53 protein-coding genes are annotated in these 57,671 nt (G+C 38.3%); 46 read left to right on the forward strand and 7 right to left on the reverse strand.

Going from position 1 to position 57,671, the window contains the following annotated elements:
• Positions 1–2,118, forward strand: a 2,118-nt coding sequence (locus ACESOD_RS04100; RefSeq protein ID WP_373094166.1) for an SIALI-17 repeat-containing surface protein, incomplete at its 5' end; no start/stop codon positions are given.
• A 310-nt stretch (positions 2,119–2,428) separates the two neighbouring features.
• On the opposite strand, the gene ACESOD_RS04105 is transcribed toward ACESOD_RS04100, so the two are convergent.
• The gene (locus ACESOD_RS04105; RefSeq protein WP_373094168.1) at positions 2,429–3,274 is read right to left on the reverse strand and encodes a MurR/RpiR family transcriptional regulator; all 846 of its coding nucleotides are present in this window, start codon (positions 3,272–3,274) and stop codon (positions 2,429–2,431) included.
• Between the two features lie 195 nt (positions 3,275–3,469).
• Between ACESOD_RS04105 and pbp2b the strand changes: the two genes are divergently transcribed.
• From pbp2b to ACESOD_RS04165, 12 genes are all read left to right on the forward strand, one after another.
• Complete coding sequence (gene pbp2b / locus ACESOD_RS04110) at positions 3,470–5,512, forward strand: penicillin-binding protein PBP2B (protein WP_373094169.1); 2,043 nt, start codon at positions 3,470–3,472, stop codon at positions 5,510–5,512.
• 10 nt (positions 5,513–5,522) lie between these two features.
• Positions 5,523–6,119 carry a recombination mediator RecR gene (gene recR, locus ACESOD_RS04115; RefSeq protein ID WP_075228878.1) on the forward strand — a complete coding sequence of 199 codons (597 nt, stop codon included), beginning with the start codon at positions 5,523–5,525 and terminating at the stop codon, positions 6,117–6,119.
• Positions 6,120–6,295: 176 nt separating this feature from the next.
• A complete protein-coding gene (locus ACESOD_RS04120) occupies positions 6,296–7,339 on the forward strand; it encodes a D-alanine--D-alanine ligase (RefSeq protein ID WP_371620805.1) in 1,044 nt (347 codons plus the stop codon).
• A 53-nt stretch (positions 7,340–7,392) separates the two neighbouring features.
• Complete coding sequence (locus tag ACESOD_RS04125; RefSeq protein WP_373094172.1) at positions 7,393–8,766, forward strand: UDP-N-acetylmuramoyl-tripeptide--D-alanyl-D-alanine ligase; 1,374 nt, start codon at positions 7,393–7,395, stop codon at positions 8,764–8,766.
• A complete protein-coding gene (locus ACESOD_RS04130) occupies positions 8,753–9,364 on the forward strand; it encodes an NUDIX hydrolase (protein ID WP_373094174.1) in 612 nt (203 codons plus the stop codon). The genes ACESOD_RS04125 and ACESOD_RS04130 overlap by 14 nt, the downstream gene beginning before the upstream one ends.
• 120 nt (positions 9,365–9,484) lie before the next feature.
• Positions 9,485–10,192, forward strand: coding sequence for a YwaF family protein (locus ACESOD_RS04135; protein WP_373094176.1), 708 nt, complete (start codon positions 9,485–9,487; stop codon positions 10,190–10,192).
• 159 nt (positions 10,193–10,351) lie between these two features.
• Positions 10,352–10,798, forward strand: a complete 447-nt coding sequence (gene rplM, locus ACESOD_RS04140) for a 50S ribosomal protein L13 (protein ID WP_373094177.1) — start codon at positions 10,352–10,354, stop codon at positions 10,796–10,798.
• A gap of 18 nt (positions 10,799–10,816) precedes the next feature.
• Entirely contained in the window at positions 10,817–11,209 is a 393-nt protein-coding gene (rpsI, locus tag ACESOD_RS04145; RefSeq protein ID WP_000075969.1) for a 30S ribosomal protein S9, read from the forward strand.
• 353 nt (positions 11,210–11,562) lie between these two features.
• Positions 11,563–11,865, forward strand: coding sequence for a TMEM175 family protein (locus tag ACESOD_RS04150; RefSeq protein ID WP_006151097.1), 303 nt, complete (start codon positions 11,563–11,565; stop codon positions 11,863–11,865).
• Complete coding sequence (locus ACESOD_RS04155; protein ID WP_000397555.1) at positions 11,790–12,149, forward strand: hypothetical protein; 360 nt, start codon at positions 11,790–11,792, stop codon at positions 12,147–12,149. The genes ACESOD_RS04150 and ACESOD_RS04155 overlap by 76 nt, the downstream gene beginning before the upstream one ends.
• The gene (locus tag ACESOD_RS04160; RefSeq protein WP_000825751.1) at positions 12,146–12,469 is read left to right on the forward strand and encodes a potassium channel family protein; all 324 of its coding nucleotides are present in this window, start codon (positions 12,146–12,148) and stop codon (positions 12,467–12,469) included. Before ACESOD_RS04155 ends, ACESOD_RS04160 begins: the two co-directional genes overlap by 4 nt.
• Complete coding sequence (locus ACESOD_RS04165; protein ID WP_373094179.1) at positions 12,466–13,515, forward strand: DUF389 domain-containing protein; 1,050 nt, start codon at positions 12,466–12,468, stop codon at positions 13,513–13,515. The genes ACESOD_RS04160 and ACESOD_RS04165 overlap by 4 nt, the downstream gene beginning before the upstream one ends.
• 570 nt (positions 13,516–14,085) lie before the next feature.
• Here ACESOD_RS04165 and ACESOD_RS04170 read toward each other — a convergent pair.
• Positions 14,086–14,964 carry a LysR family transcriptional regulator gene (locus tag ACESOD_RS04170; protein WP_373094180.1) on the reverse strand — a complete coding sequence of 293 codons (879 nt, stop codon included), beginning with the start codon at positions 14,962–14,964 and terminating at the stop codon, positions 14,086–14,088.
• A 127-nt stretch (positions 14,965–15,091) separates the two neighbouring features.
• Entirely contained in the window at positions 15,092–15,442 is a 351-nt protein-coding gene (locus ACESOD_RS04175) for a helix-turn-helix domain-containing protein (RefSeq protein ID WP_004250856.1), read from the reverse strand.
• A 359-nt stretch (positions 15,443–15,801) separates the two neighbouring features.
• Between ACESOD_RS04175 and ACESOD_RS04180 the strand changes: the two genes are divergently transcribed.
• The 3 genes from ACESOD_RS04180 (at position 15,802) to ACESOD_RS04190 (ending at position 19,385) form a co-directional block, all read left to right on the forward strand.
• Positions 15,802–17,427, forward strand: a complete 1,626-nt coding sequence (locus tag ACESOD_RS04180; RefSeq protein ID WP_070460356.1) for a malolactic enzyme — start codon at positions 15,802–15,804, stop codon at positions 17,425–17,427.
• A gap of 77 nt (positions 17,428–17,504) precedes the next feature.
• The gene (locus ACESOD_RS04185) at positions 17,505–18,452 is read left to right on the forward strand and encodes an AEC family transporter (protein ID WP_373094182.1); all 948 of its coding nucleotides are present in this window, start codon (positions 17,505–17,507) and stop codon (positions 18,450–18,452) included.
• A 375-nt stretch (positions 18,453–18,827) separates the two neighbouring features.
• Positions 18,828–19,385: a DUF6287 domain-containing protein gene (locus ACESOD_RS04190; RefSeq protein ID WP_373094183.1), complete on the forward strand. Its 558-nt coding sequence runs from the start codon at positions 18,828–18,830 to the stop codon at positions 19,383–19,385.
• A gap of 40 nt (positions 19,386–19,425) precedes the next feature.
• Here ACESOD_RS04190 and ACESOD_RS04195 read toward each other — a convergent pair whose 3' ends face one another.
• Positions 19,426–19,557 (reverse strand): hypothetical protein, encoded by a 132-nt coding sequence (locus tag ACESOD_RS04195; RefSeq protein WP_373094185.1) that lies wholly within the window; start codon positions 19,555–19,557, stop codon positions 19,426–19,428.
• A 125-nt stretch (positions 19,558–19,682) separates the two neighbouring features.
• On the opposite strand from ACESOD_RS04195, the gene ACESOD_RS04200 reads away from it, so the two are divergent.
• The 13 genes from ACESOD_RS04200 (at position 19,683) to recG (ending at position 34,089) form a co-directional block, all read left to right on the forward strand.
• Complete coding sequence (locus tag ACESOD_RS04200) at positions 19,683–20,195, forward strand: GNAT family N-acetyltransferase (protein ID WP_373094187.1); 513 nt, start codon at positions 19,683–19,685, stop codon at positions 20,193–20,195.
• A gap of 145 nt (positions 20,196–20,340) precedes the next feature.
• The gene (locus tag ACESOD_RS04205) at positions 20,341–21,027 is read left to right on the forward strand and encodes a helix-turn-helix domain-containing protein (protein WP_373094189.1); all 687 of its coding nucleotides are present in this window, start codon (positions 20,341–20,343) and stop codon (positions 21,025–21,027) included.
• 3 nt (positions 21,028–21,030) lie between these two features.
• Positions 21,031–22,446: a Y-family DNA polymerase gene (locus ACESOD_RS04210; RefSeq protein WP_373094191.1), complete on the forward strand. Its 1,416-nt coding sequence runs from the start codon at positions 21,031–21,033 to the stop codon at positions 22,444–22,446.
• Positions 22,443–22,805: a hypothetical protein gene (locus ACESOD_RS04215; protein WP_373094192.1), complete on the forward strand. Its 363-nt coding sequence runs from the start codon at positions 22,443–22,445 to the stop codon at positions 22,803–22,805. Before ACESOD_RS04210 ends, ACESOD_RS04215 begins: the two co-directional genes overlap by 4 nt.
• Entirely contained in the window at positions 22,798–23,076 is a 279-nt protein-coding gene (locus ACESOD_RS04220; protein WP_373094193.1) for a DUF5960 family protein, read from the forward strand. The genes ACESOD_RS04215 and ACESOD_RS04220 overlap by 8 nt, the downstream gene beginning before the upstream one ends.
• A 655-nt stretch (positions 23,077–23,731) precedes the next feature.
• Complete coding sequence (locus tag ACESOD_RS04225) at positions 23,732–24,589, forward strand: TPM domain-containing protein (RefSeq protein WP_373094195.1); 858 nt, start codon at positions 23,732–23,734, stop codon at positions 24,587–24,589.
• Between the two features lie 38 nt (positions 24,590–24,627).
• On the forward strand, positions 24,628–25,221 hold the full coding sequence (locus ACESOD_RS04230; protein WP_000790850.1) for a LemA family protein: 594 nt from the start codon (positions 24,628–24,630) through the stop codon (positions 25,219–25,221).
• 667 nt (positions 25,222–25,888) lie between these two features.
• On the forward strand, positions 25,889–28,402 hold the full coding sequence (secA, locus tag ACESOD_RS04235) for a preprotein translocase subunit SecA (RefSeq protein ID WP_373094197.1): 2,514 nt from the start codon (positions 25,889–25,891) through the stop codon (positions 28,400–28,402).
• Positions 28,403–28,483: 81 nt separating this feature from the next.
• On the forward strand, positions 28,484–29,515 hold the full coding sequence (locus ACESOD_RS04240; protein ID WP_373094199.1) for a 3-deoxy-7-phosphoheptulonate synthase: 1,032 nt from the start codon (positions 28,484–28,486) through the stop codon (positions 29,513–29,515).
• A 1-nt stretch (position 29,516) separates the two neighbouring features.
• The gene (locus ACESOD_RS04245; protein WP_373094200.1) at positions 29,517–30,548 is read left to right on the forward strand and encodes a 3-deoxy-7-phosphoheptulonate synthase; all 1,032 of its coding nucleotides are present in this window, start codon (positions 29,517–29,519) and stop codon (positions 30,546–30,548) included.
• 45 nt (positions 30,549–30,593) lie between these two features.
• Complete coding sequence (gene acpS / locus ACESOD_RS04250) at positions 30,594–30,956, forward strand: holo-ACP synthase (RefSeq protein WP_373094391.1); 363 nt, start codon at positions 30,594–30,596, stop codon at positions 30,954–30,956.
• Positions 30,946–32,049 carry an alanine racemase gene (alr, locus tag ACESOD_RS04255; protein ID WP_373094201.1) on the forward strand — a complete coding sequence of 368 codons (1,104 nt, stop codon included), beginning with the start codon at positions 30,946–30,948 and terminating at the stop codon, positions 32,047–32,049. Before acpS ends, alr begins: the two co-directional genes overlap by 11 nt.
• A 24-nt stretch (positions 32,050–32,073) precedes the next feature.
• The gene (gene recG, locus ACESOD_RS04260; protein ID WP_373094203.1) at positions 32,074–34,089 is read left to right on the forward strand and encodes an ATP-dependent DNA helicase RecG; all 2,016 of its coding nucleotides are present in this window, start codon (positions 32,074–32,076) and stop codon (positions 34,087–34,089) included.
• An 18-nt stretch (positions 34,090–34,107) separates the two neighbouring features.
• Here the strand turns inward: recG and ACESOD_RS04265 are convergent, their stop codons facing one another.
• Complete coding sequence (locus ACESOD_RS04265; protein WP_045762824.1) at positions 34,108–34,278, reverse strand: hypothetical protein; 171 nt, start codon at positions 34,276–34,278, stop codon at positions 34,108–34,110.
• A 752-nt stretch (positions 34,279–35,030) separates the two neighbouring features.
• On the opposite strand from ACESOD_RS04265, the gene glmS reads away from it, so the two are divergent.
• Positions 35,031–36,839, forward strand: coding sequence for a glutamine--fructose-6-phosphate transaminase (isomerizing) (gene glmS, locus ACESOD_RS04270; protein ID WP_373094205.1), 1,809 nt, complete (start codon positions 35,031–35,033; stop codon positions 36,837–36,839).
• A 214-nt stretch (positions 36,840–37,053) separates the two neighbouring features.
• Here glmS and ACESOD_RS04275 read toward each other — a convergent pair whose 3' ends face one another.
• Positions 37,054–37,329, reverse strand: coding sequence for a hypothetical protein (locus ACESOD_RS04275; RefSeq protein ID WP_373094207.1), 276 nt, complete (start codon positions 37,327–37,329; stop codon positions 37,054–37,056).
• Positions 37,330–37,508: 179 nt separating this feature from the next.
• Positions 37,509–38,993: a DUF1846 domain-containing protein gene (locus tag ACESOD_RS04280; protein ID WP_373094209.1), complete on the reverse strand. Its 1,485-nt coding sequence runs from the start codon at positions 38,991–38,993 to the stop codon at positions 37,509–37,511.
• Between the two features lie 151 nt (positions 38,994–39,144).
• Between ACESOD_RS04280 and ACESOD_RS04285 the strand changes: the two genes are divergently transcribed.
• From ACESOD_RS04285 to ACESOD_RS04360, 16 genes are all read left to right on the forward strand, one after another.
• Positions 39,145–40,755 carry a glycoside hydrolase family 13 protein gene (locus tag ACESOD_RS04285; protein ID WP_373094210.1) on the forward strand — a complete coding sequence of 537 codons (1,611 nt, stop codon included), beginning with the start codon at positions 39,145–39,147 and terminating at the stop codon, positions 40,753–40,755.
• A 169-nt stretch (positions 40,756–40,924) separates the two neighbouring features.
• The gene (locus ACESOD_RS04290; RefSeq protein ID WP_373094212.1) at positions 40,925–42,892 is read left to right on the forward strand and encodes a peptide ABC transporter substrate-binding protein; all 1,968 of its coding nucleotides are present in this window, start codon (positions 40,925–40,927) and stop codon (positions 42,890–42,892) included.
• A gap of 160 nt (positions 42,893–43,052) precedes the next feature.
• Positions 43,053–45,011 carry a peptide ABC transporter substrate-binding protein gene (locus tag ACESOD_RS04295; protein ID WP_373094214.1) on the forward strand — a complete coding sequence of 653 codons (1,959 nt, stop codon included), beginning with the start codon at positions 43,053–43,055 and terminating at the stop codon, positions 45,009–45,011.
• A gap of 305 nt (positions 45,012–45,316) precedes the next feature.
• Positions 45,317–46,762 (forward strand): LCP family glycopolymer transferase CpsA, encoded by a 1,446-nt coding sequence (cpsA, locus tag ACESOD_RS04300; RefSeq protein ID WP_373094216.1) that lies wholly within the window; start codon positions 45,317–45,319, stop codon positions 46,760–46,762.
• A gap of 1 nt (position 46,763) precedes the next feature.
• On the forward strand, positions 46,764–47,495 hold the full coding sequence (gene cps4B, locus ACESOD_RS04305; RefSeq protein ID WP_373094218.1) for a capsular polysaccharide biosynthesis protein Cps4B: 732 nt from the start codon (positions 46,764–46,766) through the stop codon (positions 47,493–47,495).
• Positions 47,496–47,503: 8 nt separating this feature from the next.
• Entirely contained in the window at positions 47,504–48,196 is a 693-nt protein-coding gene (locus tag ACESOD_RS04310; protein WP_373094219.1) for a CspC family polysaccharide chain length determinant protein, read from the forward strand.
• A 10-nt stretch (positions 48,197–48,206) separates the two neighbouring features.
• On the forward strand, positions 48,207–48,890 hold the full coding sequence (locus ACESOD_RS04315; protein WP_373094221.1) for a tyrosine-protein kinase: 684 nt from the start codon (positions 48,207–48,209) through the stop codon (positions 48,888–48,890).
• A gap of 21 nt (positions 48,891–48,911) precedes the next feature.
• The gene (locus ACESOD_RS04320; protein WP_373094222.1) at positions 48,912–50,282 is read left to right on the forward strand and encodes a sugar transferase; all 1,371 of its coding nucleotides are present in this window, start codon (positions 48,912–48,914) and stop codon (positions 50,280–50,282) included.
• Positions 50,283–50,285: 3 nt separating this feature from the next.
• The gene (gene pssD, locus ACESOD_RS04325) at positions 50,286–50,735 is read left to right on the forward strand and encodes a PssD/Cps14F family polysaccharide biosynthesis glycosyltransferase (protein ID WP_049510362.1); all 450 of its coding nucleotides are present in this window, start codon (positions 50,286–50,288) and stop codon (positions 50,733–50,735) included.
• A complete protein-coding gene (locus tag ACESOD_RS04330; RefSeq protein WP_049510365.1) occupies positions 50,735–51,208 on the forward strand; it encodes a glycosyltransferase in 474 nt (157 codons plus the stop codon). Before pssD ends, ACESOD_RS04330 begins: the two co-directional genes overlap by 1 nt.
• On the forward strand, positions 51,208–52,347 hold the full coding sequence (locus ACESOD_RS04335) for a CDP-glycerol glycerophosphotransferase family protein (protein ID WP_049510366.1): 1,140 nt from the start codon (positions 51,208–51,210) through the stop codon (positions 52,345–52,347). Before ACESOD_RS04330 ends, ACESOD_RS04335 begins: the two co-directional genes overlap by 1 nt.
• A gap of 11 nt (positions 52,348–52,358) precedes the next feature.
• On the forward strand, positions 52,359–53,081 hold the full coding sequence (locus ACESOD_RS04340; RefSeq protein WP_049510368.1) for an IspD/TarI family cytidylyltransferase: 723 nt from the start codon (positions 52,359–52,361) through the stop codon (positions 53,079–53,081).
• Positions 53,082–53,084: 3 nt separating this feature from the next.
• Positions 53,085–54,152, forward strand: a complete 1,068-nt coding sequence (locus tag ACESOD_RS04345; protein ID WP_053092315.1) for an NAD-dependent epimerase/dehydratase family protein — start codon at positions 53,085–53,087, stop codon at positions 54,150–54,152.
• 60 nt (positions 54,153–54,212) lie between these two features.
• Positions 54,213–55,184, forward strand: coding sequence for a glycosyltransferase family 2 protein (locus ACESOD_RS04350; RefSeq protein ID WP_315640754.1), 972 nt, complete (start codon positions 54,213–54,215; stop codon positions 55,182–55,184).
• A gap of 26 nt (positions 55,185–55,210) precedes the next feature.
• Positions 55,211–56,200: a glycosyltransferase family 2 protein gene (locus ACESOD_RS04355; RefSeq protein ID WP_373094226.1), complete on the forward strand. Its 990-nt coding sequence runs from the start codon at positions 55,211–55,213 to the stop codon at positions 56,198–56,200.
• A gap of 11 nt (positions 56,201–56,211) precedes the next feature.
• Positions 56,212–57,366, forward strand: a complete 1,155-nt coding sequence (locus ACESOD_RS04360) for a hypothetical protein (protein ID WP_315640756.1) — start codon at positions 56,212–56,214, stop codon at positions 57,364–57,366.
• Positions 57,367–57,671: the final 305 nt, after the last annotated feature.

Genomic DNA, 57,671 nt, shown 5'->3' on the forward strand with positions numbered 1-57,671 from the left:
AACAACCAGCTTCAAGCGACTCCAAAAGAGGAACCAAAACCAGAGGAACCAGCCCAACCAGAAGAGCCTAAGATTGACTACGATAAGGCAATGGCAAGTCTGGCAGAGGCCATCCAAAACAAGACCAAGGAACTAGGTGATGATAAAGAAGCTAAGAAGAAACTAGTTGAGTTATCAGAGCAAGCTCTTACTGCTATTGAGGCAGCTAAGACTCAGGATGCGGTAGACAAAGCCTTGCAAGCAGCTCTAACTTCTATCAACCAGCTTCAAGCGACTCCAAAAGAGGAACCAAAACCAGAGGAACCAGCCCAACCAGAAGAGCCTAAGATTGACTATGATAAGGCCATGGCAAGTTTGGCAGAGGCTATTCAAAACAAGAGCAAGGAACTAGGCAACGATAAAGAAGCTAAGAAGAAACTAGTCGAGTTATCAGAGCAAGCCATCGCAGCGATCGAAGCAGCCAAGACTCAGGATGCGGTAGACAAAGCCTTGCAAGCAGCTCTAACTTCTATCAACCAACTTCAAGCGACTCCAAAAGAGGAACCAAAACCAGAGGAACCAGCCCAACCAGAAGAGCCTAAGATTGACTATGATAAGGCCATGGCAAGTTTGGCAGAGGCTATTCAAAACAAGACTAAGGAACTAGGCAACGATAAAGAAGCTAAGAAGAAACTAGTCGAGTTATCAGAGCAAGCAATTGCAGCGATCGAAGCAGCCAAGACTCAGGATGCGGTAGACAAAGCCTTGCAAGCAGCTCTAACTTCTATCAACCAACTTCAAGCGACTCCGAAAGAGGAAGTAAAACCAGAGCCACCAGCCCAACCAGAAGAGCCTAAGATTGACTACGATAAGGCAATGGCAAGTTTGGCAGAGGCCATTCAAAACAAGACCAAAGAACTAGGTGATGATAAGGAAGCTAAGAAGAAACTAGTTGAATTATCAGAGCAAGCTCTTACTGCTATTGAGGCAGCTAAGACTCAGGATGCAGTCGATAAGGCCTTGCAAGCAGCTTTAACTTCTATCAACCAGCTTCAAGCGACTCCGAAAGAGGAAGTAAAACATTCAAATCTTCCAACTGAAGGAGATAAGGTATTAGTTCAAACGCAACCAAGTCTTGAAGTAACGACAGAACAAATCGCCTTTAATACTGTTCATCGTGAGAATGCCTTCTTAGCCAAAGGCAAGGAACAAGTTGTTTCAGAAGGTAAAGCAGGTCAAGTAACGACCTATGTAGAAGTAGATGGAGATACACGTAAGACAGTTAAGGTTGAACGTGAAGAAGCTCAAGATCGTGTCATCGAAGTTGGTACTTTTGAAGAAACATCTATGCCAGGTGATGGCGTTAAAAAATTGAGCTTTACTCAACCAAGCCTTGAGGTAGTAGAAGAAGCTCTCAACTTCAAGACTGTTAAACGAGAAGATCCAACTCTTCCAGAAGGTGAAACTCGCGTAACTCAGGTAGGTCGCGCAGGCAAGGAACGTATCTTAACAGAAGTAGCACCAGATGGAAGCCGTACTGAAAAATTGCGTGAAGTTGTTGAAGTGGCGCAAGATGAGATTGTGCTAGTCGGAACTAAGAAAGAAGAATCAGGCAAAACAGAGGCAGCTATCCATGAAGTGCCAGAGTTTACTGGTGGTGTAAATGGTTCAGAAGCAGCTATCCATGAAGTACCAGAGTTTACTGGTGGTGTAAATGGCTCTGAGGTAGCTATCCATGAAGCACCAGAGTTTACTGGTGGTGTGAATGGTTCAGAAGCAGCTATCCATGAAGTACCAGAGTTTACTGGTAGTGTGAATGGCTCTGAAGCATCTGTCCACAGAGTTCCAAACTTTGAAGGAGGAGTTTCTGGTGGGGAAGCGCCTATCCATCAAGTTCCAGGATTTACTGGTGGTGTAAATGGTTCAGAAGCAGCTATTCATGAAGTCGCTACACACAAGGATGAACAGTCGCATGTGGCTCAGGCTATATCACCAGATAAGACTTATCAAGCACCTGCAAATCGTCAAAATATTCTCCCTGAGACAGGCGCTAAAGAAACTGCTACCCTTGCAAGCTTGGGAGCTGTAGGAGCACTTCTTGGTCTAGCTGCAATGGGAAAGAAAAAAGAAGACGAATAGAATCTATCAAACTCAAGAAATACTGAGGAAGTATAGATTTTGTGGAAATTATTGCGGAATATTAAAGAAACTGCTGTAATAACTGTCCAAACTTTAGAGATTGGAACCAATAACTAATCTCAATTATAAAAAGCGAGCAAAACGAGTTTTCTGAGAATCGGAATTCCGTCTTGTTCGCTTTTTTATATCAAGAATCAGGTATAGAGTTCTATGTGCATAAGTTATTAGTTATAGGGCTTGAGCAAACTAAAAACCAGCGACTTTAATCGCTGGTTGCTCATATGCTTGTTCACTTGATAGGGATGAAGGCTTATCTAGACTTTCTATGTCTACGATAGCCATTTAGTTTTTTATTTTCCCAATAACTGTTAAAAATTTTTTCTTTACTTTCACGATCAATTTCTAGGAAATAAGCATAGAGTAGATCGATTAAGATCAACATAGGAAGTTGGGCAGAAATGCGTTGGATATAGGAAGCCTGGCTCTGGCTTGCTACCAATACAGTTTCTGTGAAGTTCTGAGTTTCCTTGCTAGGCGTACTAGTAAAAAGAACAGTTCTAGCCCCCATGTCTTTAGCGTCTAGTAGACTGTCAATGATGGATGGAGTTGTTCCTGAAAGGGAGAAACCAAAGACCAAACATTTTTCATCGATGATACTAGTTGTCCAGGCGAAACCATCTGGATCTGTTAAAGCTTCACAAACGACTCCAAGTCTCATGAAACGCAATTTCATCTCACGCGCAACTAGGCCAGAACTTCCAGTCCCAAAAAAATAGACGCGTTCTGATTGATCAATCATTTGGGCAATGCGCTCCAGTTGGTCATCATCAATCAATTCTTGTGTCATTTCTCGGATATTTGTATAGCTTCTCAAGACTCTTTGTGTCAAAGGATTCATATCCTGTTGTGGAACGGAAAGGGTATCCTTTTGTTGCTGGTATTTGAAAATAAATTCCCGATAACCTGTAAAGCCACATTTTTTGGCAAAACGAGTGAGAGCCGCCTGAGAAATATGAAGTTTTTGAGTGACCTGCTGAGAAGACAAGTCATCATGAATGGTATCTGCCTGCAAAAAATAGCGGGCAATCTCTTGCTCTAAATCGGTCATTTCTTCAAAGTGAAGATCAATAATCGTAGAGATGTCTGGCTTGTTCATGGGACTCCTTTGTAGTTATTTGTTAAACATTATTTGTCAATAAAACCTAACAAATAAAATAGCGCTTACTTCTATTATACCACAGTTGCTTTGTTTTTGGGATAAAAAGGAAAAGTCTTTTCTTTTTCCATAATTTTCTCTTTAAATTATGGTACAATGAAGAGTAAGAATTTGATTAGAAATGAGACTACTTGTATGAGAAAATTTAATAGCCATTCGATACCGACTCGGCTTAATTTATTGTTTGCAATCGTTATTTTGCTTTTCATGACCATCATTGGTCGCTTGCTCTATATGCAGGTCGTGAACAAGGATTTTTATGAAGCCAAGTTAGCATCTGCTAGCCAAACTAGGGTAACAACGGGTTCTGCTCGTGGAGAAATCTATGACGCAGCTGGAAAACCTTTGGTAGAAAATACCGTTAAACAAGTAGTGGCTTTCACACGAAACAACAAAATGACGGCTGCAGATTTAAAGGATATTTCTACTAAACTTTTAACGTATGTAACAGTTTCCTCTCCAGATTTGACAGAACGTCAAATGGCTGACTATTACCTAGCGGATCCAGCTGTCTATAAAAAAACGGTAGAGGCTCTTCCAAAAGATAAGCGTTTTGATTCAGATGGTAATCAACTTTCTGAATCGAACCTTTATAACAATGCTGTTGAGAGTGTTACCTCTAGCCAAACTAATTATACAGAGGATGAAAAAAAGGTGATCTATCTCTTTAGTCAGCTCAATGCAGTTGGTAATTTTGCGACAGGGAATATTCAAACCGATCCATTAAGTGACACACAGGTGGCCATCATTGCTTCAGCTTCCAAGGAATTACCTGGTATTAGCATTTCAACTTCGTGGGATAGAAAAGTTTTAGAAACATCTCTTTCATCTATCGTTGGAAGTGTCTCTAGTGAGAAATCAGGTCTTCCAGCTGAGGAGGTAGATGCCTATCTTAAAAAAGGTTATTCCCTCAATGACCGTGTTGGGACCTCTTACCTTGAGAAACAATATGAGGAAGTTCTACAAGGGAAGCGCACCGTAAAAGAAATCCATCTCGACAAATATGGCGATATGGAGAGTGTGGAAAATGTCGAAGAAGGTAGCAAGGGCAAAAACATTAAGTTGACCATTGATTTGACCTTCCAAGACAGTGTGGATAATCTTCTGAAAAGCTACTTCGATTCAGAACTATCAAATGGTGGAGCAAAATATTCAGAAGGTGTCTATGCAGTAGCGCTCAATCCTAAGACGGGTGCTGTGTTAGCTATGTCAGGGATTAAACATAATCTGGAAACGGGTGAATTGACCTCAGACTCGCTGGGGACTGTAACCAATGTCTTTGTACCGGGTTCTGTCGTTAAAGCGGCTACCATCAGCTCTGGCTGGGAAAATGGTGTTCTTAAGGGGAACCAGACCTTGACAGACCAACCAATCGTGTTCCAAGGATCTCCAGCTATCAATTCTTGGTATACTCTTGCCTATGGTTCTTTCCCGATTACAGCAGTCGAGGCTTTGGAATACTCTTCTAATGCTTATATGATTCAAACTGCTTTGGGAATGATGGGCCAAACCTATCAACCAGATATGACAGTTAAGACCGACAAACTAGAGTCTGCAATGGGAAAACTACGCGCGACTTTTAGTGAGTATGGTTTGGGTGCTTCTACAGGGATTGACTTGCCAGAGGAATCAACAGGATTTATTCCTAAAAACTTTGATTTAGCTAATTATCTGTACAATGCTTTTGGACAGTTTGATAACTACACACCAATGCAGTTGGCCCAGTATGTGGCAACAATCGCTAATAATGGTGTTCGCTTGGCTCCTCATATCGTAGAAGGAGTCTACGATAATAATGAGCAAGGTGGTCTAGGAAATTTGATTCAGCAAACAACTAGCACCGAAATGAATAAAATTAATATTTCTGAATCAGATATGGCAATCTTGCACCAAGGATTTTACCAAGTATCGCATGGAACTAGTCCCCTAACGACAGGACGGGCGTTTTCAGATGGCGCCACTGTTTCTATCAGTGGTAAGACCGGTACAGCTGAAAGCTATGTAGCTGGTGGTCAAAAAGCTAATAATACCAATGCCGTGGCCTATGCTCCAACAGAAAATCCTCAAATTGCAGTTGCAGTAGTCTTTCCTCATAATACCAATTTAACCAAAAATGTTGGGCCAGCAATTGCTCGCGACATTATCAATCTATACAACCAACACCATCCAATGAATTAGAAAGGAAGCCATGCTTTATCCAACACCTATTGCTAAGTTGATTGACAGTTATTCCAAACTTCCTGGTATTGGGATTAAGACAGCAACCCGTCTAGCCTTTTATACTATTGGAATGCCGGATGATGACGTCAATGAATTTGCAAAAAATCTTCTGGCAGCTAAACGAGAATTGACCTATTGTTCAATCTGCGGACGCTTGACAGATGATGATCCATGTTCAATCTGTACGGATCCTAGTCGTGACCAGACTACTATCCTAGTATTAGAGGATAGCCGAGACGTAGCAGCTATGGAGAATATCCAAGAATACCACGGACTCTATCATGTCTTGCACGGATTGATCTCCCCTATGAATGGGATTAGTCCTGACGATATCAATCTCAAAAGTCTCATGACTCGTCTCATGGATAGCGAAGTTTCAGAGGTAATCGTTGCGACCAATGCCACTGCTGATGGTGAGGCGACCTCCATGTATATCTCTCGACTTCTCAAGCCAGCAGGGATTAAGGTTACGCGCCTGGCACGAGGTCTAGCAGTTGGAGCTGATATCGAATATGCAGATGAAGTTACACTTCTAAGAGCCATCGAAAATCGTACAGAACTCTAGTCTGTAAGGTTAAGGATAGATGCAATGAACTAGCAGACAATCATTTAAAAGGACAAAGAGCCTGAATCCCATTTTGATTCAGGCTCTTTTCTTGTTTTTTGCTGTACAAGTTTAAAAAAAAGGACAAATGTGATATACTAAAGGACGAGTATTCTATTAGAATTGGAACAAATCATATGAAACAAACAATTATTCTATTATATGGTGGACGCAGTGCAGAACGTGAAGTGTCTGTCTTGTCAGCTGAGAGTGTCATGCGTGCAGTTAACTATGATCGTTTCGCAGTAAAAACTTTCTTTATCAGCCAGTCTGGAGACTTTATCAAAACCCAAGAATTTACCCAAACTCCTGGACAAGATGAACGTCTCATGACCAATGAAACGATCGATTGGGACAAGAAAATTGCTCCAAGTGCTATCTACGAAGAAGGAGCGGTTGTTTTTCCAGTTCTTCATGGACCTATGGGAGAAGATGGTTCCGTTCAAGGTTTCTTAGAAGTCTTGAAAATGCCTTATGTCGGTTGTAACATCCTATCTTCAAGCCTTGCCATGGATAAAATCACAACTAAGCGTGTATTAGAGTCTGCTGGGATTGCCCAAGTTCCTTACGTAGCAATTGTTGAAGGGGATGATTTGGCTTCTAAGATTGCAGAAGTTGAAGAAAAATTAACCTATCCAGTCTTTACCAAACCATCCAATATGGGTTCTAGTGTAGGGATTTCTAAGTCTGAAAATAAAGAGGAACTCCATCAAGCTCTCGAGCTTGCCTTCAAGTACGATAGTCGTGTCTTGGTAGAACAAGGAGTCAATGCACGTGAAATCGAAGTTGGTCTCTTAGGGAACTATGATGTTAAGAGCACGCTACCTGGTGAAGTTGTCAAAGACGTAGCCTTCTATGACTATGAAGCCAAGTATATCGATAACAAGATTACTATGGATATCCCAGCTAAGATTAGTGATGATGTAGTAGCAGTCATGCGTAAAAATGCAGAAACTGCCTTCCGTGCTATTGGTGGACTTGGCTTATCACGTTGTGATTTCTTCTATACAGATAAGGGAGAAGTTTTCCTAAACGAGCTTAACACTATGCCTGGATTTACCCAATGGTCTATGTATCCCTTGCTTTGGGACAATATGGGGATTAGCTATCCAGAACTAATCGAGCGTTTGGTTGACCTTGCTAAAGAAAGCTTTAATAAACGTGAAGCGCACCTATTGTAAAGATAGCTATAAGGGCGGGGAAGGACTCCTTGCCCCTTTTTAAAGGAGTAAATATGAAACTTACGATTCACGAAGTTGCGCGTGTCGTCGGTGCAAAAAATGATGTGACTAGCTATGTGGATAGCCCACTAGTCAAGGCTGAGTTTGATAGTCGTTTGATTGGAGCTGGGGATTTATTTGTGCCACTCAAGGGGGCGCGTGATGGTCATGACTTTATCGAGACAGCTTTTGAAAATGGCGCAGTTCTAACCCTATCAGAAAAGGAAGTAGCAAACCATCCTTATATCTTGGTAGAAGATGTCCTAACTGCCTTTCAAGCACTTGCGGCCTATTATCTTCAAAAGACTGGTGTCGATGTCTTTGCTGTCACAGGTTCAAATGGGAAGACTACGACCAAGGATATGTTGGCTCATTTGCTTTCTACAAGCTACAAAACCTACAAAACACAAGGGAACTACAATAACGAGATTGGCCTCCCTTACACTGTTCTCCATATGCCAGATGACACTGAAAAGCTGGTCTTGGAAATGGGACAGGATCACCTAGGAGACATCCATCTCTTATCTGAACTAGCTCATCCAAAGACAGCTATTGTGACCTTGGTAGGAGAAGCTCATTTGGCCTTCTTTAAGGACCGTTCTGAAATTGCCAAAGGGAAATTGCAAATCGCTGATGGGATGGAGCAGGGTGCCTTGCTTTTAGCACCAGCTGATCCTATTGTAGAGGATTATCTACCTGCTGAGCAAAAAGTGGTTCGTTTTGGTCCAGGTGCAGAACTCGAAATTACAGAATTGATTGAGCGTAAGGATAGCTTGACTTTCAAGGCTAATTTCTTGGAACAATCCCTTGATCTGCCTGTGACTGGTAAGTACAATGCGACCAATGCCATGATTGCATCTTATGTTGCTCTTCAAGAAGGAGTGACTGAAGAGCAAATCCGTCAAGCCTTCAAAAATCTTGAATTGACTCGTAATCGTACCGAGTGGAAAAAAGCAGCCAACGGTGCGGATATCCTATCAGATGTCTACAATGCCAATCCAACTGCCATGAAGTTGATTTTAGAAACCTTTTCTGCCATCCCAGCCAATGAAGGTGGTAAGAAACTCGCAGTTCTGGCGGATATGAAGGAGCTTGGAGACCAGTCTGTTCAACTTCATAATCAAATGATTTTGAGCATTACACCCGATGCCCTTGATACCGTAATTTTCTACGGTGAAGACATCGCTGACTTGGCTCAACTAGCCAGTCAAATGTTCCCAATCGGCCATGTGTACTACTTCAAGAAAACAGCCGATGAGGACCAGTTTGAAGCTATGGTTAAGCAGGTCAAGGAAAGTCTTGGCGCACATGACCAGATTCTGCTTAAAGGTTCGAACTCTATGAATCTAGCCAAGCTAGTAGAAAGTTTAGAAAATGAGTACAACTGATTTCGCCAAAGCTATTCAGAGAATGTTAGCTATCACTGATACTGGGTTGACCTATTCAAAGGATCCTTATGACCGTGAACGTTATGAGGATTTACGTCAGATTTTATGGAGTGTCTTGCAGGATCAAACGGAGCTCGATCAAGAGGAATTGACTGCAATTTTAAAACCAACAGGTAGCTATGCAACTCCCTTGATGGATGTAAGGGCATGGATTGTTCAAAATCAGAAGATTTGCCTGGTTAGAGGACAAGGAGAGGATACTTGGGCATTACCTGGTGGCTTTGGCGAGGTAGGATATTCTCCCAAGGAAAATATCCGAAAAGAAGTTCAGGAAGAAACAGGATTTTCGGCAGAAGTAGGTTCTTTATTGGCGGTTTTTGATACCAACCGCTTTCAACTTCAGAACAAACAGTATGCCAAGTTCGTCTTTGACTGTCAGTTATTGGATGGACAATTTCAAGAAAATCAAGAAATTGCGGAACTTGAATTTTTTGATATCAAGAATCTCCCACCCCTATCTGAAAAACGAATAACCCAAGAACAAATGGAAATTCTATGGCAGGTCTATCAGGGTGAGCGGGAACAATATATCGATTAGAAGCTTTGTTTTATATTAAAATCGACAGTTTCTTTTACACAAAATTATATGAAATAAATGTAAGCTAGGCTCTATAGAGATGAGTAAGAGGCCTGCTTATATGAAAATGAGGAAAGTTACATGAATGTTTGGGATGCTTTATTTAGCACGCAGCCGACGGAGCCACCCCAATTTGATCTTCTTTGGTATGGAAGTCTATTTACTTTATTGGCATTGACTGTATTTCTTGCCTATCGTTATGGTGAGAAAAAAGTTTGTCAACGATTTTTCCAGATTTTACAGGCCGTTCAATTAATTCTACTTTACGGTTGGTATTTGGTAAATCAGATGCCTTTGACAGAAAGTCTACCCTTTTATCATTGCCGTCTGGCAATGTTTATAGTGCTTTTGCTTCCTGGTGTTTCTAGAGTCAAACAGTATTTTGCTGTGCTAGGAACCTTTGGGACTTTGGCAGCCTTTGTTTATCCAGTGCCAGATCCCTATCCCTTCCCCCACATCGCTATCCTGTCCTTTATTTTCGGACACTTAGCCCTTCTTGGAAATTCCTTGATTTATCTCTTGAAGGACTACGATGCTAGCTTATTGGACTTCAAACGGACCCTAATCATCACATCTTCGCTTAATGCGGTGATCTTTGTGGTCAATCTAATGACGGGTGGAGATTATGGCTTTTTGACAAAACCACCATTGGTTGGAGATCATGGTTGGCTGATCAATTATCTAGTCGTTACCCTATTCCTGACTTGCGCCATTTATTTAGTCTCTAAAATTTTTCAGACAATCCTTCAGGAACAGGAAGAAAAAAGGTTGAGAATCTGGCAGAAATAAAAAAATATTTTCCCAATCTCTTGACTTTTATCTGAGAATTTTGATACAATAGTAGACGGTATTGTTTACCCCATTTGTAAGGCCCCGGAACCTTTCAAATAACTTGCGGACCGGAACATCCGCCCTGTAAACAAAAACGATATTCATATAGGAGAAATCATGAACAAAACTACATTCATGGCTAAACCAGGCCAAGTAGAACGCAAATGGTACGTTGTTGACGCGACTGATGTACCTCTTGGACGCCTTTCAGCAGTTGTTGCTAGCGTACTTCGCGGAAAAAACAAACCAACATTCACACCACACACTGATACAGGTGACTTCGTAATCGTTATCAATGCTGAAAAAGTTAAATTGACTGGTAAAAAAGCATCTGATAAGATCTACTACGCTCACTCAAACCACCCAGGTGGATTGAAATCAATCTCTGCTGGTGAACTTCGTTCTAAAAATGCAGTACGTTTGATCGAGAAATCAGTTAAAGGTATGCTTCCACACAATACTCTTGGCCGCGCTCAAGGTATGAAATTGAAAGTATTCGTTGGAGCTGAGCACACTCACGCTGCACAACAACCAGAAGTTCTTGATATTTCAGGACTTATCTAAGGAAAGGAACAATAAAGTATGTCACAAGCACAATATGCAGGTACTGGACGTCGTAAAAACGCTGTTGCACGCGTTCGCCTTGTTCCAGGAACTGGTAAAATCACTGTTAACAAAAAAGATGTTGAAGAGTACATCCCACACGCTGACCTTCGTCTTGTAATCAACCAACCATTTGCAGTTACTTCAACTGTAGGTTCATACGACGTTTTCGTTAACGTTGTAGGTGGTGGTTACGCTGGTCAAGCGGGAGCTATCCGTCACGGTATCGCTCGTGCCCTTCTTCAAGTAGACCCAGACTTCCGCGATTCATTGAAACGCGCAGGACTTCTTACACGTGACTCACGTAAAGTTGAACGTAAGAAACCAGGCTTGAAAAAAGCTCGTAAAGCATCACAATTTAGTAAACGTTAAAACTTATTTAAACTTATTGAAAGCATTTCGTATCAAAAATACGGGATGCTTTTTCTGTTCATCCCAAATTTTTGTAACTAGGTGATACTTGAAATTAATACAAATTTGGTTGTTTTTGATAAATCTAAGCAACACTAAATGATGAAGTGAAAGGGGATGAATCTTTGATAGTATTCATTTATTGTGAAATATGATATATTTATTAATTAGATGGATGAATACTTCTAGAGTTAAATATAGTATAATAGGGACATACTTTTTGGTTTATTTTTGTTTGTAGTCGGATTATGAAAGAATATCCAATATTATGCGATAAGATAGAATGTTACAAAAAAGAAAGGGGATGCAATCCGATGAAGAAAGACAGATTAATTGTATTGACAGATGCTGTTCTAGCAATTATTATGACCATCTTGGTTTTAGAGTTAGAAAAACCAACAACACCAAGTCTTGAAGCTTTTTGGGATTTACGGCAAAATTTCTTTGCTTGTTTTCTTTCCTTTTTCTGGTTGGGATCGTTATGGATGGCACTAAACACATTATGGGAAAAGGTTGAGAAAATTTCCTCAGAAATTATTTGGTGGAATTTGTTTCTACTCTTGGAGCGGCAGGAGTTCTCTTTGGAGAATTTCATGCCATCCAAGATACCAGTCTGAATGATGTGGTGGACCGGATCTATATAAATGTCAAGGATTTACCGTTTCAGTCCTTGGGAGCTTTAGCTAATATCCTGTCTGATATTAAGAAGGGACTGATTCAAGACAGTCATATCTGGTCTTTCTTCCAGTCATTTTTCAAACAATATCAGTTGATAATCAGCTTAAATCAGATCTATCAGTTTGTCTATCTTTCTCTGATGGAGATCATGTCCTATCTTCACTTTGATTATTGGAAAAAAACGGCTCGGTCAGGAGCTAGTATGAATAAGGAGAACAAATGAAACGTTTAAAAATGTTATGGCATATTATGCAGGTTACGGGTTTTACTCGGTTTGCTCTGAGTTTTGTGACCTTTGTTTTTGGGTCAGGAGGCGTGCTTTTCCTAGTTGAACCTGCTATCACAAATTACGGAGACGGTCTTTGGTATGCTTTTGTGACTTCGACGACTGTCGGCTACGGGGATCTCCTAGCTGTGACCTTGATTGGAAGGATTACCAGTGTCTTCTTGACGATTTATGGGCTCATATTTTTTGGCTGTTTATCAGCTGTTATTTTTAATTATTATACCAATTTAAATAAGGAAAGAGGAGAGGACAAATGACTGCCAATTATTCAACACGGGAATACCGTGAGAAATTATACGATGACCTTCATGTTCGATTGAGAGATACAGCGATTTTGATGTGTGCAATTTTTATTGCCTCTATCGGACTAAATATGAATTCAACAGCTGTCATTATAGGAGCCATGTTGATTTCACCTCTCATGACACCGATTGTTGGACTGGGATTCGGTTTAGCTATTTTTGATACGCGTTTAATCAAGCAATCTCTAGAGGTTTTATTGACTCAAGTGTTGGTCAGTTTGCTTGTCTCGACTCTGTATTTCTGGATTTCTCCCTTGTCTTATGCAAGTAGCGAGTTGATTGCACGAACCTCTCCAACCATTTGGGATGTCCTCATTGCTATTGCTGGTGGGATTGCTGGTGTGATCGGTTCAAGGAAAAAAGAAGCAAACAATATCGTGCCAGGAGTAGCCATTGCTACAGCTTTGATGCCGCCTATCTGTACTGCTGGCTATGGTTTAGCTAATGGGAATGTACGATTTTTATTGGGGGCTCTCTATCTTTTCTTGATCAACTGTGTCTTTATCATGCTAGCCAACATTGTTGGAACAAGAATTTTGATGAGAAAATCTCCTTTAACTTCATTTAAAGAGCTGAGCATTAAAATGAGAATTGGCTTGATTTCTTTGATTGTATTGTTGATTCTTCCAGCTAGCTATTCGGCAGTTACTCTGACAATAGAACAAGCGCGCAAAGAAGGGATCAAACAGTTTGTAGGAAAAGAGTTCGCCAATTATACGGTTATTAATCAAGTCTACAAGTCAAGTAACAATGAATTGGTCTTGACGGTTGTTGGAGATCCGATTTCAGAAGAAGAATTAGAAACACTCCACCCAAAACAAGCCTCTTACGGTATTCAATCTGTTCAATTGAAAGTGAATCAAGTTCAGAACTCGCCAACATTAGATAGTGAAGCGACCAAGGAATTTTATGAAAACATTGACAAGTATATTGATCAAAAACTCTCTGAAAAAGATTCACAAAACGATCTCGTAAAAGAAAATGAAGCAGACAAGGATTGAGGACAATGAACTGAATCGGTTTTTACGCCGTGTTTTTCTTGTATCTTCCTCTTTCTTACTTATAGCAGGTTGTTTTTGCTTGAATAAGAAATAAATTAGAAGTTCTATCATCTAAGAAAAATGATGAAAAAAATCATTTAACTAATGGTGTGAACGTTTAGTGTTTATCAGCTCCATTCTCTGTAATTTTGGGGGTAAAATCCACACCATTTAGATAAAATTAGTTGAATTTGATTGGAAAAACGCTTTTATAAAAGCGGAGAAAAGTCTTGATATTACGCTGTTTTTAGTCCAACTGAAATTCATACTTTCCAAACCAGGTCTTAAGAAAGCTCGTAAAGCATCACAATTTAGTAAACGTTAATTCGAAAGAATTACTATACTTACAAAGAGCACCTTTCGGGGTGTTCTTTTTTATTGATATCTTGTGGATTTATGATTAGAAATCTCCTTGAAGGGTATCGGGTAAATGAAAAATTCGGCGATCATATCCTATTCCTTCGTGCTTTAGTCTAATACCTATAATGTAAAAAACTCTAGCTATCAGGTAGTTGATAGTTAGAGTTTTTTCTATTCATATGATTTAATGAGATTAAATAAGGCTTCTACTTCTGATGACAGTGTAGCTGATTTGAGATAAGCATAATAAACTGTAAATGTTATCTGGTCCTCCGGTATTAGAGGGATTTTTATTAAATCATCATCTTCATCAGAAAGTGCGATATCAGCCAGTAAACTAAGGCCAATCCCTTTCTTTAAAAGTTCTTTAATGATGACAATGTCGTCACTCTTAAAGAATATTTCTGCCTTGTTTTGATGCTTTTGATTAAGTAGTTCAAAAGCTTTCAGGTGAACAAAATGTTCGTCTAAAAGTATAAAGGATTGATCTACTAAATCTTCAAAAGTGAGGGAAGGAGCAGTAGCAAGAGGATGGTTCTTAGATAAAACGACATACAGTTCTTTATGAAAGAGTTCATGAGTCTCTATTGAAGGATGATTGAGTGGTTCAATCAAGCCGAGTAGGCTTGCATCAAGGTCTCCCTTGAGGAGAAGATTTAATAACTCTACGGAGCCACCGCGGATAGGGCGTACTTTTTTTAAAAAATCGAATTTATCTTTTTCGTTTAAGGCGGCAAAGAGATACTGAATGATAATAGGAGGGAATCCTACAGTAGAGTATTGGGCCAAGGAGCGATTGATTTCTTTGCGAGTAGAAATGACCTCAGGTAAGATCTTTTCTGTATGCTTTAGAAGGATTTGCCCTTGAGGAGTTAGTTTGAAGGAACGATGCGAGGGATCGTGGTGAATCAATTTGCAATTAAAAGATTCCTCTAAGCGCTTGATGGCATAAGAAATAGATGGTTGGCTGACCTTGTGTTGTTTTGCTACTTCCGTATAGGATTGAAGCTGGCAGAGGTCATAAAAATATTGTAGATCTTTTAAATTCATAGGGGCTCACTTTCATTAGTTGGAGAAGGAAAATAAGTGGAAATCACCAGATAAATAAATTTTATCCGTATCCTACAATTTGACTATACGAGTATTCACCGGTTAAAATGTAAGTGAGTCAGGGATATCAAAGGTTATCTAAGATACTTTCAAAAATGACCAACATCTTTTCTCGTTTATCAATAGGGAGCTGTTTAATCTTCATGTTGATTCTTTTGAGTGAAAGATTATCGGTCTTATCAGAGGTTGATTCAAGGCTATCAAAATTGAAAAATTCCTCTGGGGTCATCTTTAGGGCGACAATCACTTTTTCAAGACTGTGAATGGTCAGATTCACATTTTGGTTTTCAAGTTGATTGATATACTTAAGCCCAAGTCCTGCTTGTTCCGAAAGTTCTTCCTGGCTCATTTTTTTCTGTGTTCGAAAATATTTCACCTTTTGGGAAATATATTGTTGTAAATAGTTTTTATTCGTCATATAAATAGAATACAAGTTTTGCATGACAAAAAAACATCTTAAAAAATACAAAGTATTGTATAACAAACTTATATAATATTTATTTTAATTCGGATTGCCAATTTGTATGATTAGTTTCTTTTACTCGAAACTTTTAGTAAAGAGTGATCATCGAGAGTTTTATGAGTTCAGAACTTTATAAAATATAACAACTTAAAGTGCCATTAACAATAGTGTTTTAAGTATAAAAGAGCTTATTAGAATATTGTTCTCGTAGACTCATTATAACATATGCGGGTATAATCGTATTTTTTAAACAACAAAGTTTTCCGAACAATTCATTTAAAGTGGTATAATAGAAGTAAAAAGGAGGTTGCACTATGACTGCACATGATATTTTAAACAACCCTTTCCTGAATAAGGGGACTGCCTTTACCATAGAGGAGCGAAAGGAATTAGGTCTTATTGGTTTACTGCCACCGTATGTTCAAACGATTGAAGAGCAAGCGGCGCAAACTTATGCACAAATGCAAACAAAAGCCAATGATTTGGAAAAACGTCTTTTCCTAATGGAAATTTTTAATACCAACCGGACTCTTTTCTATTACCTCTTTTCTCAACATTTGGAAGAATTCAATCCAATTGTATATGATCCAACCATTGCAGATACCATTGAAGGCTATAGTGACCTCTTTGTAGACCCCCAATATGCGGGATATCTTGATATCAATCATCCTGAAAATATTGAAGCTACTTTGAAAAATGCTGCTGGTGATCGCGAGATTCGTCTTATTGTTGTAACAGATGCAGAAGGAATCCTTGGAATCGGTGACTGGGGAACAAATGGTGTCGATATTTCTGTCGGGAAATTGATGGTCTACACCGGTGCTGCTGGAATCGATCCTTCTATGGTCCTTCCTTTAGTTATTGATGCAGGGACTAACCGTGAAGAACTTCGTAATAATCCTAATTACTTAGGAAATCGTCACGAACGGGTTCGCGGAGATCGTTACTACGACTTCATTGACCAATTTGTTCAAACAGCAGAACGTCTCTTTCCTAAACTCTACCTTCACTGGGAAGACTTCGGCCGCTCGAATGCTGCCAATATTCTTGAAAAATACCGGAAACAAATTCCAACTTTTAATGATGATATTCAAGGTACAGGAATCGTTACCTTGGGTGGTATCTTTGGTTCACTAGATATTAGTGGTGAAAAATTAACAGATCAAGTTTATCTCTGCTATGGTGGTGGTACTGCGGGCGCAGGAATTGCCGCTCGTGTTCTTCGTGAAATGGTGAGTGAAGGTCTTTCTGAAGAAGAAGCCTATAAACGTTTCTTTATGGTTGATAAACAAGGTCTTCTCTTTGATGACATGGATGACCTAACTCCTGAACAAAAGCCGTTTGCTAAGAAACGTGCTGACTTTAGTAACGCAGACAAGTTGACTGACCTGCTTGAAGTAGTGAAGACTGTGAAGCCAACCATTCTTGTAGGAACTTCGACTCAGCCTAATACCTTCACTAAAGAAATAGTAGAGGCTATGTGTGAAAATACAGAACGTCCGATGATTTTCCCTTTGTCAAATCCAACCAAACTAGCAGAAGCTAGTGCCAAAGATTTGATTGAATGGTCAGATGGCAAAGCTTTTGTCGCAACAGGAATTCCTGCTGATACAGTTTCTTATAAAGGTGTCGACTATGTGATTGGTCAAGCCAATAATGCCTTGATTTACCCAGGTCTTGGTCTAGGTATGCTGGCTTCTGAAGCAAGTCTTTTGACTGATGAAATGATTGGAGCAGCAGCTCATTCATTGAGTGGTATTGTCAATCCAGGCCAACCAGGAGCTCCTGTCTTGCCACCGTTCAAGTATGTAGCAGATGTTTCTATTAAAGTAGCAGAAGCAGTCGCTAAAAAAGCACAAGAGCAAGGTCTTGCGCGTGCTAAGGAAACAGATATGGCCAAAGCAGTTCGTGATTTGAAGTGGTATCCAGAGTATAAATAATTCGTTGCTGCTGTCTATCCTTTGCTAGCGACAGATTTGTATGGGCTGTGGACTTAAGTAATTTAGAAAGGATACCTATGTCACTCTTTTTAACCTCGATTACGAGTATCATTCCGATTATCGCTATTATTGTTTTGGGGTATATTCTTCAGGTGAAGGGATGGTTTGGAGATGCCTTTGGACCTAACCTATCTCGTTTGATCATGAATGTAGCCTTGCCAGCGTCAATCTTTGTGTCGGTGATGAAATACCTAACACTAGATAAACTAATCAGTCTTTCTGGAGGTCTCCTTTATACATTTGTGGCCTTTATCTTGGGCTATATCGTAGCTTATATTGCAGTTAGGCTTTTCAAGGTTCGTCCAGGACGACGAGGAACCATGATTAATACCTTTGTGAATGCCAACACTATTTTTATTGGTTTACCTTTAAACGTTGCTCTTTTTGGGGATCAGGCTCTTCCATATTTCTTAATTTACTATATCACCAACACGATTTCCACCTGGACATTGGGCGTGTATTTGATGACGAGTGACAGTAAATCGGGTCAAAGCAAGGAGACAAGTAAATTTGACTGGAAGAAATTGCTACCAGCTCCGCTTGTAGGTTTTCTTGTGGCTCTGCTATTTTTGATTCTCCGAATCTCTATTCCAGATTTCGCAACGAATACCTTAACCTATGTTGGAAATATCGTAACTCCCTTATCTCTGATTTATATTGGTATCGTTCTTGCAAAGGCAGGCTTGAAAACTATTACTTTTGATAAAGATACAATTGTCACTTTAGTTGGACGCTTTATCCTAGCTCCTCTAATCATGCTTCTTGTATTGAAGTTCTTTGCGCCAAATATGGCGACAGCAGAATTTAAGACCTTTATGATTCAGTCCGCTACACCAGCTTTAGCTGTTCTTCCGATCCTTGCTAATCAGGGAAAAGGAGATGTGGAATTCTCTACGAATGTGGTGACTCTAAGTACGGTTCTATTTATCGTTGTTATTCCAATATTACAAACTTTATTAGGATAAGAAGGAAGAGGATAGGATTGAAAGTTTTGCATTAAGAAATTGCACTATTATAGATACATCTATTCCTATTTCTTGAAATCAAAATCGGCAGAAACTCTTCGGACGTTTCCTATCAAGCGCTTTTGAGCTGTCCTAAAAGCCAAACTTTTCAAACTAGGATTGAAAAAAGCTCGTAAAGCATCACAATTTAGTAAACGTTCTTCGAAAGAATGACTATACTTACAAAGAGCACCTTTCGGGGTGTTCTTTTTTAATCCTCAATAAGAGAGTTCACCCCCCAAAAAATCACACCGCTAGTCTTTGTCTTATACAAATTCTTCCTAGTATGAGTTTAGTATGATATAATTAAATACGAGTAATATAAAGGGGTTATAAATGAAAATAGGAAAAGGCGTCAATTGGATTTTGATTCTGTTAAGTTGCTTAATTGCTATAGTACTGATAAGTTCTTTGTTCTTCTTTAATCATAAGAAGCAAGATGTAGAAGCAGTAAATGCTACAACAGAACAGGTTTCTACCACTAGTACAACAACCACTAGTACAACGACTACTCAAGATAGTGTTACGACTACGGAGGAAAAACTCTCGACACAAGAAGAGCAAACGAATGCTGGATCACAAAAAATAGATGAGCAAGCCATTCTAAATGGAGATTTCTCGACTCTAGTTGGAACTTGGAGAAATGGGCTTGGACAAGAGTTTACATTCGATAAAAATGGACTAGTAAACAGTGGAAACATTGAAAAAAAGAGCATGGGTAGCCATGGAACGATTGAATTTAGCATTAGAGATGGTATCTCAGGCTATGGAATGAGTATTTATCCTGCTGGACTTATTATGCCTGGGTTAGATACTGATTTAACTAAAAATAGGCTGATTGCTGGTCAAGCTGCTCCAACTAGTTCAGAACAAGTTTTTTATAAAGTAGACTAAATGATTAACCATCTCATCAAATTTGAGATGGTTTTCTTCTTTATTTGTGAGTCATGATCATTTTATGAAGGTTAATCAAGTATACTTCAAAAATAGCTTCCATAAGCGTTCCAGCTTGTTTAGCAAGATGTTGGAATTTATGAGGACCTTGACGGGTATTATTTTTCTTCATAGTATGTTGTGTTATAATGTAGATACGATATGAATAAATTAAGATATCTCTGTAAATTCTGTAAATGTCACTTTGTGTGAACATGAGTACATTTGAATTTATAGAATGATAGGAGGTGGTTTACAATGATAAGTTTAGAGCTGATGTCTGAAGAAAATAGTATAGATATTTATTCTTTTGAAAAAGAAAATCGGGAGTATTTTGAGCGAAGTTTACCTCCTAGACCAGCCCACTATTTTGACTTAGAAGGTTTTAAAGAAATTACAAGGGAATTGTTAAGGGAACAAGAGAATCATGATGTCTATATGCATCTTATTAGAGATGCACAAGGCACTATGGTTGGAAGAATCAATTTAAGTATTTTAGGGAAGGATAGGAAAACAGCAGAACTTGGATATAGGATTGGAGAAATTGTTACTAATTTAGGATATGCAAGCGAAGCAGTTAAACTCGTTTTAGAAAAGGCCTTTACTACTTATGGTTTACATAAGATTATCGCAGGGACGGCAAGGGACAATCAGGCCTCTCAGATAGTGCTTTTAAAAAATGGTTTTACCTTTAGTAAAATCATAGAAAATGACTTTCAAATGAATAACGAGTGGATTCATACGGCAGTATTTGAGATAAGGAATCTATAGCATCATCATTCCCAATCGTCTGCTAAACCTCAACATTCCTAGTAGACATTCGTCTACTTTTTTTATATAATAAAACTAAATCAAAATGGTTGAATTTCAAAAATAGAATCAACCTAGGATGAAAGATAACACTAGGAGGTAAAATATGTACCAACCAGAAAAACTTAAGGCTAGGAGAAAAGAGCTAAAGCTAACACAGAAAGAGATTGCAAAGCAGCTTGGGATTAGTTTTCAGGCTTATTCAGCTTGGGAACGTGGAGTCAAGGAGCCTTCTAAAGAGAAGGTTGCTCAACTAGAAGATCTTTTAAAAGTACCAAAAGGCTATTTTACTCAAATCGAAATTGTCCGTCTCTATAATAGTCTTTCCAATCAAGGGAAAGAGAAGGTGGTAGTCTATGCTCGCAACCTGGTCCAAGAAGAACAAGCTAAGAAGGTGGTAGCTATGCCAGAAAAACTTTTCGAGTATCATGTCTACGAACGTATGTCAGCCGGTATCGGAGCTTCAGTTTATGATGATCGAAACTTTGATATGGTTTATTTCAATGAAGAACTAGCTCATGATTTTGCTTCTTGGGTATCAGGGGATTCCATGGAACCCAAATATCAAAATGGATCAGTAGCCCTGATTCGAGAGACCGGATTTGATTATGACGGTGCTGTCTATGCAGTGGTTTGCAATAACCAGACCTATATCAAACGGGTCTATCGAGAAGAAGATGGCTTACGTTTGGTCTCCATCAATCCTAAATACAAGGATATTCATATTTCTTACGAAGAAGATCCGCGGATTGTGGGAATTATCGTGGGCAATTTCGTACCCATGGAGGGATAGCCTATGGGCTACTTTGATTATTCCAGAGAGCCCAAAAGTGATATTGCCTTTGTCGATATGAAGTCCTTTTATGCCAGTGTTGAGTGTGTAGAAAGAGGACTCCATCCCCTCAAAACCTCCCTTTGTGTCATGAGCCGGGCGGATAATTCTGTTGGGCTTATCCTTGCCTCCTCGCCTATGTTTAAAAAGGTTTTTGGGAAAGCAAATGTCGGACGTGCCTATGACCTGCCCTTTGATATTAAGACGCGTAAATTTTCCTACTGTAATGCCAAAAAACAAGGCTTACGGACAGACCCGGATTATGTGAAATTTATCGAAGATTGGGCTCGGGTGACCGTCATTGTCCCTCCTAGGATGGATAAGTATATCGCGGTCAATATGGACATCCAGCGTATTTTTCAGAATTATGGCAGTCCAGATGATATTTATCCCTACTCTATTGATGAAGGTTTTATCGATCTGACTAGTTCGCTCAATTATTTTGTCCCAGACCAGCAGATTTCTTGCAAAGATAAGCTGGATATGCTTTCGGCTAGTATCCAGAGGGACATCTGGCGGCAGACGGGGATTTACTCGACGGTGGGTATGTCTAATGCCAATCCTCTGCTTGCTAAGCTAGCCTTGGATAATGAAGCTAAGCACACACCGACTATGAGGGCCAACTGGTCCTATCAAGATGTGGAAGATAAGGTCTGGGCTATTCCAAAGATGACCGACTTTTGGGGGATTGGGCATCGGATGGAGAAGCGCTTGAATAGCTTGGAGATTTATTCGATTAAGGAATTAGCCAATAGCAATCCGGATGTCCTGAAGAAGGAACTTGGTCAAGCTGGACTTCGCTTGTGGTTCCATGCCAATGGAATTGATGAGAGTAATGTTCACAAGCCCTATAAAGCCAAATCTCACGGCTTGGGCAATTCACAAATTTTACCTAGAGATTATGTCAAACAGCGAGATATCGAAATTATACTCCGAGAGATGGCTGAGCAGGTGGCTATCAGGCTTCGAAGAGCTAGTAAAAAGGCGACAGTGGTATCTATCCATCTTGGTTTCTCCAAACAGGAACAGAAACGCTCCATCCATACCCAGATGAAGATTGAGCCGACCAATAACACCAGTATTTTGGTCAGCTATGTATTGAAATTATTCCATAGTAAATACACTTCTGGGGCCGTCAGAAGTGTTGCCATCAGTTATTCAGGATTTGTGGACGAATCCTTTGCTTTGATTTCCCTTTTTGATGATGTAGACAAGCTAGAAAAAGAAGAAAGGCTCCAGACGGCCATTGATTCTATTCGAGAGCAATTCGGATTTACTTCTCTCTTGAAGGCGACTGCCTTAGAGGATGCCTCGAGAAGTATTGCCAGAAGTAAGCTGATCGGAGGGCATTCTGCTGGAGGATTAGATGGACTCAAATGATTGATCGTTCTTACTTACCTTTTCAATCCGCGAGGGACTACCAGGATCCAGGAATGCAGAAGTGGATGGGATTTTTCTTATCGGAGCATACGAGTTCACTCAGTGAAGAAAAAAATCGTGTCGATTTGTCGACTGATTTGAATCCAGTTGAGAAGTTGTTGTTACTTTCCCAGCTCTACGTCGGACGACTAAAAGGCTCTTTTGTGGTCAAGGAGAAAAATCATAAAAGCACGATATTGGGTGAAGTAAGAGAATTATCTCCTCAAGAAATCTCTGTTAAAACGGATGAGGGCTATAGATTGATAAGGGTAGATGATATTCTCGCAATTCAATTATGTCAGGAGGAAGTTCATGACTAGAAAAGAGCTATATGAAAATAAATTGCAGATGGATTATTTCTCAGATGACTACATTCGTTTTGAAGAAGATTTCCAAAAATACTCTGCCATGAATGTACCCCTGACTTTCCTAATTGATGACATTCTACGAACCATGGCCATCAACCAAAAGAACTACTTTGTCTTGAACAAGGAAAATGCCAAGGATGGCAGAGATCATTATTATTATTTTGAGATAGATTATCGCGTAGGATGTAGAAGTTTTCACTATAAAAAGCATGTGAATAGATAATTTGAACGCTACGACAGATGAAGCTTATATTTATTTTGAAAATAAATTATCCGGTGAATTAGCATCCCTAACAGAGAGTGCTAAAACATCATAAATTCATCAAGTGATTTGAAAATTTTGAGAATAACGGAAAAAACGTTAAAAATGGTTGATCAGTAGATAAATATATCGATGACTATATTTTTTATCATATTGTAAAATAAAAATTTCTGAAAATTTTTTATCGATCTGAAATTTTTCTCCCCAAGAATACAAAGACTAGTAGATTTAAGAATGTATAGACCCCGAAAGTTAAATTTTTCGAGGGTGTAGTACAGAGGAATTCCTCCCTCTCAAAACCTCTCTTTTGTCATGAGTTGTTGGATATCAAGAAATGCAAATCTTATGAACTATAATGCCAAGAAATAAGGCTTGTCAACAGATCCAAAATTTATCTAAGATTGATTCCGAGTGCTTCTGCTTATTCCTTCTAGAGATTGCAGTCAATATGGTGGAAATTTAGACCATTTAATGCAGAATAGAGAGTCCGATTTGTCATCAAAAAAACATCATTTTCTTAGTTCTTGTCATAGATTTGTAATGAAAATGTACTTTCTTTGTAAAAATCAAAATGCTATAATTCTCTAAACAATTTTCCTTGCACAGGGAGGTTATTATGAAAAAATATAGATTGTTAAAGAAAAGTTTCTTGGCGCGTATCCTTGGATTGCTGATGGTATTTCTCTTCCTATCAGCATTCACCGCACCTGAAAAACCAGACTATGGTATCTACGATCCAAATCATTATTTGACAGAGGACACTATCACACAAATTCGTGATTTGAATGAAGCCAATAGTAAAAAGGCAGAAAAGCTTCAAGTGGGTGTCTATATCGTAGATAGTCTTGAAGGAGAAAGCATTGAAACGGTCGCTAATGAGACGGCTAGAGCCTGGAAGGTAGGTTATTCAGGAGATAATTTTGGAAGTTTGATTGTGGTAGCTGTTCAAGATCGTAAATCAAGAATTGAAACCAGTAATAATACCGCAATTAGAATAACGGACTACCAAACCAAGCAATTGTTGGCAGCCAGTCGTACGGACTTTAAAAATGGAGACTATAGTAAGGGGATTCTGGCAATTGCCAAAGGTTTGGACAATCAGTTTTATAAAGGAACGGGAATCTTCTCGTCTGATGATACGTCATTTGCAGATGCTTCTGCAAAAATCAGACGTTACTCCGATAGCATCAGTGGAAAAAAATCTAATCGAGAAAGAAGCGATTCATCAAGTCGCCGACAAAAAAAAGACCCCATAAAAGATTTCTTTATGTTCCTGACGGTAATATATTTCATTGGAGTCATTATTGCCATTATCAGAGGTAGAGGTGGCGGAGGAGGAGACTCCTCTGATGGCGGCTGGTGGTTTAGTGACTCATCCGATTCGGGTTCATCTTGGTCAGACTCAGGTTCAGATTCTTCTGGTGGCTGGGACGGCGGAGGCTTTGATGGTGGAGGTTCATCTGATGATTGGTAATGTCAGTATAAAATTTAAAGAAATGAGTAGGTTTAGATATGAAAAATAAAGGAATCATTTATGTATTGAGCATTTTACTAGCAATTATCTTGCTGGGAGGTTGCTCGGTCGTAGGTACTTATAACGGTCTTGTCTCCGAACAGACCAAGGTAGAACAAGCTCAAGCAAATGTAGCGACAGCCCTTCAACGTCGTTCAGACTTGATTGGAAATCTGGTAGAGTCTGTAAAGGGACAAATGAACCATGAGACAGAGGTCTTCACCCAGATTGCAGAAGCACGTGCAAAAATTGGGAATGGCTCTGTTACTTCAAAGGAAAACCAAGAGGCTCAAGGTGAGTTGAGTTCAGCTATTTCACGCCTGCTTGTGTTGACAGAAAACTATCCTGAGCTTAAGAGCAATCAAAATGTGGAACAACTCATGACGGAGTTGGCTGGAAGCGAAAATCGTATTTTTGTAGCCCGCAAGGATTACAACCAGGCAGCAACTGACTACAATCAAAAATTAAGAAGCTTCCCAACTGTTCTCTTTGCTAATATGATGAACTTTAAAGAAGCAGAAACCTTCAAAGAAAGCGAAGAAGCCAAGACAGCTCCAAAGGTTGACTTTAGTACTTCTACATCAAAACAGTAGACTGGCCGTTTATTTCTAAGAATTGCAAGATCTGGAAACTACTTTCCAGGTCTTTTTGCTATAATAAAAATAGGAAACAGTTCTGGAGGTGATGAGATGGAGAAGTTGCTACAATTGTTGATTTTAGTGCCCTATTTTTTATTTTTTAGTTGGCAAAGGAAGGCACGACCAGGAAGAAAACACTTTTCACTCCTTTACTATTTTTACTGGATTTATTTCCCTCTCATGGCCTTGTTTAGTCTAGCTTTCACTCTTTTTTCGCTAATCTTATTTAATTTTATTTTACTAGAACCCAAGGATTTAGCTAGGTGGTTGATATGGATAGTTTTAGTCTTTTTATCCTTACTCAATGACTGGATCGTTTATACTGGTCTAAAATTTATGAAAAAACTAAAGTTGGAAAAGAAGAAGGCTAATCTTCCTTGAGAAAACTGAGGAAATTAGTGCCTAATAACTGAAGGATGTTTCGTTTCTCAATGTTGAGTTAAGTAGAAGTTTAAATTAGGGAAAAATGAAACTAAGAGTAGGAATTTTAAGAGGAACTAATCTTGATGATTAGTCCTTTTTTGCCCTAAGGGAAAACGGAATATTTCTTGAAAAAATTGGGCAAATATGCTACAATAAAAAGAACATTCTAAAATATTCAGAATTTAAAGTAAGGAAAAAAATGGCAAATTTACTAAAAACAATCATCGAAAATGATAAAGGGGAACTCCGCCGCCTAGAAAAGATGGCTGATAAAGTCCTCAAATATGAAGATGAAATGGCTGCGTTAACAGACGAGCAATTGAAAGCAAAAACAGAAGAATTCAAACAACGCTATCAAAATGGTGAGACTCTTGACCAACTTTTGTATGAGGCGTTTGCTGTTGTACGCGAGGGAGCTAAGCGTGTTCTTGGTCTTTTCCCGTATAAGGTTCAGGTTATGGGGGGGATCGTTCTTCACCATGGTGACGTTCCTGAGATGCGTACTGGTGAGGGGAAAACCTTGACAGCGACTATGCCAGTATACCTTAACGCCCTTTCAGGTAAAGGTGTACACGTAGTTACGGTCAATGAGTATCTATCAGAACGTGACGCGACTGAGATGGGTGAGTTGTACTCATGGCTTGGTTTGTCAGTAGGGATCAACTTGGCAGCCAAATCTCCAATGGAGAAAAAAGAAGCTTATGAGTGTGATATCACTTATTCAACAAACTCAGAGATTGGTTTCGATTATCTTCGTGATAACATGGTTGTTCGTGCGGAGAATATGGTTCAACGTCCGCTTAACTATGCCTTGGTAGATGAGGTTGACTCTATCTTGATTGACGAAGCTCGTACTCCTTTGATCGTTTCAGGAGCCAATGCAGTTGAAACTAGCCAACTCTACCATATGGCGGACCATTTTGTGAAGTCTTTGGATAAGGATGACTACATCATTGATATTCAGTCTAAGACAATTGGTCTATCTGATTCTGGTATTGACAAGGCTGAAAGTTACTTCAAACTAGAAAATCTCTACGATATCGAAAACGTAGCCTTGACTCACTTTATCGACAATGCCCTTCGTGCTAACTACATCATGATTCTTGATATTGACTATGTGGTCAGCGAAGAGCAGGAAATCTTGATTGTCGACCAATTTACAGGTCGTACTATGGAAGGTCGTCGTTATTCTGATGGTTTGCACCAAGCGATTGAAGCCAAAGAAGGTGTGCCAATCCAAGATGAAACCAAGACTTCAGCTTCTATTACCTACCAAAACCTTTTCCGTATGTATAAGAAATTGTCAGGGATGACAGGTACTGGTAAGACAGAGGAAGAAGAATTCCGCGAAATCTATAATATTCGTGTTATTCCAATCCCGACAAACCGTCCAGTTCAACGTATCGACCATTCGGATTTACTTTTTGCTAGTCTTGAAGCTAAATTTAAGGCTGTTGTCGAAGATGTAAAAGCTCGCTACCAAAAAGGTCAACCAGTCTTGGTAGGTACTGTTGCTGTTGAAACCAGTGATTATATTTCTAAAAAATTGGTAGCTGCAGGAGTTCCTCACGAAGTATTGAATGCCAAGAACCACTACAAAGAAGCTCAAATCATCATGAATGCTGGCCAACGTGGTGCAGTTACAATCGCGACCAACATGGCCGGTCGTGGTACTGATATTAAGCTTGGTGAAGGTGTTCGTGAACTTGGTGGACTTTGTGTCATTGGTACAGAACGCCATGAAAGTCGTCGTATCGATAACCAGCTTCGTGGACGTTCAGGACGTCAAGGGGACCCAGGGGAGTCACAATTCTACCTTTCTCTTGAAGATGATTTGATGAAACGTTTCGGTTCAGAGCGCTTGAAGGGTGTCTTTGAACGTCTCAATATGTCAGACGAAGCGATCAAATCTCGTATGTTGACACGTCAGGTTGAGGCAGCACAAAAACGTGTTGAAGGAAACAACTACGACACACGTAAACAAGTTCTTCAATACGATGATGTCATGCGTGAGCAACGTGAGATTATCTACTCACAACGTTACGATGTCATCACTGCTGATCGCGACTTGGCTCCTGAGATTCATGCAATGATTAAACGCACTATTAATCGTGTTGTTGATAATCATGCGCGTGCTAAACAAGATGAAAAACTAGAAGCTATCTTGAATTTTGCAAGATATAACTTGCTTCCAGAAGATTCAATTTCACTTTCAGACCTAGAAGGTTTGTCAGACCAAGCGATCAAAGATGAACTTTACCAACGTGCCTTGAAAGTCTACGATAGTCAAGTTGCTAAGCTTCGTGATGAGGAAGCTGTTAAAGAATTCCAAAAAGTCTTGATCCTACGTGTTGTAGATAACAAGTGGACAGACCATATCGATGCTCTTGATCAGTTGCGTAATGCTGTTGGTCTCCGTGGTTATGCTCAGAATAACCCTGTCGTTGAGTATCAAGCAGAAGGTTTCCGTATGTTTAATGATATGATTGGTTCCATTGAGTTTGATGTGACTCGTTTGATGATGAAAGCACAAATTCATGAACAAGAGCGTCCACAAGCAGAGCGTCATATCAGTACGACAGCTACTCGCAATATCGCTGCGCAACAGGCTGAGCTTCCTGCAGATTTGGATCTTAGCCAAGTTAAGCGTAACGACTTGTGCCCATGTGGTTCTGGTAAGAAATTTAAAAACTGTCACGGTAAACGACATTAAGAATGACTAATTTTCAGGCGGATGCCTAGTGAAAAGTGAATTTTCGCTTGGCGTCCGTTTGCTTTATAAGGAGGATGAATCGTGGTATTTACAGCCAAAAGCCCTAAAATTAATATTGAAGAAGTTCGTAGTTTGTCTAAATTAGAAGGACAAGCACTTGCCAATAAACAACAACGCGATCAAGAACTTGAAGCGATTATTCGTGGTGAAGATCAACGCATTTTGTTAGTGATTGGTCCGTGTTCGTCTGACAATGAAGAAGCAGTTCTTGAGTATGCCAAGCGTTTGGCAAAACTGCAAGAAGAAGTAAAAGACCACGTCTTTATGGTGATGCGTGTCTACACTGCTAAACCACGTACTAATGGTGATGGTTATAAGGGCTTGATTCACCAACCAAATGCCAAAGAAGCACCTAGTCTCATCAATGGGATCAAGGCGGTTCGTCACCTGCATTACCGTGTTATTTCTGAAACAGGAATGACGACAGCGGATGAGATGTTGTACCCAGAAAACCTTCCTTTGGTAGATGACTTGATTTCTTACATGGCAGTTGGAGCTCGTTCGGTTGAAGACCAACAACACCGTTTTGTAGCTAGTGGAGCAGATTTTGCGACAGGTTTTAAAAATCCAACGTCTGGAAATCTCAATGTCATGTTCAACGGTATTTATGCGGCTCAAAACAAACAAAGTTTCCTTTTCCTAGGGAAAGAAGTTGAAACGACTGGAAATCCTCTATCGCATGCTATTCTCCGTGGTGCCCTCAATGAATACGGGAAAAACATTCCAAACTATTACTACGATAATTTGATGGATACCATTGCCCAGTATGAAAAGATGGGCCTCGAAAATCCATTTATCATCATTGATACCAACCATGATAACTCAGGCAAGCAGTATATGGATCAGATTCGCATCGTTCGTCAGACCTTGATTAACCGTGACTGGAATGAAAAGATTAAAAAATATGTTCGTGGCTTCATGATTGAGTCTTATCTAGAAGACGGTCGTCAAAATGAACCAGAGGTCTTTGGGAAATCTATCACCGATCCATGTCTAGGATGGGAAAATACTGAAGCTCTTGTTCGCGAAATCTACCAAAGACTAGGAGAATAGTATGGCATTTATTGAAAAAGGTCAAGAAATCGACATTGAAGCGATTAAGGCGGAAACGCAATTATCTGCAGAAGCCTTGCAACATAAGGAAAGCCGAGACCAAGAACTGGCTGATATTCTATCTGGTAAGGATGATCGTATCATTTTAGTCATTGGTCCTTGTTCATCTGATAATGAAGAAGCAGTGCTTGAATATGCTCGTCGTTTGGCAGACTTGCAGAAAAAAGTTGCAGATAAGATTTTCATGGTCATGCGTGTTTACACAGCCAAGCCACGTACCAATGGAGATGGCTACAAGGGGTTAGTTCATCAGCCAGATACTTCTAAAGCACCAAGTTTGATTAATGGTTTGCAGGCTGTTCGTCAGCTTCATTATCGTGTTATTACAGAAACTGGATTGACTACAGCAGATGAAATGCTTTATCCATCCAATCTAGTCTTGGTTGATGACTTGGTGAGCTACCATGCCGTGGGTGCACGTTCAGTAGAAGACCAGGAACACCGTTTTGTAGCTTCAGGGATTGATGCACCAGTGGGTATGAAAAATCCAACTTCAGGGAATCTATCTGTTATGTTTAATGCCATCTATGCTGCACAAAACAAGCAAACATTTCTTTACCATGGACAAGAAGTTGAGACTTCAGGTAATCCCCTGGCCCACGTTATCCTTCGTGGAGCTATGAATGAATATGGGAAGAATGAACCAAACTTCTACTATGAAACTCTCTTAGATGCTATCGGCCGTTACGAGTCTATGGGGCTTGAAAATCCTTTTATCATGATTGATACTAACCATGATAACTCAGGCAAGCAATATATGGAGCAAGTTCGAATTGTTCGTCAGGCTCTGCTCAACCGTGACTGGAATGAAAAGATCAAGAAGGCAGTTCGAGGTTTCATGATTGAATCTTACTTGGCAGATGGTCGCCAAAATCAACCAGAAATCTTTGGTTGTTCTATTACAGACCCATGTCTAGGATGGGAAAACACAGTAGCCTTGGTAGAAGAAATCTATACTACCTTAACAAAATAAGTGAAAAGGATGGAGTTGGGGGAACCTCAACTCTTTTTGACGAAAATGATAGTTGGACACGGAATTGATATCGAAGCATTAGCTTCCATACAAAATGCAGTTAAAAAAAGAGAAGGCTTTGCGCAGCGTGTTTTGACAGACAAGGAATTGAAGCGCTTTGCCAGTCTCAAAGGTCGTAGACAGATTGAGTATTTGGCTGGTCGTTGGTCAGCTAAAGAAGCTTTTTCAAAGGCTATGGGAACGGGTATTGGAAAGCTAGGATTTCAGGATTTGGAAATTTTGAACAATGAGAGAGGTGCTCCCTACTTCAGCAAATCCCCGTTTTCAGGAAAAGTTTGGCTATCTATCAGCCATACAGATCAGTTTGTGACAGCTAGTGTTATTTTGGAGGAAGATTATGAAAACTAGTCCACATAGACCAACCAAGGCCCTTATTCATCTAGAAGCAATTCGCTACAATATCCAACAAATGGGAGCGCACATTCCCCAAGATACCCTCAAATGGGCAGTTGTAAAAGCCAATGCCTATGGGCACGGAGCGGTTGCTGTTGCAACAGCTATCCAGGGTGATGTTGATGGTTTTTGCGTTTCTAATATTGATGAAGCCATCGAGCTTCGTCAGGCAGGAATTTCTAAGAAGATTCTTATTTTAGGAGTATCTGAGGTTGAATCTCTTTCATTGGCTAAGGATTTTGGTATTACCTTGACAGTGGCTGGGTTGGAATGGATCCAGAAGCTCATAGCCACAGAGTCAGACTTATCAGGTTTAACTGTTCACCTTAAAATTGACTCAGGTATGGGACGAATTGGTTTTAGAAGTGCAAGCGAGGCGGCACAAGCTCAAACTTTACTCAAGGAGCATGGAGCAAATGTTGAGGGAATCTTTACACACTTTGCTACTGCAGATGAAGAGTCAGATAGCTACTTTAAGCAACAGCTAGAGAGTTTTAAGGGAATCCTAGATGATTTGCAAGAAGTGCCAAAATTGGTTCATGCTAGTAACTCCGCAACTACTTTATGGCATGCGGAAACGATTTTTAATGCTGTTCGCATGGGGGATTCCATGTATGGTCTCAATCCAAGTGGACAAGTTTTGGAATTGCCTTATAAACTAAAACCAGCCTTGACTTTGGAGTCAGCCATCGTTCATGTCAAAACAGTAGAGGCTGGAGCTTGTATGGGCTACGGAGCGACCTATCAGGCAGACAGTGAGCAAGTCATTGCTACTTTGCCAATCGGTTATGCAGATGGTTGGACACGAGACATGCAGAATTTCTCAGTTCTGGTGGATGGCCAATTGTGCCCCATCGTAGGACGTGTATCCATGGACCAAATCACCATTCGTTTGCCTAAGCTTTATCCATTGGGTACCAAGGTAACCTTGATTGGCTCAAACGGGGACAAGGAGATTACTGCAACAGATGTAGCGGTTTACCGTGGAACCATCAATTATGAGGTAGTTTGTCTCCTCAGTGATCGAATTCCGAGAGAATATTATTAAAAAACAGAAGGAAAGGAGAGTAGCATGAATTTACACCAACCCTTGCATGTCTTGCCTGGTGTGGGACCCAAATCAGCAGAAAAATATGCCAAAATAGGAATCGAAAATCTGCAAGACCTCTTGCTCTACTTTCCTTTCCGTTATGAAGATTTTAAGACCAAGCAGGTGCTAGAACTAGAGGATGGTGAAAAGGCTGTCCTATCTGGTCAGGTGGTAACGCCAGCTAGTGTTCAGTATTATGGATTTAAGCGCAATCGTCTTCGCTTTAGCCTTAAACAGGGAGAAGTTGTGTTTGCGGTCAATTTCTTTAACCAACCCTACCTGGCTGACAAGATTGAACTAGGAGCAACCTTGGCTGTCTTTGGAAAGTGGGATCGTGCTAAAGCTAGTCTCACAGGTATGAAGGTTTTAGCCCAAGTGGAGGATGATCTCCAACCTGTCTATCGTCTCGCACAAGGAGTTAGTCAAGCAGGCCTTGTTAAAGTCATTAAAACCGCCTTTGACCAGGGTCTAGATCTCTTGATAGAGGAAAATATCCCTCAGTCCTTGCTCGATAAATACAAACTCATGTCTCGCTGTCAGGCTGTTCGTGCCATGCATTTTCCTAAGGATTTGGCAGAATACAAGCAGGCTCTCCGTCGAATCAAGTTTGAGGAGCTCTTTTATTTCCAAATGCAATTACAGACCCTCAAGTCTGAAAATAAGGTTGATGGAAGTGGATTGATCCTGAATTGGTCGCAAGAAAAACTAACTGCGGTTAAAGAAAAGTTACCCTTTGCCTTGACCCAAGCCCAAGAAAAGAGCCTGCAAGAAATCTTGACAGATATGAAGTCGGATCATCACATGAATCGACTCTTACAAGGGGATGTTGGTAGTGGGAAAACAGTGGTAGCAGGTCTAGCGATGTACGCAGCTGTAACGGCAGGTTATCAGGCTGCCCTCATGGTTCCGACAGAAATCCTTGCAGAGCAACATTTTGAAAGTCTAGAAAGTCTATTTCCTGGTTTGAAACTAGCTCTCCTAACAGGTTCATTAAAAGCGGCAGAAAAACGTACGGTTTTGGAAACTATTGCCAAGGGCGAGGTAGATGTAATTATTGGTACCCATGCCCTTATACAGGATGGGGTGGACTATGCTAAACTCGGTTTGATTATCATCGATGAGCAGCACCGTTTTGGTGTGGGGCAAAGGCGTATTTTACGTGAAAAAGGAGAAAATCCAGATGTCCTTATGATGACGGCAACACCGATTCCACGAACCTTAGCCATCACCGCCTTTGGAGATATGGATGTTTCTATTATTGACCAGATGCCAGCAGGACGCAAGCCAATCGTAACATGCTGGATTAAACATGAACAGTTGCCCCAGGTCCTGACTTGGTTGGAAGGAGAAATTCAAAAAGGTTCTCAGGCCTATGTTATTTCTCCTTTGATTGAAGAATCTGAAGCCTTGGACCTAAAAAATGCTATTGCTTTATCGGAAGAATTGACGGTTCATTTTGCAGGGAAAGCAAAAGTTGCTCTCTTACACGGTAAGATGAAGAGTGATGAAAAAGACCAGATTATGCAAGATTTCAAAGAGAGAAAGACTGATATTCTGGTTTCGACAACGGTTATCGAGGTTGGGGTAAATGTGCCAAATGCGACAGTCATGATTATCATGGATGCTGACCGTTTCGGACTTAGTCAGCTTCATCAGCTCAGAGGTCGTGTCGGTCGTGGGGAGAAGCAGTCCTATGCAGTTCTCGTTGCCAATCCTAAGACTGACTCTGGAAAAGACCGCATGCGCATCATGACGGAAACGACTAATGGATTTGTCCTTGCAGAAGAAGATTTGAAAATGCGTGGTTCGGGTGAGATTTTTGGAACCAGACAGTCAGGTCTACCAGAGTTTCAAGTAGCTGATATTATCGAAGATTTTCCGATTCTTGAAGAAGCACGTAAGGTGGCTAGTTATATCAGCTCCCTTCCTAACTGGCAGGAGGACCCAGAGTGGCATATGATTGCCCTAAATCTAGAAAAGAAAGAACATTTAGATTAATACTCTTCAAAAATCTCTTCAAACCACGTCAACGTCGCCTTGCCGTATATGTAGTATACTGACTACGTCAGTTCCATCTACAACCTCAAAACAGTGTTTTGAGCTAACTTCGTCAGTTCTATCCACAACCTCAAAACGGTGTTTTGAGCAACCTGCGGCTAGTTTCCTAGTTTGCTCTTTGATTTTCATTGAGTATAAGCTTTCTCTAAGAAAATCTTAAGTTTGCTTTTAGGGTTATTGCCTATACTAGAGTCATCAAAAAGAAACGAGGACTCTCACATGACAATGACAATTAAAGTAAATTACCAAAAAACGTTTCAACAGGAACAAACACCTTCTCCTAAATACTAAGTAAAAGAGCGGAAACGCTCTTTTTGTATGGGATTCGCAGGTAAGGGATTTAGAAAAATGCTTATGTTAATTTGATTTACTGAATGTATAAACTTAAACACCACTTCAAACGAGGTCTTAGTCTATCTGGTAAACTGAAAGCAGTGCTTTGAGAAAGCTGTGACTAGCTTTCTAGTTTGCTCTTTCGTTTTCATTGAGTCACAAGTTACTTTTAGTTTTTTCTAAGGAAAATATAAGCTATGTTTTAGGAAGGGATTTTATACTAGGTTCATCAAAAAGAAACGAGGACTCTCACATGACAATGACGATTAAAGTAAATTATCAAAAAACCTTTCAAGAAGTAGTAGAAGCAGACAAGCTTGCTACAAAATAGTAGTTATTAAGGACGATAGAGCCCTTTTTAAATACTTGCTTTAGGTGAAATATGATAGATTTTTAGTATGTGGAATCAGTATAATTAGGCTATACCAATTTTTATTCTTGACAAGTAAAAGAAACAAGTATATACTGTTTCTGCTGATTCTGAAAAGCGAGAATTAGACTATACCAATTTTAAGGGGAAAGCACAGCTAGCCTGTGTCGTATATACTATGTGTGGAATTGTTGGTGTTGTTGGAAACACAAATGCAACTGATATTTTGATTCAAGGGCTTGAAAAGCTCGAATACCGTGGTTATGATTCTGCGGGGATTTTTGTCCTAGGTGGTGCTGAAAACCATTTAGTGAAGGCTGTTGGTCGTATCGCAGAATTATCTGCTAAAACTGCTGGTGTTGAGGGAACAACTGGTATCGGACATACTCGTTGGGCGACTCACGGGAAACCAACAGAGGACAATGCTCACCCACACCGCTCTGAGACAGGACGTTTTGTCTTGGTGCACAACGGGGTGATTGAAAACTACCTTGAAATCAAGGAAGAATACCTTGCAGGTCACCACTTCAAGGGACAAACAGATACTGAAATCGCCGTTCACTTGATTGGTAAATTTGCGGAAAAAGACGAATTGTCAGTACTTGAAGCCTTCAAAAAAGCTCTTCACATCATCCGTGGGTCATATGCCTTTGCCTTGATCGACTCTGAAAATCCAGATGTCATCTACGTGGCCAAGAACAAATCACCACTCTTGATTGGTCTTGGAGATGGCTATAATATGGTCTGCTCAGATGCCATGGCTATGATTCGTGAAACTAACCAATACATGGAAATCCATGACCAAGAGTTGGTTATCGTAAAAGCTGATAGCGTTGAAGTTCAAGACTATGATGGTAACAGCCATGAGCGTACTAGCTACACTGCGGAGCTTGACTTATCTGATATCGGTAAGGGAACTTATCCTTACTACATGCTCAAGGAAATTGATGAGCAACCAACGGTGATGCGTAAGTTGATCCAAGCCTACACAGATGAGGCTGGTCAAGTTGTCGTAGATCCAGCTATCATCAAGGCTGTTCAAGACGCAGACCGCATCTACATTCTCGCAGCTGGGACTTCTTACCATGCAGGATTTGCTTCTAAGAAGATGTTGGAAGAATTGACAGATACGCCAGTTGAACTTGGTATCTCCTCTGAGTGGGGATATGGTATGCCGCTTCTCAGCAAGAAACCACTCTTCATCTTTATCAGCCAATCTGGTGAAACAGCTGATAGCCGTCAGGTTTTGGTTAAGGCCAATGAAATGGGAATTCCAAGCTTAACAGTGACAAACGTTCCAGGTTCAACTCTGTCACGTGAAGCCAACCATACTATGTTGCTTCATGCAGGTCCTGAAATTGCCGTAGCGTCAACTAAGGCTTATACAGCCCAAATAGCAGCCCTTGCCTTCCTTGCAAAAGCGGTTGGTGAAGCAAATGGCAATGAAAAAGCCAAAGCCTTTGACTTGGTTCATGAATTGTCTATCGTGGCTCAGTCTATCGAATCAACTCTTTCAGAGAAAGAAACGATCGACGTAAAAGTCCGTGATCTTCTTGAAACAACACGCAATGCCTTTTACATCGGACGTGGTCAAGATTACTATGTAGCCATGGAAGCCAGTCTCAAGCTCAAAGAGATTTCGTACATCCAATGTGAAGGTTTTGCGGCTGGAGAACTCAAGCACGGAACTATTGCCTTGATTGAAGAAGGAACACCTGTCTTGGCCCTCTTGTCAGACCCAGTTCTTGCAAACCACACTCGAGGAAATATCCAAGAAGTGGCAGCACGTGGAGCTAAGGTCCTCACCATTGCAGAAGAAAATGTTGCCAAAGATACAGATGATATCGTTCTTACGACCGTACACCCTTACCTCTCACCAATCTCAATGGTCGTACCAACGCAATTAGTCGCTTACTTTGCAACCCTACACCGTGGACTCGACGTAGACAAACCACGTAACCTTGCTAAGTCAGTAACGGTAGAATAAACCAAAAAATTAAATCATAAGCAAAAGTGAACTAAATAGTTTTCTGGAAATCAGAATGCTATCTTGTTCACTTTTTTGTATATTCAATAAAAATCAATGACCAAACTAAGGTGCTTAGGTAGATGTCTCACAGAATAGCTTTGAGGTTTTAGATAAGAGTGACGCAGTCAGTCTTATTACACCAAGTTGATATTGTAGAGAAAATGGATCAACCTCAGCCAAGGTAGTTCAAGTCAAGATTGAAGAGGATTGATTCATACTCTTCGAAAATCTCTTCAAACTGTGTCAACGTCGCCTTGCCGTAGGTATGGTTACTGACTTCGTCAGTTCTATCCACAACTTCAAAACAGTGCTTTGAGCTGACTTCGTCAGTTCTATCCACAACCTCAAAACAGTGTTTTGAGCTGACTTCGTCAGTTTCATCTACAACCTCAAAGCAGTGCTTTGAGCAACCTGCGGCTAGTTTCCTAGTTTGCTCTTTGATTTTCATTGAGTATCACTCCTTTTAAGAATTCATTAGAAATAAATCTAAAATTAAGTGTTATCCCAGTTTCTATTAAAATGAAAATTCTTTTTGAAAGATATGCTTGTGGAAGACTTGCAAGATATAAAAAACTCTTAGAGCTGGATGATAAGGTTCCAACTCTAAGAGGAGTGAGTTTCGTATTTTTACTTGCGATACAAACGATCGTATTGATAGCAAGGATCAAAGGTTACGTTGATACCTAGTTTGCGAAGAACATTTTTATCTTCGTCTGTTAAGATAATAGTAGAATGGGCTTCGCTTCCTTTGAGGTTTCCGAGTTCTTTCATAGCACGGTCTGCATCGGGATTCTGCATAGCTGTGATTGCAAGAGCGATGAGAATCTCATTAGAATGCAGACGTGGATTGCGACTACCCAAGTGATTGATTTTCAAACCTTGAATTGGTTTCACCACTTCTGGTTCAATTAATTTTGTTTCAGCATCAATGTTAGCGGACATCTTGATAGCATTGATCAATGCAGCCGCTGTTGGACCAAAGAGTTCTGAGTTCTTACCAGTAACGATTTCACCAGAAGGTAATTCAAGAGCTAGAGCAGGTCCGCCTGTTTCTTCTGCTTTTTGACGTGCGGCAACAGCAACCTTTCGGTCAGCTGGTGTGATACCCAGGTCATTCATGAGAAGCTCAATCTTCTTCACAGCAGTTTCTCCAACCTTCTCAGCTTTGAAGTCAAGAACTGTCTGGTAATAGCGGCGGATAATTTCCTGTTTAGATGCTTCAATGGCAGCGACGTTATCAGTGATTGCAAAACCAACCATATTGACACCCATGTCAGTTGGAGACGCATAAGGAGACTCACCGAGAATACGTTCCAGCATACGCTTAAGGACAGGGAAAATTTCAATGTCGCGGTTGTAGTTGACTGTGGTTTCTCCATAAGTTTGGAGATGGAATGGGTCGATCATATTGACATCGTCAAGGTCTGCTGTAGCAGCTTCATAAGCTAAGTTTACTGGATGATGAAGTGGGAGATTCCAAACTGGGAAGGTTTCAAATTTGGCATAACCAGACTTGATACCATTGATTTGGTCGTGGTACATGTTAGACATACAAGTTGCCAACTTACCTGAACCAGGCCCAGGAGCAGTCACGACAATCAAGTTGCGACTAGTTTTGATATAGTCGTTTTTCCCCATACCTTCAGGAGAAATGATGTGATCCATATCTGTCGGATACCCCTTGATAGGGTAGTGAAGATAAGAGTCAATACCATTTTTCTCTAATTGATTACGAAAGGCATCAGCTGCCGGTTGGCCTGCATATTGAGTAATGACAACTGAACCAACAAAGATACCGAGTTCATTGAATTTATCGATCAAACGAAGCACTTCTTGATCATAAGAAATGCCCAAGTCTCCACGAGCTTTTGAGTGCTCGATATTGCTAGCGTTAATAGCGATAACAACCTCAACTTGCTCCTTCAATTCTTGTAAGAGTTTGATTTTGTTATCTGGTTCATATCCAGGAAGGACACGAGCAGCGTGGAAATCTTCCAACATCTTACCCCCAAACTCTAAATAGAGTTTGCCGTCAAATTGGTTGATGCGCTCCAAGATATGGTCGCGTTGTAGATTCAAATATTGTTCAGAACTAAAAGCTTGTTTTTTCATTTTTTTACCTCTGACCTCTATTATATAAAAAAAATGTAAGATTAGAAACTAGATAGTCGCAAAAGTGAGAAAAAAAGAAAAAGCAAACGCTTGCATAAAATTGATAAAAGTTCTATGATGGAATAAAGTGAATGTTAAAAGGGGTAAAAAGATGCAAGAAAAATGGTGGCACAATGCAGTCGTCTATCAAGTATATCCAAAAAGTTTTAAGGATAGCAATGGAGATGGGATTGGTGATTTACCTGGGATTACCAGTAAGCTAGACTATCTAGCTAAGTTAGGGATCACAGCGATCTGGCTTTCTCCAGTCTATGATAGCCCCATGGATGACAATGGTTATGATATTGCCAATTATCAAGATATTGCAGCTATCTTTGGATCCATGGAAGATATGAATGTGCTGATTGCTGAGGCTAAAAAACGAGATATCCGAATCATTATGGATTTGGTGGTCAATCATACATCAGATGAGCATGCTTGGTTTATTGAAGCTTGTGAAAATCCTGATAGTCCTGAGCGAGACTACTATATCTGGCGGGATGAACCTAACGAATTGGAGTCAATTTTCAGTGGATCTGCCTGGCAATACGATGAAAAGTCTGGTCAATACTATCTCCATTTTTTCAGCAAGAAGCAACCGGACCTCAACTGGGAAAATGAAGAACTTCGCCAAAAAATCTATGAGATGATGAATTTCTGGATTGATAAAGGGATTGGTGGGTTCCGTATGGACGTCATTGACATGATTGGGAAGATTCCTGATCAGAAGATTGTCAACAATGGTCCTATGCTCCATCCCTATCTCAAGGAAATGAATCAGGCTACTTTCGGCGACAAAGAGCTCTTGACAGTAGGGGAGACTTGGGGAGCAACACCAGAGATTGCCAAACTCTATTCAGATCCTAAAGGACAAGAACTGTCTATGGTCTTCCAGTTTGAACATATCTGTCTTCAGTATCAGGAGGGTAAACCTAAGTGGCAGTACCAAAAAGAGCTAAATGTAGGGAAATTAAAAGAGATTTTCAACAAATGGCAGACCGAGTTGGGAGTTGAAGATGGCTGGAATTCACTTTTCTGGAACAACCATGACCTCCCTCGTATCGTCTCTATCTGGGGAAATGACCAAGACTACCGCGAAAAATCTGCCAAAGCGTATGCCATCTTGCTTCATCTCATGAGAGGAACTCCCTACATTTACCAAGGAGAAGAAATTGGGATGACCAATTTCCCATTTGAAAGCTTGGAGCAAGTAGAAGATATTGAATCCCTCAACTATGCGCGTGAAGCTCTTGAAAAAGGTGTTCCAATGGAAGCAATCATGGATAGCATTCGCGTGATTGGTCGTGACAATGCCCGTACGCCAATGCAGTGGGATGATACAAAAAATGCTGGTTTCTCAGATGGTCAACCTTGGCTTGCAGTCAATCCAAATTACGTAAAGATAAATGTAGAAGAAGCTTTAGCAAATCCAGATTCTATCTTCTATACTTATCAAAAATTGGTAAAACTTCGTAAGGAAAATAGCTGGTTGATTCGTGCTGACTTTGAACTTCTCGAAACGGCTGAAAAAGTTTTTGCTTATATCCGTAAGGATGGAGAACGTCGTTTCCTAGTGGTGGCCAATTTGTCCAACCAGCAGCAAGAGTTTGCAGTAGAAGAATCAATCACATCTGTCTTGATTGAAAATACCTCAGTAGAAGCAGCTTTAGCTACACAGACCTTGGCTCCATGGGATGCCTTCAGTGTCGAATTAGCCAAATAAATCTATAAACTCAAGTATCCAAAGATGCTTGAGTTTTTTTCTAAAATAAGTGTAGAAATTTCTTTAATAAATATTAGTTTGAATTTTCTAAAAAATACCCTTAAAACCCTTGCTTTTATATAAAAATAGGGTATAATGGTGAAAAATAGTATTTTAAAGGAGAATACCGATGAAATCGAAAAAGTGGCTCGTAGTAGCAGGGATAACGATGAGCGCAGCTCTTCTTTTGGCGGCTTGTGGCAAGACTGAGAAAAAAGCAGATGCTCCAACAACATTTTCGTATGTTTATGCTATTGATCCAACAACATTGGACTATAGCGTTACTAGTAAAAGTTCAACATCAGATGTCATCGCCAACCTGGTCGACGGACTCTTGGAAAATGACAAATATGGAAACTTGATTCCATCGCTTGCTGAAGACTGGTCTGTTTCACAGGACGGTTTGACTTACACCTACAAGCTACGTAAAGGTGTCAAATGGTATACTTCTGAAGGAGAAGAGTATGCTGAAGTCAAGGCCCAAGACTTTGTGACAGGTTTGAAGCATGCTGCAGATGGTAAATCAGATGGCCTAACTCTTATCCAAGATTCTATCAAAGGTTTGGCAGAGTATGTTAGCGGTGAAACAAATGACTTCTCAACAGTCGGTGTCAAAGCAGTTGACGATTATACAGTCGAGTATACCTTAAACCAACCAGAAAGCTTCTGGAATTCTAAGGTGACAACAGCGACTATGCTCCCTGTTAATGAAGAATTCTTAAATTCTCAAGGGAAAGATTACGGTGCGGCAGCGCCTTCAGGTATTCTCTACAATGGTCCATATATTTTGAAGAACTTCACTTCAAAATCAGTGATCGAGTACGAAAAGAATCCAAACTACTGGGATAAAGACAATGTGAAGATTGACCACGTCAAGCTTACCTTCTACGATGGTTCTGACCAAGAATCATTGATTCGTAGCTTTGCGTCAGGCTCATATACGACAGCTCGCCTCTTCCCAACTAGCTCAAGCTTTGATTCAACTAAGAAAGAATACGGCGATAAGATCGTTTATAGTCCACAAGAAGCCACTAGCTATTACTTTACTTTCAACGTAAATCGTCAGTCTTACAATAAAACAGCAAAGACAGATGAAGCACAAAAGACTTCTACAAAAGAAGCGCTTCTCAATAAAAACTTCCGCCAAGCCATCAACTTCGCTCTTGACCGTCATTCTTACTCTGCACAGATGAATGGTGAAGAAGGGGCGGACAAGATTATCCGTACCAGTCTTGTACCTTATGACTATGTTCAGGTTGGTGAAAAGACCTTCGGTGAATTGGCTCAAGAACAATTAGTAACATACGGAGACCAATGGAAAGATGTAGCTTTGACAGATGGTAAAGACACTATTTACAATCCAACAAAAGCAAAAGCTGCCTTTGAAAAAGCCAAGTCAGAATTGCAATCTAAAGGTGTAACCTTCCCAATCCATTTGGATATTCCAGTTGAACAGACAGATGTCATTGCTGTTCAACAAACCAACTCCCTCAAACAATCTGTCGAAGCAGCGCTTGGAACTGAAAATGTTGTCATCGATGTGCTTCAAATGACTGACAATGAGAAAATGAGTATTACATCTCAAGCTAAAGTTCCTTCTCAAAAAGACTATGACTTGAATGGAACTGGTTGGGGGCCAGACTATCAAGACCCGGCAACCTATCTCAATATCCTAGATGCTAAGAAGGGTTCTGCCCTTAAACACTTGGGTATCACAAAAGGAAAAGATCCAGAAGTCATGGCTCAAGTTGGACTTGATGAGTACAAGAAACTCTTGGATGATGCAGCATCAGAAACGAGCGATCTCAACAAACGCTATGAAAAATATGCCAAAGCACAAGCATGGGTTTCAGATAGCTCACTCCTTATCCCTGTAGCATCTTCAGGTGGTTCTCCGACAGTTAGTCGTACAGTGCCATTTACAAAAGCATACTCTCAAGTTGGTATCAAGGGTGATCCATTTGTATTCAAAGGCTTAGAGTTGCAAAACGATATTGTAACCACTAAAGAATACGAAGAAGCTCTCAAGAAATGGCAAAAAGAGAAAATCGAAACAAATGCCAAATACCAAAAAGAATTAGCAAATCACGTTAAATAGTCTTTTGTAATGAATAAAGAAATCCTGTTTTAAAGCAGGATTTCTTTCTTTTCTCCTTTTATTGATGAGCGGACAAATAAGGATATAACTTTACTTTTAGGTCAAAATTTGATAATATAGTTGTATGTTACAAAACCTAACATATAAGGAGAAATGAAACATGAAACTTAAAAAACGTTTGATTGGAGCGGGGTTGACACTTGCTGCTGCGGTCTTGTTGACAGCGTGTGGGAAGTCAGCATCAGACGCTAAAACCTACTCGTCAACATTTGGTGCCGATCCAACAACCTTCAACTACCTTTTGGACTACGCTGGTGATAACACTGCTATTATAACCAACTTGGTTGATGGTTTGCTTGAAAATGATAACTATGGAAATCTCATTCCTGCTCTTGCAGAAGATTGGAGTGTTTCAAAGGATGGTTTGACTTACACTTATAAACTTCGTCAAGATGCAAAATGGTTCACTGCTGACGGGGAAGAATACGCCTCCATTAAAGCACAAGATTTCGTCACAGGTATCAAGTATGCAGCTGATAACAAGAGTCAAGCGCTTGATTTGATTCAAAACTCAATCAAGGGATTAGATGATTATGTGACAGGTGCAAATACTGACTTTTCAAATGTTGGAGTCAAAGCCTTGGATGACTATACTGTCCAATATACCTTGACACGACCAGAACCATTCTGGAACTCTAAGACTACCAATAGTATCTTGTTCCCAGTGAATGAAGAATTCTTGACTTCTAAAGGTAAAGAATTTGGAGAGTTGAAAGCAGATAGTATTCTTTATAGCGGTCCTTATTTGTTAAAAGAATTTACATCAAAATCATCACTTGAGTACAAGAAGAATCCTCATTACTACGATCAAGATAAAGTAACGATTGAAAGAGTTAAATTAGCTTATGTTGATGGTTCTGACCAAGATATGACAATCCGTAATTTCGAAAGCGGAGCCTACTCGTCTGCTGGTGTCTACCCGAATAGCTCAAACTTCGCTAAGACAAAGGAAAAATACAAGGACAATATCGTTTATAGCTTGCAAGATGCAACATCTTGGTACTATAATTTTAACGTTAACCGCCAAGCATACAATCATACAGCTAAGACTAGCGATGATCAAAAACAAGCGACCCAAGCTGCTATTTTAAATAAAAACTTCCGTCAAGCCATCAACTTTGCAATTGACCGTACTGCCTACTCGGCTCAGTCTAATGGAGAAGAAGCTGCGAAAAACACTCTTCGTAACACGCTTGTCCCACCAACTTTCGTACAAGTTGGAGATAAGACCTTTGGTGAGACAGTTTCATCTAAGTTAGTAAACTACGGTACCCAGTGGTCAAATATGAATCTTGAAGATGCTCAAGATGGATACTTCAACAAAGAAAAAGCACAAGCTCAATTTGCTGAGGCTAAGAAAGAGTTAGAAGCTCAAGGTGTGAGCTTCCCAATTCATTTGGACTTGCCTGTAGACCAAGTTAACAAAACCTTGCTTCCAAAGATTAATTCGCTTAAACAATCTGTCGAATCAACTCTTGGGGCAGAAAATGTAGTGATTGATGTAGTTCAAATTTCAACAGAAGACTATGCCAATGCGACATTCCAAGCACCAACTACAGCTGATCATGACTATGATTTGAACTTGGATGGTTGGTCTGCGGACTACCAAGATCCATCAACTTATCTCAATCCTTTCAACGCTGAGGATGGATTCTATCTCAAGATTTTAGGACTTGATCCAAGCAAGGATGCTGATAAGATTACAAGTATTGGATTGGACCAATATACTCAAAAATTGAAAATGGCAGATGCAGAAAATACAAACGTGGCAAAACGTTATGAAAACTATGCAGATGCACAAGCCTGGTTGATTGATAGTTCGCTATTGCTCCCTGTAAATTCAAACGGTGGTGGGGCTTCAGTGACGCGTGTGACACCATTTACACGAGCTTACTCACTTGTCGGAATCAAAGGTACTGGAAACAACTACAAGTACATGAGATTGCAAAACGAAGTAGTAACAACTGCTCAATTTGACGAAGCGAAAACTAAATGGGAACAAGAACGTAAAAATTCTGTCGAAAAGAGTCAAAAAGACTTTGAAAGTCACGTGAAATAAGTATAAAGAGTGGTAGTAGAACAGAAATCGGTAAACCCAAACTTCATCTCATAGTTTAAAAAATGAACAAAAATCATCTGCTGTCGTGATAAAGTTTCATGATCAATAAACATAAAGGTCGGGATTTTTATCTCGGCCTTTTTAACTGAGAAATCTCTTTTAAGTAAAGTTTTAGCTGTTTTATCATTGAAATTTACTATTCATGTTTTTAAGGTGAATAAAAACGGTTACTTAATATGTCTTAATGGTATCCAGTACTACTTTATGATATAATAAAAATAAAAAATACTTTGTAGAGGTGTAAGTTGAGTAGACATTCAAAAGAAAGAAAAACGAGCAAGATTCAACAAAGCATCAATATTATTTTGTTGTTTGTATATATCGTGCTTGCTTGTTTTTTGCTGTTTTTAATATTCAGATATCATATTTTAGCAATTAGCTATGCCAATGTCCTTATAGCGATCGTTATGATCCTGCTTGCGCTAATAGCTGTATTTTTGATTTTAAAGAGAAAAGCCAAGGTATTCACCATGATTTTACTCGTGGTTCTGGTCATTGTGAACGCAGTTTCTTTGATTGGAGTTCATCAATTCGTTAGCCTAGCAAATCAATTAAATGCAACATCTAACTATTCTAGTTACTCCATCAGTGTTGCAGTTTTGGCGGATAGCGAGATTGGAAATGTCTCGGAATTATCCAGTGTGACGGCTCCGACCAAAACAGATGCAGAAAATATTAAAAAACTGCTCGATGATATTAAGACAAGTCAGAGTAAAGACTTAACGGTTGAAGAGAGTGCTTCCTATCTTGCTGCTTATAAGAGTTTGCTTGCTGGAGAGACCAAGGCAATCGTTTTGAACAGTGTCTTTGAAAATCTGATCGAGCAAGAGTACCCAGATCATGCCAAAAAGATCAAGAAGATTTATACCAAAGAACTAACCAAGACTGTTGAGGCGCCTAAAGTTTCTCAAAACAAGGCTTTTAATATCTATATTAGTGGGATTGATACATACGGACCGATTAGCTCCGTTTCTCGTTCGGATGTCAATATCATCATGACGGTTAATCAAGAAACCAAGAAAATTCTTCTGACAACAACGCCTCGTGATGCTTATGTGCCTATAGCTGATGGCGGTAACAACCAAAATGATAAATTGACCCATGCAGGTATTTACGGTGTAGATGCTTCCATTCATACATTAGAAAATCTCTATGGAATTGATCTAAATTACTATGCACGACTCAACTTCACTTCCTTCTTGAAATTAATCGATCTCTTAGGTGGTGTCGATGTTTATAATGATCAAGACTTCACCTCACTTCATGGGAACTATCACTTCCCTGTTGGGAATGTGCACCTAAACTCTGAGCAGGCTCTAGGTTTTGTTCGTGAACGTTATTCCTTAACCAATGGAGACGGTGATCGTGGACGTAACCAACAAAAAGTCATTGCTGCCATTATTCAAAAACTAACTTCAGCAGAAGCCTTGAAGAACTTTGACGGTATTATGCAAGGGTTGCAAGATTCTGTACAAACCAATATGCCTCCTGAAACCATGGTTAGCTTAGTAAATGCCCAACTAGCAAGTGGAGGGAAATATACTGTCATCACTCGAGATCTAAAGGGAACTGGTCGTATGGATCTTCCTTCCTATGCCATGCCTGACAGCAGTCTTTATATGCTAGAGGTGGATCCAAATAGCTTAGAGACACTCAAAACAGAAATCAAAGATATCATGGAAGGAAAATAAGATGATTGATATCCATTCGCACATAGTTTTTGATGTAGATGATGGTCCAAAGGATAAGGCAGAGAGTATAGCGCTTCTGAAGGAAGCTTATGCTCAAGGAGTTCGCACCATCGTTTCGACTTCTCATCGTCGGAAGGGAATGTTTGAAACACCAGAGGAGGATATTACAAGAAATTTTAAAGTTGTCAAGGAATTGGCTAAAGAAATTGCTCCCGACTTAACCATCTTGTATGGAGCAGAGATCTATTACAGCAGTGATGCTTTAAACAAATTAGAGAACCAACAGATTCCACAACTAAATGGCACTCGCTATGCCTTGATAGAATTTAGCATGAATACCCCTTATCGTGAAATCCATAGCGCATTGACCAATATTTTGATGTTGGGAATAACCCCTGTTATTGCCCATATAGAACGTTATGATGCTTTGGAAAATAATGAAAAAAGGGTGCACGACCTCATCAACATGGGATGTTATACACAGGTCAACAGTTCGAGTATCCTCAAACCAAAACTGTTTGGCGATACCTATAAATTCATGAAAAAGCGTGCCCGCTATTTCTTAGAGAGGGACTTAGTCCATATAGTTGCTAGTGATATGCATAATCTAGAGGGGCGTCCACCTTATATGCGAGAGGCTTATGAGATAGTGAGCAAAAAATATGGCCAAGATAAGGCTAGGGAACTCTTTGTGGAAAATCCTGAAAAAGTCATTAAAGATCAAATAATATAGGAGTTAAAATGAAAGAACAAGATACTATTGAAATTAACGTTATTCAGTTGTTAAAGGCGCTATGGGCAAAGAAGGTACTAATTCTCCTTGTAGCTATCGTAGCAGGAGCTGTTTCCTTTGCATATAGTAGTTTTGTAGTCAAACCTGAGTATAGAAGTACAACGCGAATCTATGTGGTAAACCGAAACCAAAGTGATAAACCAGGATTGACAAATCAGGATCTACAAGCAGGAACATACTTGGTTAAGGACTACCGTGAGATCATTCTTTCTCAAGATGTTCTTGAAAAAGTAGTTTCTGATCTTGGCTTGACTATCAATGCAAAAACATTGGCGAAAAAGGTTCAGGTAACAGTTCCTGCAGATACACGTATCGTATCTATTTCGGTTAGCGATCATAAACCAGATGAAGCAAGTCGTATTGCAAATGCACTGCGAGAAGTTGCAGCACAGAAAATCATCGCAGTCACTCGAGTTTCGGATGTAACGACTCTTGAAGAAGCCCGTCCAGCTACTGGACCATCATCACCAAATATCCGACGCAATACCTTAATGGGAATCGGTGCTGGTGCAGGTCTGGTGATTGTCGTGGTTCTATTAGTTGAACTATTAGATGATCGTGTGAAACGTCCAGAAGATATCGAAGATGTTATGAAAATTTCACTCCTTGGAGTCATTCCAGATATGGATAAATTAAAGTAAGGGAGAACTTATGGCAAAGTTAGAATTATCACAACAAAAACTGAACTCTGTAAAAAAAGCAGAAGAATACTACAATGCTTTACGTACAAATATACAATTGAGTGGAAATAACTTAAAGGTTATTGCAGTCACATCAGTTGATCCTAGTGAAGGAAAATCGACAACAGCTACTAATGTTGCTTGGGCTTTTGCGCGTGCAGGATACAAGACGCTTTTGATCGACGCTGACATCCGAAACTCAGTTATGTCTGGAGTATTCAAGTCAAGAGAAAAAATTACTGGTTTGACAGATTATCTGGCTGGAACCCAAGACTTGTCGAACGGCCTTTGTGAGACAAATGTTGAGAATTTATTTATGATCCAATCAGGAGCAATTTCTCCAAATCCAACAGCTCTTCTTCAGAGTGATAAGTTTGGAAGTATGATTGAAACCTTGCACAAGTATTTTGACTATATTATCGTCGATACGGCACCGATTGGAGTTGTAATCGATGCAGCCATTATCGTCCAAAAATGTGATGCATCTATTTTAGTTGCAGAAGCTGGTGTGGCAAAACGAAGAGAAGTTCAAAAAGCTAAAAGTCAGTTAGAGCATACTGGAACACCATTTTTGGGTGTAATTTTGAATAAATTTGACATTCAACGTGAAAGATACGGTTCTTATGGGTCTTACGGATCCTATGGAAAAAAATAAAATGAAGTTAGGGAGACCAATATGGAAGGAAGGGGTTTCTACAATGTAACTCTGGCATTCTTACAGAGTATACTTGTTAGTTTTTTAGCTTATATACTGATTGCAATTTCAGAAACTGATATTGTTTTAGATACAGTATTTGTCCTTTTTTTCCTTCACTTTGCAGCCTTCTACATTAGTGGCTATGGTAAGGATTTTTTCAAACGAGGTCAGTATGTTGAGTTAGTAGAAACGGTCAAATATATCCTCTTTTATGCCTTGTTGATTAGTTTTTCAAGTTTCTTTCTAAAAGAGAAATTTGTGATTTCTAGACGAGGAATGCTCTATCTGCTTTCCTTGTATGGTGTTTTGAATTATCTACTCAGTTTCTTTGTGAAGCGTTATTGGAAACCCTTTAACCACAATTTGAAGGGTAGCCGCAAGATTTTGTTGATCACAGCAACATCACGTACTGAAAAGGTATTGGATAGATTGTTAACTGCTAACGATGTTCAAGGGGAACTAGTTGCTGTATGTGTCTTAGATAAGCCAGAATTTACCCATGACAAGGTACTTGTTGTACCAAGAGAGCAACTACTCACCTATACGACGCATGAAGTAGTGGATGAAGTTTTTGTCAATCTTCCAAGTGAGGACTATGACATCGGAGCTCTTATTTCTCAGTTTGAAACGATGGGAATCGCTGTAACAGTCAATCTCAATGCTTTTGATAAAAACTTAGGTCGTGATAAACAAATTCATGAGATGGCGGGTTTGAATGTAGTAACATTTTCTACAAATTTTTACAAGCAGAGTCATGTCATTGCCAAACGTATTCTCGACATTTGTGGTGCTATTGTTGGACTGATTCTTTGTGGAATTGCGAGTCTATTTCTAGTTCCCATGATTCGGAAAGATGGCGGGCCTGCAATCTTTTCACAAACTCGTGTCGGAAAAAATGGTCGTTACTTTACCTTTTATAAATTCCGTTCGATGAGAATCGATGCTGAAGCGATCAAGGAACAGTTGATGGATCAAAATACGATGCAAGGTGGTATGTTTAAGGTCGATAACGATCCTCGAGTGACAAAGATTGGGCAGTTTATCCGAAAAACTAGCTTGGATGAGTTGCCACAATTTTGGAATGTTTTGATTGGCGACATGAGTCTAGTCGGCACACGCCCACCAACTGTAGATGAGTACGAAAAATACACACCTGAACAAAAACGTCGTCTAAGCTTTAAACCTGGTATTACAGGTTTGTGGCAAATTAGTGGTCGAAGTGAAATTACAAACTTCGATGAAGTCGTGAAACTGGATGTGGCTTATATCGATGATTGGACCATCTGGAAAGATTTTGAAATATTGCTAAAAACTGTAAAAGTTGTATTGATGAGAGATGGAGCGAAGTAAGGGATGAAAGTATGTCTAGTTGGATCTAGTGGAGGTCATTTAGCTCATTTGTATTTGTTAAAACCTTTTTGGAAAGATAAAGAAAGATTTTGGGTTACTTTTGATAAGGAGGATGCTAGGAGTGTGCTCTCTGAGGAAGTTTTATATCCCTGTTATTATCCAACCAACCGTAATATCAAAAATTTAATAAAAAATACTTTTCTTGCTTTTAAAATATTAAAAAAAGAGCGACCAGATGTAATTATTTCATCTGGTGCTGCTGTCGCTGTTCCTTTCTTTTATATTGGAAAGTTGTTTGGTTCAAAGACAGTCTATATAGAAGTGTTTGATAGAATTGATGCTCCGACAATGACAGGGAAACTCGTTTATCCAGTAACTGACAGGTTCATTGTCCAATGGGAAGAAATGAAAAAAGTATACCCAAAAGCAATTAATCTAGGAGGAATATTCTAATGATTTTTGTGACTGTAGGTACACATGAACAACAATTTGATCGCTTGATTAAAGAAGTTGATCGTTTAAAAAAAGAAAATCTTATACAAGATGAGGTATTTATTCAAACAGGATATTCCAATTATATTCCGAAATATTGTGAATGGGAAAAGATAATTTCTTATGAAAAAATGAATCAATTAATTGATGAATCAAATATTATCATTACTCATGGTGGACCAGCGACTTTTATGGGGGTTATTGCTAAAGGTAAAATTCCGATAGTTGTTCCAAGACAAAAAAAATTTGGAGAGCATGTGAATGACCATCAGTTAGAATTCTGTAATAAAGTAAAGCAGTATTATCCAATTATTGTAATTAATGATATAAAAAAACTACTTACAAATTTAAGAAACGATAAATCAGAAGTAACAATAAATAGTAATAATAAGGAGTTTTGTAGGAAATTGGAAGAAAGAATAGGTAGCTTGTGATGAATTTAAAGAAATCATTCCGTTTATTTGCTCAAAAAACAATATTTAAAGTATTTTCTGTTATTAATAAATATATAAAAAAAGAAAAACAAATACTTATATATTCCCCCAAAGAACTCTCTGATAATTCATTATCTCTATTTGAACATTTGATAGACAATGAATATTATACAAAGTATAAGATATACTGTTCTTGTACAGACTATCATAATTTAAATTTGAAATATAAGAATCTAAAAAATGTATATTTTATAAATGGAATTAATGGGATATTAAAATACTTTACAAGTAGCTTCGTATTTTACTCTTTTGGGAAAATTCCTATTATTCCTTTTAATCAACGTGTAGTCCAGATGTGGCATGGTATGTTTTTTAAAGATATTGATAAATACCAGAGAAAAATTGTAAAAAAAGAAAAATACTACACAGACGTAATTGTTACAAGCGAGATGTTTAAAGAACTAGCTACAAAAGTTCATTCTTGTGATATCGAAGTTGTTAAAATTTGTGGTCAAAGTAGAACAGATATTTTTTTTAATGAAGAAAAAAAAGTTACTTCTAATTACATTGTCTGGTTGCCAACATTTAGGCAATCTGAGAAATTAGGATATAGTGATACAAATTCGGAAGAAATTTTGATAGGAGATTATTCGTTCGAAGAATTAAAAAAAGTGAATAATCTCCTAAAAGAAGACAATCTAAATATGATAGTGAAGCTTCACCCGCTTCAAACCCTTCCTGCTAAAATGCCTAGCTATAGTAATATTCAGATACTATCAGAAGAAAATAGTAGGAAAAAGAACATAAAATTATATGAATTATTAAGAGACAGTAAAGCATTAATAACAGATTATTCTTCAGTTTTTTACGATTATTATTTGTTAGATAAACCAATAGCTTTTTGTATAAGAGACTTTGATGATTACAATAAAAATAGAGGATTTATAGTAGAGAAACCTATGGACTACCTAAAGGGAAATAAAATAAAATCCTTAGATGATATGTGTAATTTCATAAATGAAATTACACATAATGTGGATAAATTTAAAGAAGAACGAAGGGAATTTAATGAAAAAGTAAATAAATATAGAGATGGAAATAATAGTAAAAGATTGTTAGAAAAAATTGGAATTAACTAAGGAGGGCTGTTATGAAAATCGCACTATTGACAGCGTCAGGAATAGGAAGCCGAATAAAACAAGATATACCGAAACAATTTATACATGTTGACAATAGGCCTCTCATTATTCATACGCTAGAAAAATTTCAAAATCATCCAAACATTGATGAAATATGTGTAGTAGTATTAAAAGGCTGGGAAGAAATGTTGAAAACATATGCTAGACAGTTTAATATTACGAAATTAAAGTATATAGTAAATGGTGGAGAAACCGGTCAGTTATCTATCTATAATGGTCTTAATGAAATAAAGAAAAATAATATAGATAGGCAAGTGACTGTTTTAATTCATGATGGTAATCGACCGATGGTAAGCAACGAAATTATTGATGATGCATTTTCAACTTATAGTAGGTATGGAAATGCAGTGGCTGCAATTCCTTGTGTTGAGGTTACTTTTGTATTAGACAACGAGACTGAAAATCATTCTATTAGCTCTTTAAAAAGAGAGTTATTGAGGAGAACGCAGACACCACATATTTATAATTTAGATGATATACTGGAACTTCATAACAGAGCTATAGAAAAAGGAATAACTGAGGTTGCAGCTTCCTGTGAATTAATGAAGATGTTCGGAAAAGAGACGTATTTTTCTATGGGGTCTGAAAAAAATTTAAAAATAACCACGTTAGATGATCTCGAAATTTTTAAAGCCCTTCTCAAATCTAAAAAAGAAAATTGGATTAAGGATTAAACTGTGAACTTATTTGACATAAGTCTATATAAGGATTATGTAGACAAATCTATAAAAAATATAGTTGGTGTTGAGACTTTAAAGGATAAATCAATTCTTATCACGGGATCAACAGGCCTTATTTGTTCGACTATTATTGATCAATTGATTATACTGAATAAGAATCACCAATTCGGAGTTAAAATTTATGCTTGTGCAAGGAATGAAGAAGGACTAAAAAAACGATTTGGAAATTATGTAGATAATGAAAATATTGTTTATGTTCCTTATGATGCTAATAAAGATATTGATTTTAATTTCTCTGTTGATTATATAATTCACGGAGCCAGTAATGCAAGTCCAGATTTATATATCAGTAATCCTGTAGATACAATGCTTAGTAATTTTTTAGGTATGAAAAATTTACTAGATTATGCCTTGAAAAAATCAGTAAAGTCTGTAGTTTATGTTTCATCTAGTGAAGTGTATGGAAAAAAAGAGAATCATACCCCATATCAAGAAGATGAGTATGGATATGTAAATATTTTAGATGTGAGAGCTTCCTATTCAAGTTCAAAACGAGCAACAGAGACATTATGTAAAAGTTATTCTGAACAATATGGCGTAGCTATAAAAATTGTTCGTCCAGGTCATATTTATGGTCCTAGCTTAAAAATAACAGATAAAAGGATTTCATCTGCTTTTATGTATGATGCAATCAGAGGACAAAACTTAGTAATGAAAAGCAAAGGAGAACAACTACGATCATATTGTCATAGTTTGGACTGTGCAAGTGCAATATTGACAGTTCTTTTGCAAGGCCAGTCAGGTGATGCATACAATATTTCAAATAAAAAATCCATTATTTCAATAAGAGAGATGGCATCAATAATAGCTGAAGTAGCTGGAGTAAAGTTGCTATTTGAATTACCAAATGAATTAGAAGAAAAACAAAAAAATCCTATGGATAATTCTAGCTTAGATAGTACAAAGTTGGAAAAGTTAGGATGGGTAGGTATGTTTGAAGCTAAGGAAGGATTAGAGAGTACATATAAAATTTTAGATAGAAGTAAAATCAAAAGAACATCATAGAATATATACAATATAGATTGCTACCCAATCATCTTAGTAGAAATATTAGCAGGAGGAGTAATGGAAAAAGTTTCAGTAATAGTTCCAGTATATAATGTTGAAAAATATTTAAAATATAGTATAGGGGGTATTCTAAAACAAAGCTATAAAAATTTAGAAATTATTCTAGTAAATGATGGCTCCGAAGATAATTCTCTTGCTATATGTGAAGAATATTCTAAGAAAGATAATAGAATTAAAATAATTTCAGTTGAGAATGGCGGACAAGGAAGAGCTAGGAATATTGGATTAAAACATTCAACCTCTGACTGGATTTTATTTTTAGATGCAGATGATTATTATGATAATAATGCAGTAGAATATCTTGTAGAATTAGCTGAACAATATGATTCAGATTTAGTAGTAACTCCATTAAGAGTTGTAAGAGATCACACTCAGGATAGCAATGTCTGTTCAATCAAGGATGAAAAAATAGTTTTCTTAAATAAAGAGAGATTGATAGAAGAAATGTATTACGGAAGACTCTTGGGGGCTACACCATGTGGAAAATTATATAGAAGGGAAATATTAGAAAAGTGGCCTTTCCCAGATCAACTTTTTGAAGATCTAGCTATAGCTTATAAGCATTTAATGGATGCTAAGAAGGTAGTTGTGTCGAATCAATATTATTATAATTATTATCAACGTATTGGAAGTACAACGAAGAGTAAATATACATCAAAATTAGAAGATTTTTACAGAGCTATAGAAAAAAATTATAGATATTTGGAAGAAGATTTTCCAGATAATAGAGAATTATCTATTGCTTTGAAAACAAGAATGTTTACTGGAGGTTTTCAAGTAGTAAACTCTATGATTGAATCTGCAATGTTTAAAGAAGTAAAAGCTAAATCTTTAGAATATAGAAAAGATTTACTCATGGTAATTTTTAATAGTAAAATCACAAAAAACCATAAAATAAAGCATATATTATTCAGTATCAGTCCTAAATTATATGCTTTTGTTCTAAAAAAATATCTAACCAACAAATAAATAATTAAAAAATAAGGAGGGGAGTAATGATTTTAAGTATTGTTGTTCCAACATATAATATAGAAAAATATATAGAGAGAAATATAGAGTCTTTTCTCAATGTAGAGGATAAGTTGAAGAGTTTGTTTGAAGTATTGATTATTAATGATGGAAGTACAGATAATACTCTACAAGTAGTAACAGAATTAATAGAAAAAATAGATTGTTTAAATATAAGAGTAATAAACAAGAGTAATGGTGGACATGGTTCAGCAGTAAATAAAGGCATAGAGGAAGCTAAAGGAAAGTATTTTAAGATAGTAGATGGAGATGATTGGGTAAAAAAATCAGATTTTGAAGAATACTTAAAAAGATTAGAAAAAACTGATGTAGATATGGTTGTTACGAATTTTAGCAAGCAATTTACTTATGAAAATAGAGTGGAATCAGAAAAGATAATCAATGTTGAAGATTATTATAAAAATAATAAAATTCCCAAAATTTTTCCAATGCATAGTGTTACATATAAAACATGTATCCTAAAAGAAAATAATATCAAATTGACAGAAAAAATCTTTTATGTAGATATTCAGTATATAGTATTTCCTTTGAAATATATTAACGATTGGGAGTACTGGGATTTAGATGTATATCAGTATTTCTTAGGTAGACCTGATCAAAGTATGACTATAGAAAATAGAATGAAAAATATTGAACATAGTAGAAAAGTTACAGAAAGCATATTGGAATTCTATAGCACATTGGGAGATGTATATTTTAAAGATCTAGTTCACTCTCTTTTAAAAGGTTTACTGAACACGAGATATCTATTGGCGTTCTTGTCAGATGATAGAGAGCGATTATTAAAGGAAACTACAGATTATATTAGAAAATATAAACTAGAATACACCTATGATTCTCGTATGAAGACAAGCTACTTATTATATTTTAATGAAATACATAATAGAAGATATTCATTTATAATATATCCAATAGTTAGTTTTAAATTAAATAGGTTAAGTAAGTACGGGATATAGGAGCATCCAGCATGAGTATAAAAGTAAATATATATCAGTTACTTTTTTACATATCTTTTATTATTATAGTTGGTTCAAAATATCTGGGGCAAACGGCCTTTGTAAATGAATACCCTCTATTTAGTGAATTGATAAAAATTTTAATAATTCTAGCATGTATCTTTTTATTATTAAAATATATTTTAGAACCACATACTAAAAAGTTCATTATCTTTTCGATAGTTATTTCGATGATAGTAGTAGCAGTATCGTATAATTCAGATAGTTTTTTCATTTTAATGCCTATAGTAGCACTAATGTTAAATATGAATAATATAGATATAAATAAGGTTATAAAAATTTGGCTTATAGAGATTATAGCATTAATGATTTTTCTATCAATATGCTATAGACTAAATATAGTAGGGGAAGTTATAAATTCAGGAGTTAGAACAGGTGGGAAAATACGATATGCTCTAGGGTATACATATTCAACATTTAGCTCGAATTACTTTTTCCATGTGACAATTTTCTATTTATATTTAAGAAAACATATTATTAAATATGTAGAACTAATAGCTTTATTTCTCATAAATTTATATCTATATTCTTTAACTGATACGAGAGCAGTATTTTATTACTCTACAGCTGCTATTATTGTTTGTTTGTTTTTAAAGGTATTTAAGATAAAAACATATAGTCTTTTTTTGAATAAGTACAGTATGCTATTTTCAGCAATTATAGCTGGAGTTTTGTCATGGAGTTATAGGTATAGACTACCAATTTTGGAACAGCTAAATTTAATATTAACAGGTAGATTACGACTTGGAAGTGCTGCTTTCAATAACTTTGACATAACGTTTTTTGGACAAAAAATAAGATGGATTTTTGAACAAAATATGTTTTCAGAGTTAACATATAATTATGTAGATTCGTCATATCTAAATATTTTATTTAGATTTGGAACAATAATTTTACTTTTAATATTAGTTGGATATTATATTATTGGATCAAAGAATCTCAGTAGAAATACATATTATACAATGATGATTGTATTTTTGTCACTACATTCTATGTTTGACCCTCAATTAATAGATATAATGTATAATCCAGCGATTTTGTTTTTAGGATATGTTATATATAATGAAGATGAGATAAAAAAAGTCATTTCTATGGATTATAATTGAAAAAAATTATGTATATCAACAGCTTTAAAAACAATATATATTTTTTCTATATTCACTTATAAGGGATCAAAGAATCTCTATTCTTGGCAGAGGTTGTATTATTAGATATTATTGAGGATACTTAAGTTGATTTTTCGTTGATTATCGCAAAAATTATAAGAGATTTTCATTTTTAAGTGTACCTGTTTTTGCATCAAGAATTTGGAACATGATGATTTTTCTAAACACCTCAAAATGTAAAAATTTAAAAGCCAAAAAATTCTTTTTTCTTTAGAAAAAAGAATTTTTAGAGACTACTTTAAAAT

The sequence above is a fragment of the Streptococcus oralis genome (assembly GCF_964238205.1).
Lineage (GTDB): Bacteria > Bacillota > Bacilli > Lactobacillales > Streptococcaceae > Streptococcus > Streptococcus oralis_CZ.

Excerpts from the sequence above, each read along its gene's own strand:
- ACESOD_RS04105 (WP_373094168.1), bottom strand. The coding sequence starts at position 3,274 with ATGAACAAGCCAGACATCTCTACGATTATTGATCTTCACTTTGAAGAA.
- pbp2b (WP_373094169.1), top strand. The coding sequence starts at position 3,470 with ATGAGAAAATTTAATAGCCATTCGATACCGACTCGGCTTAATTTATTG.
- recR (WP_075228878.1), top strand. The coding sequence starts at position 5,523 with ATGCTTTATCCAACACCTATTGCTAAGTTGATTGACAGTTATTCCAAA.
- ACESOD_RS04120 (WP_371620805.1), top strand. The coding sequence starts at position 6,296 with ATGAAACAAACAATTATTCTATTATATGGTGGACGCAGTGCAGAACGT.
- ACESOD_RS04125 (WP_373094172.1), top strand. The coding sequence starts at position 7,393 with ATGAAACTTACGATTCACGAAGTTGCGCGTGTCGTCGGTGCAAAAAAT.
- ACESOD_RS04130 (WP_373094174.1), top strand. The coding sequence starts at position 8,753 with ATGAGTACAACTGATTTCGCCAAAGCTATTCAGAGAATGTTAGCTATC.
- ACESOD_RS04135 (WP_373094176.1), top strand. The coding sequence starts at position 9,485 with ATGAATGTTTGGGATGCTTTATTTAGCACGCAGCCGACGGAGCCACCC.
- rplM (WP_373094177.1), top strand. The coding sequence starts at position 10,352 with ATGAACAAAACTACATTCATGGCTAAACCAGGCCAAGTAGAACGCAAA.
- rpsI (WP_000075969.1), top strand. The coding sequence starts at position 10,817 with ATGTCACAAGCACAATATGCAGGTACTGGACGTCGTAAAAACGCTGTT.
- ACESOD_RS04150 (WP_006151097.1), top strand. The coding sequence starts at position 11,563 with ATGAAGAAAGACAGATTAATTGTATTGACAGATGCTGTTCTAGCAATT.
- ACESOD_RS04160 (WP_000825751.1), top strand. The coding sequence starts at position 12,146 with ATGAAACGTTTAAAAATGTTATGGCATATTATGCAGGTTACGGGTTTT.
- ACESOD_RS04165 (WP_373094179.1), top strand. The coding sequence starts at position 12,466 with ATGACTGCCAATTATTCAACACGGGAATACCGTGAGAAATTATACGAT.
- ACESOD_RS04170 (WP_373094180.1), bottom strand. The coding sequence starts at position 14,964 with ATGAATTTAAAAGATCTACAATATTTTTATGACCTCTGCCAGCTTCAA.
- ACESOD_RS04175 (WP_004250856.1), bottom strand. The coding sequence starts at position 15,442 with ATGACGAATAAAAACTATTTACAACAATATATTTCCCAAAAGGTGAAA.
- ACESOD_RS04180 (WP_070460356.1), top strand. The coding sequence starts at position 15,802 with ATGACTGCACATGATATTTTAAACAACCCTTTCCTGAATAAGGGGACT.
- ACESOD_RS04185 (WP_373094182.1), top strand. The coding sequence starts at position 17,505 with ATGTCACTCTTTTTAACCTCGATTACGAGTATCATTCCGATTATCGCT.
- ACESOD_RS04190 (WP_373094183.1), top strand. The coding sequence starts at position 18,828 with ATGAAAATAGGAAAAGGCGTCAATTGGATTTTGATTCTGTTAAGTTGC.
- ACESOD_RS04195 (WP_373094185.1), bottom strand. The coding sequence starts at position 19,557 with ATGAAGAAAAATAATACCCGTCAAGGTCCTCATAAATTCCAACATCTT.
- ACESOD_RS04200 (WP_373094187.1), top strand. The coding sequence starts at position 19,683 with ATGATAAGTTTAGAGCTGATGTCTGAAGAAAATAGTATAGATATTTAT.
- ACESOD_RS04205 (WP_373094189.1), top strand. The coding sequence starts at position 20,341 with ATGTACCAACCAGAAAAACTTAAGGCTAGGAGAAAAGAGCTAAAGCTA.
- ACESOD_RS04210 (WP_373094191.1), top strand. The coding sequence starts at position 21,031 with ATGGGCTACTTTGATTATTCCAGAGAGCCCAAAAGTGATATTGCCTTT.
- ACESOD_RS04215 (WP_373094192.1), top strand. The coding sequence starts at position 22,443 with ATGATTGATCGTTCTTACTTACCTTTTCAATCCGCGAGGGACTACCAG.
- ACESOD_RS04220 (WP_373094193.1), top strand. The coding sequence starts at position 22,798 with ATGACTAGAAAAGAGCTATATGAAAATAAATTGCAGATGGATTATTTC.
- ACESOD_RS04225 (WP_373094195.1), top strand. The coding sequence starts at position 23,732 with ATGAAAAAATATAGATTGTTAAAGAAAAGTTTCTTGGCGCGTATCCTT.
- ACESOD_RS04230 (WP_000790850.1), top strand. The coding sequence starts at position 24,628 with ATGAAAAATAAAGGAATCATTTATGTATTGAGCATTTTACTAGCAATT.
- secA (WP_373094197.1), top strand. The coding sequence starts at position 25,889 with ATGGCAAATTTACTAAAAACAATCATCGAAAATGATAAAGGGGAACTC.
- ACESOD_RS04245 (WP_373094200.1), top strand. The coding sequence starts at position 29,517 with ATGGCATTTATTGAAAAAGGTCAAGAAATCGACATTGAAGCGATTAAG.
- acpS (WP_373094391.1), top strand. The coding sequence starts at position 30,594 with ATGATAGTTGGACACGGAATTGATATCGAAGCATTAGCTTCCATACAA.
- alr (WP_373094201.1), top strand. The coding sequence starts at position 30,946 with ATGAAAACTAGTCCACATAGACCAACCAAGGCCCTTATTCATCTAGAA.
- recG (WP_373094203.1), top strand. The coding sequence starts at position 32,074 with ATGAATTTACACCAACCCTTGCATGTCTTGCCTGGTGTGGGACCCAAA.
- ACESOD_RS04265 (WP_045762824.1), bottom strand. The coding sequence starts at position 34,278 with ATGAAAATCAAAGAGCAAACTAGGAAACTAGCCGCAGGTTGCTCAAAA.
- glmS (WP_373094205.1), top strand. The coding sequence starts at position 35,031 with ATGTGTGGAATTGTTGGTGTTGTTGGAAACACAAATGCAACTGATATT.
- ACESOD_RS04275 (WP_373094207.1), bottom strand. The coding sequence starts at position 37,329 with ATGAAAATCAAAGAGCAAACTAGGAAACTAGCCGCAGGTTGCTCAAAG.
- ACESOD_RS04280 (WP_373094209.1), bottom strand. The coding sequence starts at position 38,993 with ATGAAAAAACAAGCTTTTAGTTCTGAACAATATTTGAATCTACAACGC.
- ACESOD_RS04285 (WP_373094210.1), top strand. The coding sequence starts at position 39,145 with ATGCAAGAAAAATGGTGGCACAATGCAGTCGTCTATCAAGTATATCCA.
- ACESOD_RS04290 (WP_373094212.1), top strand. The coding sequence starts at position 40,925 with ATGAAATCGAAAAAGTGGCTCGTAGTAGCAGGGATAACGATGAGCGCA.
- ACESOD_RS04295 (WP_373094214.1), top strand. The coding sequence starts at position 43,053 with ATGAAACTTAAAAAACGTTTGATTGGAGCGGGGTTGACACTTGCTGCT.
- cps4B (WP_373094218.1), top strand. The coding sequence starts at position 46,764 with ATGATTGATATCCATTCGCACATAGTTTTTGATGTAGATGATGGTCCA.
- ACESOD_RS04310 (WP_373094219.1), top strand. The coding sequence starts at position 47,504 with ATGAAAGAACAAGATACTATTGAAATTAACGTTATTCAGTTGTTAAAG.
- ACESOD_RS04315 (WP_373094221.1), top strand. The coding sequence starts at position 48,207 with ATGGCAAAGTTAGAATTATCACAACAAAAACTGAACTCTGTAAAAAAA.
- ACESOD_RS04320 (WP_373094222.1), top strand. The coding sequence starts at position 48,912 with ATGGAAGGAAGGGGTTTCTACAATGTAACTCTGGCATTCTTACAGAGT.
- pssD (WP_049510362.1), top strand. The coding sequence starts at position 50,286 with ATGAAAGTATGTCTAGTTGGATCTAGTGGAGGTCATTTAGCTCATTTG.
- ACESOD_RS04330 (WP_049510365.1), top strand. The coding sequence starts at position 50,735 with ATGATTTTTGTGACTGTAGGTACACATGAACAACAATTTGATCGCTTG.
- ACESOD_RS04335 (WP_049510366.1), top strand. The coding sequence starts at position 51,208 with ATGAATTTAAAGAAATCATTCCGTTTATTTGCTCAAAAAACAATATTT.
- ACESOD_RS04340 (WP_049510368.1), top strand. The coding sequence starts at position 52,359 with ATGAAAATCGCACTATTGACAGCGTCAGGAATAGGAAGCCGAATAAAA.
- ACESOD_RS04350 (WP_315640754.1), top strand. The coding sequence starts at position 54,213 with ATGGAAAAAGTTTCAGTAATAGTTCCAGTATATAATGTTGAAAAATAT.
- ACESOD_RS04355 (WP_373094226.1), top strand. The coding sequence starts at position 55,211 with ATGATTTTAAGTATTGTTGTTCCAACATATAATATAGAAAAATATATA.
- ACESOD_RS04360 (WP_315640756.1), top strand. The coding sequence starts at position 56,212 with ATGAGTATAAAAGTAAATATATATCAGTTACTTTTTTACATATCTTTT.